Below are 48,013 nucleotides of genomic sequence, written 5' to 3' on the forward strand. Positions count from 1 at the left end.
TAGCAAGAAGTGGACGATGCCAATACGGGACTGGAAAGCGGCACTGAACCGCTTCGCCATCCAGTTTGAAGACCGGGTACCGCAGACTTAAACGAAAAACCGTTTACACAGAATTCAGTACACCCCCCGTAGTGTTCCCGTGTTTTGTCTGGTGTAATGAGCCCCGTCAGGCGGCCGAGGCCATCATACTCATAGCTGCTGACGTGGCCCATGGCATCGCGCGCAGCCGTCAGTCTTCCCTGCTTGTCGTAGCTGTATTCGCTGCTGTAGCCGGAACAGTCCGTATAGGCGGTCAGCCAGCCCAGGCGGTTGTACTGAAAGTGTTTGCTGCCGCCCCTGGCGTCTATCCATTCCACCAGCTGGCTGCGCTGGTCGTAGCAGTAGCGCGTGACGTGGCCCAAGGCGTCCGTGATGCTGACGGGACGGCCTGCCGCATCGTATTCGCGCAGGGTGGTGTTGCCCAGCGCATCCGTGAAGGCGACGGGCTGGTTCTGGCCATCGTATGCGATGCTGCTCCTGTGTCCCTTGGCATCGGTGCTGCGGGTCAGGTTGCCGGCTGCGTCGTAGGCATAGCACGTGGCGGCGCCGTTGGCGTCGATATCAGCCAGCAGCATGCCATCGCGGTCCCACTCGCGCCGGCCCAGCGAGGCGGCCTTGCCATCGATGACGCGGCGCACCTCGGTGACCAGCCAGTTGGCGTCGAATGTGTATTCGAGAACGCTGCCGTTTTCCGCGACGCGGCTGGTGTCGTTGTCCACGTAATCGATGCGCGTGTGCTCGCTGCCATCCCGGGCGCGCGTGGCGATGGCGCGCGCCTGGTAGCTGTTGGCCAAGCTGACGGGGTGGCGCTGCGCCAGCTCCGATTCGCTCAAAGGGGAACCGCGCCAGCGGGCGCGCAGCGCATCCAGGCTGATCCATTCCAGCGCGTAACTAAAACCCGTGTAGCTGCTGCACGACATAAGCAGGTGGTGACGATAGCTGTAGCGGCGCGTGTCACCGAGCGCATTCGACTGGCTGATCAGGTTGTGGCGTGGCGCGAAGGGCGGCTGGCCATCGTTCGTCTCAACGGCATAGACGTAGCGGACGTGGCAGAGGCGGCTGCCGTCGGGTAATACCTCGTCGATTCTCCCGATGTGGATAGCCTTTTCCGTCTCCCCGCGCATGGCTTCGAACACGCTGCCATCGTCGCTGCGCAAACGCAGCAGCACTTCGCCCGGTTTGGCATCCATGCATCGTTCGATGCTGATGCCGCGTCCATCGCGCCCCTCGCTGCGCACGAGCGCAAAACGCTGCGTGGCAATCGGCGCCGACGGGGCCAGCATGGCATTGACGCCGTCGTAGCCGTGCGGCAGCCATCCGCCTTCAGCGTGCGCGTAGCAGTCGATGCTGCCGTCGCGCCACAGCACGGTAAAGGTGTCGGCGCTGTCGCGCGTCAGCGTAAAACCTTCCTTGCGGCTATCGTGCCGCTGGCCCGCTTCCAGGTGGGGCAGGCGCAGGGCGCGGCCGCTGTCGTCGTGAACCACGATGCCGGCGGCGCACAGCGACAGACTGGCGGTGTAGGGCGTGGACCAGCGTGCGCCTAGCAAGCCCTGGTCTTCGCATTCGGCACCGGAACGGTAGCAGCGCGTCCAGGCGATGGGGATGCTGCGTTCGAGCGCGAAATCCGTCTGGTACAGGATTTCCTGGCCCGTGCCGAAATGCACGGGCTTGCGGCCCTTGACGGGTTTTTTGCGGGGCCGCTATCCTTGGGGCAGCAGTCGGAGGGGGCTTCCGATTTCGGTTCCTTTTTGCCGCGGCTCTTGCCGTCGTCGCCGCCGTTTTTTGGGGGCGGTTTGTCGAGTTTGGGGGGCGGCTTGTCCGGTTTTTTGCCGACAATCTTTTCCTTGACCTTGTTGATGCTCGGTGCCGCTTTCTTGCCGAGAAACTTGCTCAGTATTTTTCCGCCGGGAACCTTGCTGAACACCGCCGTTTGCAATAATGTGCCTGCCGCATTCATGACGACCTCAGAGGCCGTATTGAGTAAATCAGGTATCTTGCCTGTCAATAGGTAGTCCGCCGCCTGGTCGAATACCGTGGCAGAGGCTTCCACTGCCGTTCCACTGGCAACGGTCGCCGTGCCGGCAACGGTGCCTGCTGCCGCCGCCGTTTCCATCGCGGCGGCAACGGGGGCGCCGACTCCCGTTGCCGCCACGCCCACGCCGGCGACTCCCAGCACGGCGCTGCCTGTCAGGACGGCGCCGCCCGCGTCCACCATGTCTTCGGCGGCGCCATGCATGCTCTTCGAACCATGCTCCTTGTAGTCTTGTGCCGCTTCCCGTATCGCCGCCTTCAGTTCCTTGAGCACGGGCTTGGCCGCCTCCGCGCCCCGCTCATAAATCTTGCCCACGGTATTGCGCGAATTCATCCATACTTCGCGCCCCATCTGCACCAGGTTGGCGCCGTTGGCGCGGTGGATGGCGCTGGCGACCTTGGTGTCGACTTGCTTGCCGACGGTGCCGCTCTTGACGCCGCCCGCCTTGCCGGCCGCGTCGCCCTTGACGGTGGGAATGATGCTGCGCTGGTGCAGGATGACGGGCTCGCTGTGCGACTTGACGTTGGGCGAGGCGTTCTGTGCTTCCGCAAACTCACCGATGATGCTGTAGGGAATAGGAGGCGTGCTGGAGCCGACGGGCGTCTTGCATATGTCGGGGCTGAGGCTGACGCAATAGAAGCGCGAGGCTTTGGTGACGGTTTCATTCGTCATGGGTTCTTGCCCTGCCCGGCCGCTTCGCTTATTGCTTCCTGCGCCTGTTCCAGCAGTTCGATGCGGGCGATCTGCGCCGGCTCCATCAGGTGCAGCAGGCGCGACGCGACCTGGCCCGCGTCGGCCGGCACGATGGCGCGCCACACCAGCTCCACAGTGGCCGCTTCGTGGGCGACCAGCACCGTATCGATGACCAGGCGCCAGACGAGCAACTGATCGTTCTTGTCCGCCAGCAGCAGGCACAGCACCTGTTGCGGCAGGGCGAAACGCAGCACCGTGTTGCCAAGCGGGTCGATGCGGGCCGAGCGATGGTCGTGGCGGCACAGGTTGGTCAGCGTAAATTGCTCCCGTCCCGTCAGGTGCAGACATTGCTGGTCCGGGGGCGTGCTGTTCCAGTGGGCGAAATCGAAGTCTTCCGGCAGGGTAGGGACTTCATCGGCATCCCATTTGCCCTTGGCGACGATGCTGCCGGCCAGTGCGCGGCGCGGCAGCCAGCCACGGCCGATAACGGCCAGCCCCGCCGGCGCGGGCAACTCCTTGTCGCCGGCGCCTTGCCAGAACTGGGCGGCCGTGCATGGCAGAGATGCATCCGTGATGCGCGGTGCGGGCACCTCATCGATCTGTTTCACGTCCAGGTGCCAGTGGCGCGCAAAACCCCGTCCCAGTGGATTGGCCTCGCAAGAGTCGTGCTTCGCCGCGGTGCAGTCATCGGCCTCGATGCGGCATAGGCCGCCATATGCGTAGGCGTAGTGCAGCGGCAGTTGCAGGAACGCTTCCGGCGCCGACAAGTGCCAGGGATTGGGCCGCAGCAAGCCCGCCGTGGCGATGCGGGCGCAGCCCTGCACCAGGCGCGTGAGGACGGCTTTCTTGCGGAAGGCGCGCTCGCCGCACACTTGCAAGGTCTTGTCGATCAGGGTCTTCTTTTCCGACCGCACCTTCAGGTTGACGAGAAATTGCGGCATCGCCTGCCCGCGCGGCGCGTGCGCCACGCCATTGACGATCACGTCGCAACGCGGTGTATAGGGCGCGAAGTCACTCTCCTGCACGGTGCCCGCCTGCGTGTCTTCACCCAAGTGCCGGTCTTCCGTGGCCAGCGGCGACTGGCGCGCCATGGGCAGCAGGCTGGCCAGACCATCGGCGCCGCAGGGGCCCAAGACGTAGCCCATGCGTGCCACCACCACATGAAAGGCCTCGCCGAATTGATCGACCATGTCGAACTGGCTGGCCGCGTGCGGCGTGCGGTTGTCGAAGAGCAGGTTGGGGATGTTGAAATGGGCTGTGCCGACGTCGTTCATCGTCAGCCCGGGTTGTGGTCGATGTCGTCGCCATGGATCTGCACCTTCGACCTGCCGCGGATGATGATTTCATCGGCAACGAGTTCGATGCGTCCCGGCGTGATGGTGATGCTGGACGTGCCTACCGTCATCGTGTGCGAATCGGTGGCCGTGAGCGTGCTGTCGGCGCCGACGATGACGCTTTTCGCCAGGCCGATCTGCTCCGCTTGCGCCAGCACCACGGTGGTGTTCATGGCGCCGATGACGGTGGTCTGGTAGGCGGCGCCGATGGTCAGCACCTTGGCCAGGCCGATCGTTTCGTCCTTGGCCAGGGTCACCCGTTCCGAACGGTGGCCGTCGATTTGCACCTGCTCGTTGCCGCCCACGTGTTCGCGGCGGTTGTCGCCGATGTCGATGTGTTCGTCATGGTCGACGCGCTCACGGCGGTTGTTGTGCACGGTGATGTCTTCATCGTGGTCCACCGTTTCCGTGCGGTCGCGCTTGACGTGCACCGTTTCATCGCGGTCGATGGTTTTGCGCCGGTCATTGCCGACCCAGTGCGATTCGTCGTGCTCGACTTCGATGCGCCGGTCTTTTTCCGCATGCAACCACAGTTCTTCCGCATCCTTGCGGTCGTCGAAGCGCAAGGCGTTGGCATGCGCGGCGGAACCTTTTTTTGACGAGCGGCTCAGCATGCCGCTTTGCGTCTTGTTGGTCGGTAGCTCCCATGGCGGCATATTGCGCGCGTTGTAGACGCAGCCGATGATGAGGGGCATGGCGACGTTGTCGTCGAGAAATTGCACGGCCACTTCCATGCCCACCCGGGGCAGGCTGATGTGGCCGAAATTCGGCCCGGCCCAGGTCGATATCACTCTTATCCACGGCGAACTTTTGTCGTCGAAGCTGCCCAGGCGGTCCCAGTGGAATTGCACTTTGACTCTTCCGTAACCGTCCGTATGGATTTCTTCGCCGGGCGGCCCGACCACGGTGGCCGTCTGCACGCCGTAGATCTTCGGTTCGCGGCTATGGAAATTGCGGCCCGGGCGCCAGGGAGTGGCGCGCGGGATGCAGCTAAATGTGTTGCTGTAGTGCGAGGTGGCGCCGTGCCCTTGCTGATAGTTATTGCTGGCGTAGTGGTGCACGGACAGGATCAGGTACTCGCTGGCTGCGCTGTCGAAATGCCCGTCCAGGGTGAACCAGCGTCCCGGCTGCGCCGTGCGGTCATTGCCCTGCGCCTCGAACAGCTGGCTCTGGGCATCAAGCTCTTCCATGCGGCGCCGGGCCAGAGCTTCGCCATCGTCGAGGTTTTTGAAACCGTAGCTGCCCGTGTTTTCATACACTTCCAGCGCGGGCACGGCGCCTTGTTTGTTCAGCGAGTCGCCGCTGGCGCGGGCGCTGCGCGGGTTCTTGAAATTGAAGCTGGCCACCGTCATCCGGGCCGGGGCCATGCGCCGCACCGTGCGCCATTGATGCACGCCATCGTCCTCCAGGGAACCGGCCTGGTGCTGGAAGGGCATGGCGCTCGACTCTCCATCGATGGGCTTGCCGCTAGTGCTGTCGTCGTCCAGCCACAAGGTGTGGCCGTCAGCGCCGCCACCGTCAGGCCGTGGAAGGCGACATTGTTTTGCCACAAGTGCAGATGCGCCAGCCATGGCTCCAGCACCATTTCATAAAAGGCAAAGCCGCCGTCCGTGCGCAGGAAGCGGAACTCGAACACATAGCCATTGAAGTAGCGCAAGCTGCCGTCTTCGCGCACCAGTTCGATGGTCACCATCTTGCCCATCACCTTGTCGAGCGCGATGGTGGCGTCGTCGGACAGCACTTCCACCACATGGGAAAAGTCGCGCGACAGGCTTTCGCTGGCGGCCAGGCTGTTGGCCAGGAACTGGATGCCGGCGGGGCCGTCGCCATGCGGAAAGTGCAGGCGCAGCAAGCGCTGGCCCTGCATGTCGCCCACCAATGCCGTCCATGCCGCCGTCGTATCGGGGAACTGGCTCATCGCGCATCGCTTCACGGTTGGAATCGTTGACCGACTGTAGCAATAGCGAACACCAGCGTTTTGCGCGGACGCAAGCTTCAATCGTTGAGTGAGGGCATCAATTGCATTTCGTAATGCATGTCGTCGCGGTGGCGCGGTGATGCCGCAGCGCCGAGGAAACTGTCGCAGCCGAGGCTGCCTTGCCCGGTGGCCGTCAATGCCAGTCCCCGCACGTCGCTGGCGCGCAGCACCAGCACGATCTCGTAGCGCATGAGTGGCTGGCCGAACAGCATCAGCATGTGCCGCAGCGCCTCGCTGCCAGGGGCGCGCGGCAAAAAGCTGGCGTGCTGCCGCGCCGTGAGCGGGCCGAGGCGCAGGCGCACGGCCAGGTCGGGGCGGCGGCAGCGCTCGCCGACGGTGGCGCGCTGGCCCAGCACGGCATTGGCCATGCCCAGCGCCGTTTGTTCGCGCGGTGCCAGCGCGTCCATGCCTCCCGTCGCTTCGGTGATGTGGCAGGGCACGCCAAAGTGCTCGCCGAGGATGCGCGCCATGACGATGGACGAGATGTTGCGCTGCTGCAGCAAGCCGCTGTACAGGCCGATCGCCGCCTGGTCCTGGCTCTGGCCCGGTTGGCACGCTGCCAGGGCCAGCAGGCGCGACAGGAAGGCGCCGCTGTGGCCGGCCTGCTCGATGCGGTACTTTTGCCACGCCTGGTAAAACAGGGCAACGGCGCGACTGGAAAACAGGTCGAGAAAAGCGCGCGCGCTGGTGTCGCGCTCGCTGTACTGGTGCGCGGCGATGCGCTCTGAATAGTGGCTGGGCAAGCTGCCCTGGCAGCCCAGCAGGCCAATGAAGGCGGGCGTGAGCTGGATGTGCTGGCTGTGGCCGGACAGCAGCGCTTGCAGCAAGGCATCGGCATCGGTGATGCCGTTTGTCGCCAGCGCCTCGATCTGGCTGGCGGGAAAGCGCAGCGAGACGCTGTTGTCGAAGCGCAGGATATTTGCCAGTGCCGTGTGCTCGTCGATGCCGTGTTCGGCCAGCCACGCCAGCAGCAGGCGCAGCGCCTGGAAGCACTCGAAGCGCTGCGGCGCGTCGAGCAATTGCTGGATCACGCTGGCGTGGCGTCGGCGCTGCGTTCCGGGCATCGCAGGAGTTCCTCGCCGCTGCGCTGGGACAGCAGCGTCAGTTGGCTAAAGCAGTTGAGCTGGCTGTTCAGGGCGAAATAGCGCTGCAGCACCTGGGCAAAAATATAGATGCTGCTGCCGACGAAGGCTTGCTCGTCGATGCCCAGGCGGATGGCGATACCGGGCATCAGGGTGGGAAACGGCACGGTCGGCATCCACGCGCGCGTGCTGCTGTGTTCGAGCGTGACGATGCCCTGGATCAGGCGCTGCGTGGTGGGCGAGCGGGGCAGGTCGTACAAGCTGAGCATTTTCTGGAATTCGCCCAGGCCCGCTTGCGTCAGGCTGGCGTAATTGAGCGACAGGTGCGCAATCAGGCGCCAGTGCGTGTCCGCCTGGAAGCGCATGCTGGGCGTGGGCTTGCGCAGGAAGCGCGCGGGGATGCCGTCGGGCACGTCTTCGGCCAACAGGTCGCCGCCGGGCAAGCCGTAATGCAACTGCGTGGGCAAGTCGCGGTTGCTGCACAGCAGCTGCGTCGAGACGGTGGCGCAGGCCGCGCTGCCTGGTGAAAACTGCGGGTCGATCAGGCTCAACCGCATTTCATGGCCGGGACTGACGGCTGCCACGGCTTCGTCGCGGCGCGCCAGCCAATATTGGCCATGCTCGGCCTGGGCGCCTTGCAGCGAGGCATACAGCGGCAAGAAGGTGCTCAGGCGCTCGCCGGCCTCATCCTTGCGCACCACAGTGACGGCATCGATGCTGTGGATGTCGTAGGCAAACGCATGCGTGGCATCGGCCAGCAGGGCGTAGTCGGGCTCGGTATGCGTGAGGCGGATCGGCACGCCGGACTTGGCAAACAGGTTGACGACAGGCGTGCATCCCAGCAAGAGGTTGCCGGGGCTGACGCCGGACAATAGCCGTGCCTCGTGGCTGTCGCTGCGCACGCCCTGGAGCGGCAGGTGCAAGGTGAACTGGCGGCAGTGTTGCGGCAGCAGGGCGGCCAGCCTGGACCAGGCGATATCGATGAAATGAAATTTTTCCGGAAAGGCGAAATACTCGGTCAGCAGGCGCAGCGCCGGGTGGGAACGGGCGGAAATGGGGATCAGCGCGTCGTCTTGCGCATAGCCGGGCGGCGCTAGCGGCGTGCCATCGACGGCCAGCCACGGGCTGTGTTCGTCCAGGGCTACATACGCGCCCGCGCCGCGCAGGAACAGGGCGTCGAGCAGGGCCGCGCGCACGGACGGTTCGCCATCGGCAAACAGACGCAGGCTGGCAAAACCCGGCTGATCCAGATGGTAATGATCGCTGCTGCTGCTGAATTGAATGCTGAGCAGGGCGCTGGTGCCAGCGGGCAGGCGCAGGCCGGGCGGCGCGTCGATGATAGCTGAAAAATACAGGCGAGAAATAGCCAGCGGCGCCAGGGTCACGTCATACGCGCTGGTAAATTTGCAGGCCACGCCTTGCACCGGTTGCGAGCGCAGCACCGTGCCGCGCGCAATATGCGCAAGCTGGGCCAGCTGGCCGCCGCCGGGCGCTTCGTCGGCAGCGATGCGCACGATGGAACACGCGGGAAAGGGGCGCAAGTAGTGCGGGTACAGGGTGTCGAGCAGGGAATGGGTGAATTGCGGATAGGCGTCGTCCAGGCGTTTGGCGACCCTGGCCGTGAGCAGGGCGACGGACTGGATCAGGCGCTCGACATGCGGGTCTTCGCACGTCTCGCCGGCGATCAGCAGGCGCCCGGCCGCTTTCGGATAGCGGCTGGAAAACTCGCGCGTGTACTGGCGGAACAAGCCCAGCTCGCGTTCGTAATACGGCAATAGTTGTTCCACGGTCGCGCTCTCCGCCAGCAGGAAAGCTGCATGCTGGCATCAGGCGCGAAGGTGGGTGTTGATGCGTGACAATGATTCTTAGAAATGGTACTCCGCGCGTATCATCGGCGTCTTCGCCGTCTGGCCCACATTGCCCGTAGTCGCGGGCGAGTTGCCGAACTTGTTCTTCCAGTACTGGTATTCCAGGCCCACGCGGAAGGTGTTCTTGGCGCTGCCCAGGGCCGCCCCCACGTCGTACATCACTTGCATGTCGATATTCGTTTCCACCGCCGTGTCGCGCCCCACTTCATCCTTGCCTTTGGAATCGATGAGGTTAAAGAAGCCTTCGAACGAGAACAGCGGCGACAAGGGGATGGCCCAGGCGCCCGCCAGCATGGCGTGCGTTTTATACGTGTAGCGGCCCGTCACTTGCGAGATGGGCGGGAAGGCGCCGCTGGGGGCGTTGCTTTCACGCAGCAACAGCAAGCTGGTGTTGAAGAAGCCGGGCACGTCCCACATCAGGGTGGGGCCGGCCACCAGCATGCGCTTGCGCGAGTTGTAGCCGACGTCATTTTTCGTGTTGACGTCGAAGCCCAGCGTGACGCCGAGGCCGCGTACGGGGCCGAACTTGATGTCGCTGCCGCGCACCTTGCCGATGTCGATGGTGTTGCGGTACACCAGATACGCCTCTTGCGCGCCGGACGTTTTACCCAGCGCGCCAGGGTCCTTGCTGTCGGAAATCAGGAAATCGAGGTTGACGAAGTTGCTGCCGTATTGGTAGCCGCTGGCGTGCGTGATGGCAAAGATGTTTTTCTTGATGTCGTCAGGATTGAAAGGCTCGCGGTAATCATTGCCGGCGCGCCAGCTCAGTGCGGTATCGCTCCATTCGGCAGCCTGGGCGGTAGCGCCCACGCCGAGGGTGGTAGTGAGGCAGAGCAACAGACACGGTAGGGTTTTTGGCACTTTCGGCTCCTGAAGGCGGTGTTGGAAAACGGGTATTCGGGATGGCAGGGCGCGTAGCCCGCGTGCAACACTGCGATGTAGCAACTGCGCGCCGTTCAATCCATGATGCGAGCATCGCCGCATCGGGCGATATGTATTTTCTGCATACTTACTATCATTTCCTGCATATAATCATCGCACCTTCTCACCCTTGCGGGGCGAGGCGGCTGCTGTAAAGCTGATAATTTTTTTCAAAATTGTATACAGGTGTTGTTTTTTTGTGGAAATAGAAATGCGCGCCGCCACGCCCGCCCCCAAGCGCTGCGGATGCCGATAGGATAGAGCGACCAGCTTGATTTTTCCCACCGGCGACCCTGCAGCGAGGCACGAAAAAAACAATGACGGCACGCCTGGAATTACACGACATCAGCAAGTGCTATCCATCCGTGGTGGCGAATGACGGCATTCATCTCACCGTGGCGCCCGGACAGATCCACGCCGTGCTCGGCGAAAACGGCGCCGGCAAATCGACCTTGATGAAAATCATCTACGGCGCCGTGCAGCCCGATGGCGGTCGCATCCTGTGGAATGGCCGCGAAGTCGAGATCACCAACCCGTCGGCCGCGCGCGCGCTGGGCATTGCCATGGTGTTCCAGCACTTTTCCCTCTTCGATACGCTCACCGTGACGGAAAACATCGCCCTCGGTTTGCCCGCCGGCACCAACATGACGGAACTGGCGCAGCGCATCGAGGCGACTGCGCGCCAGTACGGCCTGGACCTGGAACCGCAGCGCCACGTGCACACCCTGTCAGTGGGTGAATGCCAGCGCGTGGAAATCGTGCGCGCCTTGCTGGCCAAGCCGCAACTGTTGATCCTCGATGAACCGACGTCCGTGCTGACGCCGGGCGCCGTGGAAAAACTGTTTGGCACCTTGCGCCAGCTGGCGGCCGAAGGCTGCAGCATCCTCTACATCAGCCACAAGCTCGACGAGATCCGCGCCCTGTGCCATACGTGCACGGTGCTGCGCGCCGGCAAGAATGCGGGCGTGTGCGACCCCTCGCAAGAGTCTGCGGCCAGCCTGTCGCGCATGATGATAGGCGCCGAGCCGCCCGCCGTCACACGCGTGGCGCGCACGCCCGGTGCCGTCATGCTGAGCGTGCGGCGGCTGGACTTGCCGAAGAGCCATCCGTTCGCCACGCAATTGACAGACATCAATTTCGACGTGCGCGCGGGCGAGATCGTCGGCATCGCTGGCGTGTCCGGCAATGGCCAGCAGGAATTGCTGGCGGCCCTGTCCGGCGAGGACATGCGCGCGCCCCCCGCCAGCATCGTCCTGAACGGCAGCCAGGCGGGCCGTTTGCCGCCGGGACGCCGGCGCGCCCTGGGCTTCGGCTTCGTGCCGGAAGAAAGGCTGGGGCGGGGCGCCGTGCCCGACATGGGGCTGGCCGACAACGTGTTGCTGAGCTTGCAGACACCCGCCACCATCCGCCACGGCTTCGTGCGCCACAAGGTTATCGCGCAGCGGGCGGCCGCCATCATCGCCCGCTTCCAGGTGAAGGCGGGCGGGCCGCAGGCGCTGGCGCGCAGCCTGTCGGGTGGCAACTTGCAGAAATACATAGTCGGACGCGAAGTCATGCGCGAGCCCACCGTGCTGGTGGTGGCGCAGCCGACCTGGGGCGTGGACGTGGGCGCGGCCGCGCAAATCCGCGCCGAATTGCTGGCGCTGCGCGACGCGGGCTGCGCGCTGCTGGTCGTATCGGAGGAACTCGATGAATTGTTCGACATCAGCGACCGCCTGCTGGTGATGGCGAAAGGAAAAATTTCCCCGTCTCTGGACGTGGGTGAGGCCAGCGTGGCGCAGCTGGGGCAATGGATGAGCGGGCTGTGGCCGCAGGAGGCAGTCCATGGCTAAGTTTGCCTTGCGCCTGGAAGCCCGTCCCACCCCGTCGCGCCTGATGTCGTGGCTGTCGCCCGTGCTGGCCGTGTTGCTGACCGTGCTGTGCGGCGCGCTATTGTTTATTGCGCTGGGACACGATCCGCTGGCGGGACTGGCCGTCTTCTTTGTCGAACCCCTGCGCGACGCGCATGGCTGGTCCGAGCTGGGCATCAAGGTGGCGCCGTTGCTGTTGATCGCCGTCGGCCTGGCCATCTGCTTTCGCGCCAACATTTATAACATCGGCGCGGAAGGGCAGCTGACCCTGGGCGCCATCTGCGGCGGTGCGGCCGCCCTGTACCTGGACGATGGCGTGGGAGGCCCGGCCGTCATCGGCGTTTCCCTGCTGGCCGGCATGGCGGGCGGCATGGCCTGGGCGGGACTGGTGGCCTGGCTGCGCGACCGCTACAACGCCAGCGAAATCCTCGTCTCGCTGATGCTGGTGTACATCGCCCAGTTGCTGCTCAGCTATCTCGCGTACGGCGTGCTGCGCGACCCGGAAGGATTCAATTTTCCCCAGTCGAAACTGCTATCCGACGGTTTGCTGTTGCCGATGCTGATCAGCGATACGCGCTTGCATGTGGGTATCATCTTCGCCCTGTTGGCCTCGCTGGGCGGCTGGCTGTACTTATCCAGAAGCATTGCCGGCTTTCGCCTGCGCGTGGGCGGCATGGCGCCCGCCGCCGCCCGTTATGCGGGCTTTTCCTCGCGCAAGACCTTGTGGTCGTCGTTGCTGATCTGCGGCGCCCTGTCCGGCCTGGCGGGCGCCTGCGAAGTGCTGGGGCCGATGGGGCAGCTGACGCCCACTGTCTCGCCCGGTTACGGCTTTGCCGCCATCATCGTCGCCTTCGTGGGGCGCTTGCATCCGGTGGGCGTGATTTTTTCCAGCTTCGTCATGGCCCTGTTTTATATCGGCGGCGAACTGGCGCAATCGCGCCTGGGCTTGCCCAGCGCGATCACGGGCGTGTTCCAGGGCATCTTGCTGTTTGTCTTGCTCGCCTGCGACGTGCTGATCCAATACAAATTGCGCTGGAGGAAACATGGATAACCTGGCCTTGACGATAGCGCCCCTGATCGCCGCCAGCATCAATGCGGGCACGCCGCTGATGCTCGCCGCGCTGGGGCTGCTCGTCAATGAAAAGGCGGGCGTGGTGAACCTGGGTGCGGAAGGCATGATGCTGGTGTCGGCCATCACGGGCTTTGCCGTGGCCGTCAACACGGGCAACCCCACCCTGGGCTTTCTGGCGGGGGCGGGCGCCAGCATGGTGCTGTCCGGCTTTTTTGCCTGGCTGACCGTGTGGCTGGGCACGAACCAGTATGCGACGGGCCTGGCCTTGTCGCTGTTTGGCGCGGGCGCCTCCACGTATATCGGCTTGAACTATGTGGGCAACAGCTTGCACAACGGCAGGTTTGGCATTCCCTTCCTGGAAGACATTCCCGTGCTGGGGCCGGCCCTGTTTCGCCAGCATGCTATGGTGTATCTGTCGCTATTGCTGTGCGTGGCCATCGCCTGGTTTCTGTACCGCACGCGGGCGGGTCTGGTGCTGCGGGCCGTGGGCGAGTCGCCAGCGTCCGCGCATGCGCTCGGTTACCCCGTGCGCCGCATCCGCCTGGCGGCCGTGCTGTTCGGCGGCGCCTGCTGCGGCCTGGCCGGCGCCTTCTTGTCATTGGTCTACACGCCGCTGTGGGTCGAGGGCATGGTGGCAGGACGCGGCTGGATCGCGCTGGCGCTGACCACCTTTGCCACCTGGCGCCCGGCGCGCGTGGTGGGCGGCGCCTATTTGTTTGGCGGCATCACGATATTGACTTTCCATGCGCAGGCGCTGGGCGTGCCCATCGCCTCGCAACTGCTGTCGATGCTGCCGTATGTGGCGGCCATCGTCGTGCTCGTGCTCATTTCCAGCAATGCCAATTACATCAAGCTCAACATGCCCGCTTCACTGGGGAAAAATTTCAATCCCGGAAATTAATCACGCATCACAAGGAAAACCATGTCCAAGAAACTATTGTGCGCCGCCGTTTGCAGTGCTGTTTTGATGCCTGTCATGGCCGCCGCACCGGCTGTTGCCCCATTGAACGTCGGCTTCGTGTATATCAGCCCCATCGGCGACGCCGGCTGGACCACCCAGCACGACCAGGCGCGCAAGGAAATGGAAAAGGCGCTGGGCAACAAGATCACCACCAAGTATGTGGAAAACGTGCCGGAAAGCGCCGATGCGGAGCGCGTGATCCGCGACCTGGCGCAAACGGGCAGCAAGCTGATCATCACGACCTCGTTCGGCTACATGAATCCGACCTTGAAAGTGGCGAAGCAATTTCCTAATGTGAAGTTCATCCACCTGACTGGCTACAAGACGGCCGTCAACGTAGCCAATACGAATGCCCGCTTCTACGAAGGCCGCTACCTGGCCGGCGTGTTGGCAGGCAAGATGAGCAAGACCCATGTGGCCGGTTATGTGGCGGCGTTTCCCATCCCGGAAGTGTTGCAGGGAGTTAACGCCTTCACGCGCGGCATGCGCAGCGTCGATCCCAAGGCGGAAGTGAAAGTGGTGTGGGTGAATAGCTGGTTCGATCCGGGCAAGGAACGCGACGCGGCCATCACCCTGATCGGCCAGGGCGCCGACGTGGTCACCCACCACACGGACTCGACCGCCGTGGTGCAGGCGGCCGAAGAGAAGGGCAAGTATGCGATCGCCTACCACTCGGACATGAAAAAGTACGGGCCGAAGGCGCAGTTGGCCGCCGTCACCCACCATTGGGGCGAGTACTACACGAAGCAGGCGCAAGCCGTGCTGGACGGCACGTGGAAGTCCAGCAGCACCTGGGGCGGCATCAAGGATGGCATGGTCAAGCTGGAAGGCATCAACGCTGCCGTGCCCGCCGACGTGAAACAGTTTGTTTTGGCGCGCGAGAAAGACTTGGTGGCTGGCAAGCTCAATCCTTTCAGCGCGCCGATCAAGGATAACGATGGCAAGGTGCGCCTGGAGAAAGGCGTGCTGGACGATGCGGCGCTGACGAAGATAGATTATTTTGTCGAAGGCGTGGCAGGGAAAGTTTCCGGAAAGTAATAGGAGTGGCTGTAAACATGCTGTAATATTGCCGGAAACGGGAGCCGGGCCGGAAGCGCATTCCCGGCCCACCCACACAGCAGAGCCTGAATAGGCCCGTACCGGAGATTGACCCATGGACAGACTGGAAGTATTCAAGATTATCGCGCTGCAAGCGAGCAAGGGCGAGCTGACGTTCCCCGCCAACGTCAAGGTCACCTTGAAGCTGCAGGAAGCGCTGGATGACCCCGATTGCCATATCGAAGCGGCCGCCCGCATGGTCATGGCCGAGCCGCTGCTATCGGCGCGGGTCGTGGCCTTGGCCAATTCGGCCGCCTATAACCGTTCCGGCAATGAAATCGCCAATGTGCGCGCGGCAGTCTCCCGCCTGGGTTTTGCCACCTTGAAATCGATGGTGGCGTCCGTCATCGTGCGCCAGCTGGGCAGCCAGATCACGGACCCGCAATTGCGCGCCAAGTCGGCCAGGCTGTGGGAGCACACGGCCCACGTGGCCGCGCTGAGCCAGCTCATCGCCAGGAAAGTCACGCATGTGGACGTGGAAACGGCCATGTTTGCCGCCATCGTGCACGAAGTGGGCGGCTTTTATCTGCTGTCGCGCGCCGAGGAATATCCGGGTTTGCTCGACGACAATACGGAAGACTGGATCGAATACGGCGAAAAACTGATCGGCCGCGGCGTGTTGCGCCAGCTGGAAGTGCCCGACATGGTCTTGCAAGCCGTGGAAGGCATGTGGCATGGCGGCAGCCCGTTCCCGCCCCGTACCCTGGGCGCGACCCTGGTGCTGGCCAACGATCTGTCGCCTGTGGGCTCGCCCCTGCATCCGCCAGAAAGCGCGGCGCGGCGCCAGGCGGCGGCGAAGATCGACTTCGGCATCGGCGGCAGCACCCTGCACACCATACTTGAGGAATCGGCTGAAGAGATCGAATCGCTGGCGGCCGCCTTGCTGGTGTAACTTACTCGGCCATGAAATCCCCGCCCTTGTTGCGGGGATTTTTTTCGTCCGCATTTTGCTGCGCTTGCCCCATGGCATACAATCGCCGGCTCGGCTATCCGCCAGACCGCTTTCCTCCTCTTACCCAAAGGATCTTATGCAGAAGCTGTTTTCTTCCCTCGCCTTGACTGCGCTGGCGTTTTCCGCGCACGCCGCTGCTGGTTTGCCCGTGGTACAGGAAGCGCCCCTGCGCGCCCACCTGGCCTTCCTGTCCGACGATTTACTGGAAGGCCGGGGCACGGGTCAGCGCGGCGCCGACTTGACGGTGGCCTACCTGGAAACCCAGGCGCAGATGGCCGGGCTGCGCCCCGTGCGGGGGAACAGTTATCGCCAGAGCGTGCACATCGCCGGCGTGAAATCCTTGCCACAAGACAGCAGTTTGCAAGCCCTGGCGGGCGGCAAGGCCGTGCCGCTGGCGTTCGGCCCGGACTGGGTCTGGGCCACGGGCGACTCCGTTGCCGCCCATACCTTTGATGCGCCGCTGGTATTTGTCGGCTACGGCATCACGGCGCCGGAAGAGGGCTGGAACGATTTCAAAGGCGTCAATGTCAAAGACAAGATCGTCGTCACGATGGTCAATGACCCGCAACCGACCACCGCCGAGCCGAACCGCTTCGCCGGCAAGGCGTTGACCTATTACGGCCGCTGGACGTATAAATTCGAGGAAGCCAGGCGTCAGGGCGCGGCTGGCGTGTTGCTGATCCACACGAAACCGTCCGCCTCGTACGACTGGAGCGTGGTGCAGAATAGCTGGAGCGGCAGCGAGCGCTTCCAGTTGGCGGACCGTACTGCCGGCACTCCCCTGCAGGGCTGGATTGCGGAAGACGCGGCGCGCCGTCTGTTTGCGGCCGGTGGGCAGAACCTGGACGCCTTGCGCGCGCAAGCGGAAAGCAAGGATTTCAAGGCCGTCGCGCTGAACGCCAAGTTGTCGGGTGACATGAAATCGGCCGTACGCAAGGTGGAGCAGTTCAATATCGCCGGCATGGTGCCGGGCACCGACCCGACATTGAAGGATGAAGCCGTCATCTACAGCGGCCACTGGGACCACCTGGGCAAGCAAGGCAAGGATGACGAAAAAGCCGGCGACACGATTTACAACGGCGCCGTCGACAACGCTTCGGGCACGGCCGGTTTGCTGGCCATGGCGCAGGAAGCCGTCAAGAAACCCGCCAGGCGCACGCAGATCTTCCTGTGGGTAGCGGCGGAGGAACAAGGCTTGCTGGGCAGCGCCGCCTATGCGGCCGACCCGCTGTGGCCCCTGGATAAGACGGCCGCCGCGCTGAACCTGGATAGCCTGAACTTTGTCGGCGCCACGCATGACATCGGTGCGCAAGGCAGCGAGCGCACGGAACTGGGCGCCATGGCGGTCACGGTGGCGAAAGCCATGGGCATGCACATTGCGCAAGCGCGTCCCGACCTGGCCGGCGGTTATTTCCGCAGCGACCATTTCAGCTTTGCCAAGGCGGGCGTGCCCGCGTTTTCCATCAATGGCGGACGCGAGTACATCAAGGACGTGGCAGCGTCGAAAGCCAAGGCGGCCCCCTACGGCCCCCGCTACCACCAAGTCACCGATGAGTATGACGCCAGCTGGGATTTGTCCGGCATGACGCAGCAGGCGCAATTCACCCTGAACCTGGGTCTAGCCGTGGCGAATGCGGCCAGGATGCCGGCTTGGAAGGCGGGCGACGCGTTTGGCAAGGCGCGCGGTCAAGCGAAGTAACTGTCTCGGCATAAAAAAACCGCGCAAGCTTGAGCGGTTTTTTTTTGCGCCTCAGCTCGCCCGTTCCAGCCTGCGCTGCGTGTGGCGGTACTTGCTCCACACCAGCAGCAGCAACAGCGGCATGGCGCCCCCCACGGCGCACAGGGCCGGCCAGCCGCCGGCGGCAAAGCTGGCACTGGCCAGCGCCGAGCCTGCCGACGCGCCGATGAAGCCGCCCGCGATGAACACGGTGGTCACGCGTGCCCGCGCATGCGGCGCCAGCTTGTAGATGATGGACTGGTGCGTCACTTGCAAGCCCATCACGCCCATGTCCAGCAGGACGATACCGATCAGCAATAACATCAGCGAATGGGCGCCAAAGCCGATCAGGGCCCAGCCCGCGATGGAGGCGACGGCCAGCAGCCACGTGGCCTGGCGCGCGTAGCCGCGGTCGGCCATGCGGCCCGCCGTGTTGGCGGCGAAGGCGCCCGTGGCGCCCGCCAGACCGAACAGGCCGATCTGCATTTCCGAGTAGTGATACGGCGCGCCGCTGAGCAAGAAGGTCAGGCCCGTCCAGAACACGCTGAAAGTGCCCAGGCCCAGGCCCGAGAACAGGGCGCGCTGACGCAGCAAGGGTTCCTGGCGGATGATGTCGGCCAGCGAAGCCATCAGCTTGCCGTACTGCAGTTTGCCACGCGGCGCTTCATTTGGCAGGATGCGGCGCAGCATGACGAGCAGGGCGGCCACGACGATGGCCGCCAGCACGTAGACGGTGCGCCAGCCGCCGCTGATCTGCGACACCGTGCCGGAGACAGTACGCGCCAGCAAGATGCCCAACAACAAGCCCGTCATGACGGTGCCCACCATGCGGCCCCGGCTATGGTCGGGCGCATACGAAGCCACCATGGCCGTGACCACCATCAATGCACTGGCCGTGATCCCCATCAAGACGCTGGCGATGGCGAAGACGATAATATTCTGGCTGGTAGCGGCCAGCAGCAGGGCGCCTATCTTGGCAATCAGCATCCACGTCAGCAACTGGCGGCGGTTCAGCACGTCGCTGAGGGGGACCAGAAAAACGATGCCCAGCACATAGCCGATCTGTGTGGCCGTGACCAGATAGCCCGCTTGCGGCACACTGACGCCAAACGAGGCGGCCAGCATGGACGTGAGCGGCTGCACGTAGTACAGGCTGGCGACGAGCACGCCGGCGGACAGGGCAAATAGCAGGATGCGGGTGGAGCTCAGCAGGGCGCTGGCATCGACGGAAGATGGTGCAGATTTCATGCGATACGACTTTCTTGGAATGACGCTTTTGGATCAGCATGATAGCGGGGCTGTACATTTCTTGCCGGGCAGGGCCGATTTTGCGGTTGGGTGGCAGGTAAAAATGCCAGGTAAAAAAATCCCGGCGATCGGTGCCGACGGCCGGGAAAAGGGTATAGAGGGATATACCGAGGAAGGAAACGTTCAGTTACTGTTGCTGCGCCAGCTCCGCATGTACTTGCGCCGTGATTTCATACGAGCGCAGCCGGTGCTGGTGGTCGAAAATTTGCGAGGTAATCATCAGTTCGTCGGCACCTGTTTCGGCAATAAAGGCGGCCATCTTCGCCTTCACCGTGTCCGGCGCGCCGATCGCCGTGCAGGACAGGACGGAGTCGAGCATGGCGCGTTCCTGCGGGCCCAGCTGTTCCAGATAGCCGGGCACGGGCGCTTGCAAGCGCGACGGGCGGCCCGTGCGCAGGTTCACGAATGCCTGCTGCATCGACGTGGCGCGCAGGTGCGCCTGCGCATCCGTGTCGGCGGCAAACACGTTAAAGCCCAGCATCACGTAGGGTTTGGCCAATTGTTTGGAAGGCTTGAAGTGTTCGCGGTAATACGCCACGGCTTGCAGCATCATTTGCGGCGCGAAGTGCGAGGCGAACGCATACGGCAAGCCCAGGTGGGCGGCCAGCTGGGCGCCGAACAGGCTCGAACCGAGTATCCATACGGGCACTTTCGCGCCCTTGCCGGGCACGGCCAGCACGCGCTGGCGCGGCTCGTCGGACATGTAGTCGATCAATTCCAGCACGTCTTGCGGGAACTGCTCGGCGTCGGACTGCAGGTCGCGGCGCAGCGCGCGCGCCGTCGTCTGATCGGAGCCGGGCGCGCGGCCCAGTCCCAGGTCAATGCGGCCCGGGTGCAGTGCTTCCAGCGTGCCGAACTGTTCTGCGATGACCAGCGGCGAGTGGTTCGGCAGCATGACGCCGCCCGCACCCACGCGGATGGTCTTGGTGCCGGCTGCCACATGGGCGATGACGACGGCCGTGGCGGCGCTGGCGATGCCGGGCATGCCGTGGTGTTCGGCCAGCCAGTAGCGGTTGTAGCCCCAGCGTTCGCCGTGCTGCGCGAGGTCCAGCGTATTCTTGAACGATTGGCTGGCGTTGCTGCCTTCGGCGATGGGCGCGAGGTCGAGTATGGAAAATGGAATCATGGTAGCGATATCGGGACGTGGAGGAAAATCACAATGGACGATTTGTCTGTCCCCTGACGCTGGCAGGGTCAGCCGAGACAGCGTGGCGGGGAAGACAGGCTGTGCACATGATAATGCGAATCGGGAATTTGCGTACTGATCGGTAAAAAACTCGTATCGATGGCAAATTGGTGTCGGCGATGCTAGCTTGTGCCTCGCCTCTTGATACGCCCCGCCAAGTTCAAAAAACCTGTCCCGCGGCGCTGGAAGCGGCTATTCCGCTCGTGCTGCAGCAGGTGCAGATCGGCGCGCCGTCGCTGCAGACGTGCGCGCCGCAGATTCCCACTTTATTGGCCGTCTTCTGGCACTACACGGGTATGCTGCATCCGCAACCGGTCGCCATTGGCGGTGCTGTCAATGCATGCCGCACACGGTGTGCACAGGGCATTCCGAATACGAGTTCATCACGGAAAAACCGCTGCTGCTGAACCTGCAGAAGGTCACGGCCGGGCTGATCGAGCGGGCGAAATAGCCGCTTGTAAAAATAGAAGGAAGTCATAGACTGCAAGCCTGAGACGAAGCCGGGCGCCGAACTTTTTATGCGCATGCGGGTCTGACGTTTCCATATAGGAAGGGAGCAGCTATGCATGAACAACAGGAGGCCCGGCTGGCGCCAGGCAAGGCAGGCGGGGCGGTACCGCGCCTGAAGCCGGACGAGGGGCGGTCATGAACTGGCCGCTGGAACGGGAAGTGGCGCACAAGCTGGCGCAGATGCGGGGCTGGCTGGAGCAGGAGCGTGCCGGTGCCGTGCGCCTGCGTGGCGTGGACTGGTTTGCGTGGGCCACGGCGGGCGCGTCGAACAGCCATAGCCATACGACCGAGTGCGGCTGCGCGGAAGTGCTGGTGACGCGTGACGCCGCCTATATCCTGACGGACGAGGCCGAAGCCATGCGCATGCGCGAAGAAGAAGTGCGCGGGCCATGGACGTGGCAAGTGTCGCCCTGGATGCAGCCGCAGCTGTATGAGTTGCGCGAGCATTTCGTGCAGCATGCGGCCGGGGGGGCGCCGGTCTTGTCCGACCGGCCAGGCTTGCACGAACGCAGCCTCCCCGTGGCCCTGCGTGAAGAGCGGCTGGTGCTGCTGGAATCGGAGCAGCAGCGCTATCGCCAGGTAGGGCAGCTGGCTGCCGGCGCGGCTGCGGATGCGCTGCGCCAGGCCCGTCCCGGCTGGAGCGAGCAGGAACTGGCTGCCGCCTGCGTGCGCGCGCTGTGGCTGCGGGGCTTGCAGGCCGTGCATGTGCTGGTCAGCGGCGAGGAGCGCCAACAGCGGTATCGGCGCGCGCCGCCGGCCCAGGTGGTGCTGGGCAGGCAAGCCGTACTGGCCTTGTGCGCGCGGCGTTTCGGCCTGTGTGCCAGCCTCAGTCGTCAACGACGCTTCGGCCCGGCGCAGCGTCGCGCCGATGGCGCGGCGGTGGCCATGGACGATGCCGATGCCGCCATGCTGGCGCTGGAAGCGGTGGCGCTCGACGCTTGCGAAACGGGCCATGCGCTGAGCATGGTGTATCACGCGCTCGACAGCGCCTACGCATATGCCGGCCAGCCCGACACGGTGCGCAGCAGCCGGCAGGGCGGCATCCATGGTTACCTGGCGCCCGAAGTGGCGGCCGGCGCACACACGGAAATCATCCTCAAGCGTGGCATGGCGCTGGCCTTCCACCCCAGCTTGCCAGGCAGATCGGTGGAAGACACCTTTTTGCTCGACGGCAGCCAATTGCACAACCTGACGCACGACCCGGCCTGGCCCTCGGCCGTGGTGCAGGGGCGCAGCCGCCCGCTGACCCTGGCCTTGGCTTGATACGGCCCTGTGTGCAAAAAATCTGTACGCAGCGGCCAGCCCCGGCCCCTGTCAATAGCGCTGCAACACGCCTGTTTGCACGCTGACCCGCTCGCCAATCTGGAACGCGGGGCGGGTATTTTGCATGAAGCTGCGCACCAGGCTGGCATTGTCCATGGCGTGACACGCCACCAGCACGGTGCAGCCCAGGCCGGCCAGCCGCCGGGTTTTTTTCGATCTTATCCTTTTCTCATGGTCGAATACTCGGGGGCATCACCCGCAGTGATGCCGATCGCCGCGATGGCTGTATCTAAGAGCATGGCGCAGCCGGGATGTTCGGCAGCCGTCATGAGTGATTGCGCTAGATCAAGCGTCTAATTGGCGTGCTTGGTATAAACGATGCTGGCAATCGCCATTTGTGCACCTGCACGTTTCCTCACTGTTGAATAGGGAGAAAAAATGTCATCTGGTCCTACCGCAAAACTGATCGATGAGTTGGTGCTGTCCGTCGTCGGCACTGCGCGCGATGCCCGTGCGTGCCATGTACTGACCCAGGCCTTGCATGGCTTGGTGCGGCTGGCGCGCTCGGAACAGTTGCTGGACATGCAGCGCGATGCGGCACGCGCCGTGGGCGCCGGCAGCCGGCGCGAGATGCGTGCCCTGATGCGGCGCCTGGGCGCGCGCAGCCAGGGGCAGTTGCGACTGGCATTGCAGGATAGCGTAGCGGACCGCGCCTGACGGGCGGTCACGCGCCCGTTCATGCTTCGGGCAGCGGCGCGCCCTTGCCGAGGGCAGCGGCGACCATTTTGGGCCAGAGGAAATACAGCGGCAGGCAGACCGCTGCTGCGGCCGTGATATCGACCACCCAGTCGCTGACGGCGCCATGGCGGTAAGGCAGGAAACTCTGGATGAATTCGTCCAGCGCGCCCATGGCCGCCACCATCAGCACCGACAGCAGCGCCCGGCGCGCCATGCTGCCGCCCGTGCCGCTGAACAGGATCAGGGCCAGCACGCCATAACCGAGCGAATGCAGCACGCCGCCCGAGGCATATAGACCCACGTCCGCGCGCACGCCGGGTATGTCGCCGATCAAAATCAGCAGGGCATATAGCAGTAGCGCGGTGCGGTAGCGCAGGCGTGCGTGGCGGTCGGCAAAACAGAGTTCGAGCAATGGTGCAGGCATGGTGCGTCAGGACAGATGGAAAGGCAGTCACCATATCATGTGCATGGCGGGCCGCCGTGTTTTTGTGCAAGAGCCTGCCGTACAGGCAAAAAAAGGCCCGCGGGACGCGGGCCAAAAACCCAAATGAGTGGGTCAAGAGTTGAGAGTTGCTCGGTACTTCCCATGTCGCCCGCCTTGCCGGCGCGCGCCACAGTCATGAAAGGGGAGTGGTGTGCCATCGCAGCACACCTGTCTGTAGTCAGGCATATCGGTTGCCTGTACAGCAGATGAAGCAAGTATAGGGGGCGAACATGACGGGCTGATGACACGCCGCAACATTTTTTTGCGGCAGGCAGAATGACCGGGAAAATTGTGGGATATGGCAATAATGGCCATGTTTCAGCAGGGGCAGCAAAAAAAAAGCCCGCTGGTGAAAGCGGGCTTAAAACTATTTTCTTGGAGGAGAATAGTGGAGACAGGTGCATTATGCTGCGTCGCACGATATGTGTCTAATGATCTTTTTAAATATACATTATTCTTTTTTGATATAACTCTGCCGTTTTACTCTCACTCCTTCACGGCCACCGTGTAGTTGAGCGCCATGCGTCCGCCATCGACATAGATGGTCTGGCCCGTCATGTAGCTGGCGTCGTCGCTGGCCAGGAAGGCGGCGATGCCGGCCACTTCTTCCGGTTCGCCGCAGCGGCCCAATGGGGTGCGCGACAGGATAGTGTGGCGCGCTTGCGGGCTCGACAGCACCGCTTGCTTGGCCAGTTCCGTCAGGATGGTGCCCGGGCCGATGCCGTTCACGCGCACGCCGTGCGAGGCGAGATTCAAAGCCATGACCTTGGTCAGCTGGTTGATCGCGCCTTTCGACACCACATACGGCACCTGGTTCGGAATGGCCAGTTCCGCATTCACGCTGGACATATTGATGATGCAGCCGCTGTTGCGCTTGACCATCTCGCGCGCCACGGCCTGGCCGCACAGGAACATCGATTTCAGGTTGATGCGCATGACCCTGTCGAAATCGTCTTCGCAGACGTCGAGGAAATCGGCCGCGTGCGTGACGCCCGCATTGTTAATGAGGATATCGATGTGGCCGAACTGGGCCAGGGTTTCCTTCAGCATGGCGTCCACGTCCGCCTTCTGGCTGACGTCGGCGCAAAAGAAGCGCGCCTGTGGGCCGAGGGCGGCTGCCGCCTGCACGCCTTCTTCCTTGATGTCGACCAGCATCACCTGCGCCCCTTCGGCGATCAGGCGGGTGGCGCAGGCCAGGCCGATGCCTTGCGTGGCGCCCGTGACGATGGCGGTTTGATTGATCAGTTTCATGTGTGCTCCTCGGCGGTAATAGGGGCCGCGCTGCCCAGCCTGCCAGCCTGCGCGGCAATGGGCAGATTTTAATCCCTGGGCAGGAATCAGAGGAGGATGGGTTCGTTCGGCAACTGGTTGCCGCGCGCGCCATCGGCGGGGAAGTGGCTTTGCAACAAGGTATTCAGTTGCTGCAAAGCGTAGAGCGTGCTGTCGTGGTAATTGCCATCCTTGAAACCGCTGGTCATGGTGCGGCACACGCCTTGCCACTGTTCCGGCGTGACGCGCCGGCCCACGTGGCGGTCGGCCACGATATCGACTTGGTGCTCGGCCAGGTTGATATAGATCAGTACGCCAACATTGTCTTCCGTATCCCACACGCCATACTGGGCGAACAGTTCGCGCGCCCGCTCGCGGTTGCTCACGCCATGGTAAGCCATGCCCGGTGTCAAGGCTGCCTCGACGATCAGGCGCACTTCCGCCTGGTGCATGGCTTCACCGTCGGCAATGGCCGTCTCGATGGCTTTCAGGGTGCGTTCGGGAAACGCCTGGCGCGCCGTCGCCGGCGTGCCGCGCAAATGCTTCAAGGCGCGTCCGCAGCGTTGTCCAAATGATAGTTGTTTCTTCATTACCAATCTCCCGAGGCGCCGCCGCCGTCAAAACCGCCGCCGCCGCCACCGAAACCACCGCCGCCACCGCCACCGCCAAAACCGCCGCCGCCACCACGGTTGTTCAGCGCCTGGCTCAAAATGCTGCCCAGTACGACACCCGTGGCGCCGCTGGACCAATTGGTGCCGCGCTGCAGCCGGGTCGGCCCGCCGCGCGAGCGGAACACGGTCAGCACGACGAGGAAGCCGAAGAACAGCAGCGGCAGCCAGAAGGTCATGCCGCCCGCTTCCACCGTGGCCGGTGCTTTCTGCTGTGCGGGAGCGGGGAATTGCTCCTGGTTCAGCAGGGTGGCAATCGCGCCCACGCCAGCGACCAGGCCGCCATAGAAATCGTTCTGCTTGAAATGCGGGGCGATGATGTCTTGCAAGATGCGTTTCGATTGCGCATCCGTCAGCACGCCCTGCACGCGACGGCCCGCTTCGATGCGCAGGCGGCGCAGGGATGATGGATTGTCTTTCGCCACCATCAGCAGCACGCCGTCGTCGACGCCCTTGCGGCCCAGCTTCCAGGCATCCGTCACGCGGATGCTGTATTGCTCGATGGCTTCCGGTTGCGTGCTCTTGACCAGCAGCACGGCGATCTGGCTGCCCGTCTTGGCTTCATAGTCGGCCAGCACGCCTTCCAGCGCCGCTTTCTGCCCGGCGTTGAGCATGCCGGCGTTGTCCGTCACGCGCGCGGCCAGCGGCGGCACGCCTTGCAAGTCCTGTGCGCTGGCGGGCAGGCTGGTGCACAGCAGCAGCGCCGTCGCCAGCGCCGCCAGATAAGACCAGGCTTTCATCTTATTTGCCGAAGTTGACGGTTGGCGCGGTCGAGATGGCTTTTTCATTTTCCACCGTGAACGACGGCTTGACCTTGTAGCCGAAGACCATGGCCGTCAAGTTGTTCGGGAAGCTGCGCGCATGCACGTTGTAATCCTGCACGGCAACGATGTAACGCTGACGCGCCACGGTGATGCGGTTTTCCGTGCCTTCCAACTGCGACTGCAAGTCGCGAAAACTCGTGTCGGCCTTCAAGTCCGGGTATTTCTCGGACACCACCATCAAACGCGACAGGGCCGACGACAACTGCCCCTGCACTTGCTGGAATTTCTCGAAGGCGGCCGGGTCGTTCAGCACTTCGGGCGTGATCTGGAAACTGGTGGCGGCAGCGCGCGCCTTGGTCACCGCTTCCAGCGTTTCGCGCTCGTGCGTGGCATAGCCCTTGACGGTGTTCACCAGGTTGGGGATCAGGTCGGCGCGGCGCTGGTACTGGTTGACCACTTCGCCCCAGGCGGCCTTGGTGGCTTCGTCCTTGCTCTGGAAGTCGTTGTAGCCGCAGCCCGTCAGGATGCCGGCCAGGACTGTGACGCTCAGCGCCAGGCGCAGCCATTTGGTGAGTTGATTGGTGATGTGCATGATGGATTCCGTGCGTAATGGGGGAGGTGAGGCAAATATACCTGAAACGGCCCGGGATGTCGGTTTAATAAGCGCTGGCCGCCACCCCTGGCTGCCTTGGCACGCCGTGGCAACCCTGCGCCGCGTTACAATACGGGGTTTGCAACTGAAGATAAGAAGGTGTGCCGTGAATTTCATCAATAAATTATCCGCCGCGTGGACGGCCAATAATTCCCTGCTGTGCGTGGGCCTGGACCCCGACCTGGCGAAACTGCCGGCCGAATTGCGCGATCTGCCCGATGGAATCACCACCTTTTGCACGCGCATCATCGACGCCACGGCCGACCTGGCCTGCGCCTTCAAGCCGCAGATCGCGTATTTCGGCGCGCTGGGCGCGGAAAAGCAGCTGGAAGACATCTGCCGCTACGTGCGCGAACATTATCCGCACATCCCCCTGATCCTCGATGCGAAACGGGGCGACATCGGCGCCACGGCCACGCAATACGCGCGCGAAGCGTTCGAGCGCTACGGCGCCGACGCCGTCACCGTGAACCCCTACATGGGCGAGGACTCGCTCGACCCCTACCTGGCGTGGAAGGACCGCGGCGTGATCATCCTGTGCCGCACCTCGAATCCGGGCGGCTCGGACCTGCAATTCCTCGACACGGACGGCGTGCCCCTGTACCAGCGCGTGGCGCGCCTGGTGGCCGAGAAATGGAACAAGAACGGCCAGTGCGCGCTCGTCGTCGGCGCCACCTTCCCTGAAGAACTGGCGCAAGTGCGCGCCATCGTGGGCGACATGCCGCTGCTGGTGCCCGGCATCGGCGCCCAGGGAGGCGACATCGCCGCCACCGTCGGCGCGGGCCAGACGGCGAACGGCATGGGCATGATGATCAGCTCTTCGCGCGCCATCATCTACGCCACGCCGCAAGCGGGCGAAGATTTCGCCGACGCGGCGCGCCGCGTGGCGATCGAAACGCGCGATGCGATCAATCAATATAGAGCTGTTTAAGTCTATTGCATGAAAAATGCCGGGCTAGCCCCGCATTTTTCATTTAGTCGCGCTGCGGGGCGACGATCTCCGCGTAATCGTACAGTTCGCCAAGAATCTCTTCCCCCCGCTCATCGACGGACTCCGACAGCACGTCGATTTCCGTAAACAGCATCTCGATGGTGCGGGCGCCGCCGTCGCCGTCGAACAAGCGGGCGGCGCGGTGTTGTTCCCAGCGCAGGCTTTCCGCTTCGCTCAGGGTATGCGGGAAATTGCGGGCGCGGTAGCGGAACAGCAGTTCCTGCAAGCGTTCATCGGCAAACGACGGGCGGGCCGTGGCCAGCCTGGCTGGCGTGTCGCGGCGCAGCGATTCGAGCAGGCGGCGGTCGTCGTTGCTGACGAAACCGTTGTACAAATCCTCATCCACATCCAGCGCGACATGCGCGCCCGGGCGCTGGAAGACTTCGGCCCAGATGGCATCCATGTTCGGCGCCGTGGCGGCCAGCTGGGCGTTGACCTTCGCCGCGTCCAGATCGATGCCCCATTGCGCGGCCATGGCGGGCGACAGGGTTTTCAAGTTGCCGACCAGCATGGGCGACTTGTTCAGGTGCACGCTTTTGACGGGCAGGCGCGTCATGCCCTCGGGCATGGCATCGTTGCGTGTGAACAGACGCGTGCGGATGGTGTCGGCGTCCAGCGTGAACAATTCGCGCGGGTCGTAGGCGCAATCCCAGACGAGGATTTCATTTTTGTTGCTCGGGTGCGTGGCCAGCGGCCAGACGATGCCCAGGCAGCCCCGTTCGGCCGGGAACATGCCGGACACGTGCAGGAAGGGCTGGCGCTCGCTGGCGGCCAGGTGCATGCCCATTTCGCTGGCGACCCTGTCTTTCTTGTGCAGGGCCAGGCAGAACTCGAACAGTTTCGGCTGTTTTTCGCGGATCAGGCGGGCCAGGGCGATGGTGGCGCGTACGTCGGACAGCGCATCATGCGCCGCTTCGTGGGCCAGGCCATTGGCCTTGCTCAGGTGTTCCAGTTTGAAGCTGGTCTGGCCATCGTCGCGCTTCGGCCATTGAATGCCTTCCGGGCGCAGCGCGTGCGTCATGCGCACCACGTCGAGGATGTCCCAGCGGCCGCAATGGTTTTTCCATTCGCGCGCATACGGGTCGATCAGGTTGCGCCAGAACAGGAAACGCGTGACTTCATCGTCGAAACGGATGGTGTTGTAGCCCACGCCGATGGTGCCCGGTTCCGAAAAGGCCGCTTCGATGGTGGCGGCGAACTGGTGTTCGGGCACGCCCAGCTGCAAGCACTGCTGCGGCGTGATGCCCGTGATCAGGCACGCTTGCGGGTCGGGCAGGAAATCATTGGCAGGCTGACAATACAGCATGATGGGCTCGCCGATTTCGTTGAGTTCGGCATCCGTGCGGATTGCGGCGAACTGGGCCGGGCGGTCGCGGCGCGGCTGGGCGCCAAAGGTTTCGTAGTCGTGCCAAAGGAAAGTCTGGGTAGTCATTGATGGTCGTTGCTTAATTGGTTATCTGGGCCGCTCAAAGAGTCGCTGCTACAGTTTTCTGAAAACCTGCCGATACTACACGAGAGGAAGGTCATCATTGCGTTTCCCGCATGGTGGCATACATTGCCCGTTCAAGGAGGCCTATCGTGTCAATTCCCATCGCCGCTAGCGGCAATTCCACCCCTTCCGTGACATCCGTCAGTACGGGCGTTGCCGGCAAGGACGATAAAGTTCAGCAAAAGGGCGGCATCAACGCTGAAATGAGCGTGAACGACCGCAGCAAGCTGCAGTTGAACGCTTCCATCATGCAGGCGTCGTTGAACGTCTCGATCGGTTCGGAAAACGAGCCGCTGGCGCTGCTCTACAAGACGGCCATCACCAACATCAATGAAGCCCTGAAGGGCCAGTACGGTGAAGATGCGATCCAGAACGCCGCGTCGCAGGACAACAGCGCCGAAGCGACGGCGAGCCGCATCGTATCGCTGTCGACGGGTTTTTTTGACGCCTACAAGAAACAGAATCCCGGCCTGGACGACGATACGGCGCTGAGCAAGTTCATGGATACCATCAGTGGCGGCATGGAAAAAGGCTTCAAGGAAGCGCGCGATATTTTGGGCGGCTTGAAAGTGCTGAATGGCGATATCGTCGGCAATATCGACAAGACGTACGAGCTGGTGCAGAAGGGCTACGCGGATTTCATCGCCGCGCACAGCAGCAAGAAGGAGGATGCCGCCAAGCCGGATGCGGCCAAGCCGGTTGACAGCAAGGCTGCCTGAGCTACAGCATGACCCTGTTGCGGCCCGATGCCTTTGCCCTGTAAAGGGCCGCATCGGCCGCCGCGATCAACGCTTCGTCGTCCTGTTCCGCCGCCAGGCTGGCCACGCCGAAGGAACCTGTGATGTGCGGCAGCGCGCTGCGCATGTCGGCGAAAATGACGGCTTGCTGCATGCGCTCGCACAAGCGCTCGGCGACCCGCAGTGCCACGTTTTCGCTAGTGTCGGGCAAGATCACCATCATTTCCTCGCCACCATAGCGCACGGCAAAATCCGTCGGTCGCAGGGCCGCGCCCAGCACTTGCGCGGCGATGCGTAATGCCTGGTCGCCCGCCTGGTGGCCGTGGGTGTCGTTGAAACGCTTGAAATGGTCGAGGTCTATCATCACCAGCGACAGCGGTGAGCTGCTGGCGTGGGCGGTGATGATCATGTTCGGCAGTAAATCGGTCAGCCAGGCGCGATTGTACAAGCCCGTCAGGCTGTCGACCATCGATAGCTGGCGGTAGAATTCGCCCAGTTTCTGCCGCCGGCGCAGCAGGGCATTGGCGGCGCGGATGCGGAAAGACAGCAGCCGCAGCAGGTTGCGTGCCAGGCCGTTCGATTGCTCGATCAATTCCCAGACGACGGCCGCATCGATTACCAGCAAGTCGGTTTCTTCCAGGGCGGAAATGGCGGCCAGGTTGCTCGCTTCATCGAGCACCGATTGTTCGCCCACGCTTTCGCCGGGCAAGACCTTGCTGACGGTGCCGTCATCCATGCCCGTGTGGGTGTCGGCGGCCACGGCCAGCGAGCCGCGCAAAACGATGTACAGGCTGGCACCTTGCGTGTCGGCAATCGCTTCGCCCGCTTCGAGGCGCATGACGGGGCAGGGCGCCAGCATGGCGGCCGTGTGGCTGTCCGCAGCATCGCTGAATAGCTGTAAATCACCGATGTTGCAGCCTGAAGCGCCGAAGTTGCCGATCTGTTCCACAATCACACTTTCAAAAAGCCGGCGCACGAGCAGGGGGCCGGTAGCTTCATGATAGCGTAAAGCGGCCTTGGCTGTAACGGCAAAAGCTTGCTTGATGTCACTTACTGTGAGAAATGCGACAATTATTTCATTGCTGTGTTAATCATTTAAAATGCTTGATATTTTAGTATTGATATTGCCGCGCGCGAAAGGCGGGCCGGATGTGCAAAGGCAGCCTTGAACGGCTGCCTCAGTCTCTGGAAATCCTGCGGGAGGGGAATTACTCGGCGGTTTCTTCCGCTTCGGTCGTATCGATCACGGCATTCTTGCCAGTGGCGTGGCGCTTGCTGTCTTGCAGGCGGCCCAGGGCACTATCGATGGCGCGTTTCAGCTTGTCGGTGGCGCCGGAAACGGATTGATGCACGGTAGCGTTCTGTTCGGTCACGGCAATCGGTTGATAGCCAGCAACGCGTGCCTCCATGACGCAGCGAATATCGTCGGCGCCGCCTTTCTGGCCATTCGTGTCGCTGATATGGACTTCAATGCGGGTCAGGTTCTCGCGGAAGCGGCTCAGTGCGCTTTCAAGTACGGATTGCACATGTTCGTTCAGTCCAGCGGTGTTGGCGATGGTGCTGTCGGTATGAATATTGATTTGCATATGCTTACTCCTGTCAATTCAAAAAAAACCCATCTCAGGCATGCTGCGGCCTGGTTGCTGCCTCATGCACATGACCTCGTGCATGGAACTTATCTTACTCCAGTTTCCACAATTTCAAGGGGTCTGCACGATTAAGATGGGCTTAACCCTTCAGCCAGGTCAAGTTTCCCTGCGGAATTCTTTTGCCCCGCTGCTTAGCCATTGATCAGGCCGGCGGCGATATTGATCGACAGCCCCAGCACGACCAGGTTGAAGAAAAAGCTCAGCACGGATTGCCCCAGCACGATCTGCCGCATCATGCGCGTTTGCACGCAAACGTCCGAGGTTTGCACGGCCACGGCGATGGTGAAGGCGAAATATAAAAAATCCCAGTAATCGGGTTCTTGCTCGCCGTCGGGAAATTTCAGGGGGCGTAGCGCAGGGTCGGCCCGGTAATATAGATGGGCATAGTGAAAGCAGAACAGGGTGCCGACGAGAAACCAGGAGCCGACCAGGGTGAGGATCGTCAAACCGTAGTGCAGCGCGCGTTCGTCCGGCGCCATGTCCTTCATCGAGGACAGCTGCGAGACGATGGCCACCAGGCTCATCACGGATGCGACGGACAGGGCCGACAGGACCGTGGCGGCCCGTTCATCCTGGCGCGCCGCCGTCGCCTTCACCTTGTGATGGTTGGCGCGCATCATCATCCAGGCCATCGTCGCCAGGTAGAACCAGACGGCGACGTTCCACGCCGTCAGCAAACGCGTCATCTGTTGCCATGCTGCGGGCAGCAGCAGGCCGGCCGCCACGCCGATGGCCGTGGCCATGCTCAGGTGGGGGCGGCTGCGGATGAAGCCGTGCAAGGGAAACGTGATTTTCATGGTGCAAAGTGGTCAATGGCAATAGCGCATCTTAGCTCTTAGTGTGCGCTCGCGGTGGTCGTTCTGGCGGCCGCTTCCTTCTCGTGGTGGGGGAAGCGGTCCATGCGCGACAGCACGGGGAATAGCACGGCCCAGATGCCCGTCACGGCCAGGGTGGCGGCACCGCCGAAGAGGACGGCGCGCACCAGGCCGAACCAGCCGGCCGTCAAGCCCGATTCGAATTCGCCCAGTTCGTTCGAGGCGCCGATGAAGACGGCATTCACGGCGCTGACCCGGCCGCGGATCTCGTCGGGCGTCTCGAACTGCACCAGCAAGTGGCGGATATAGACGCTGACCATGTCGCCGGCGCCCATCAGGAACAGCGCCGCCAGCGCCAGCGGGAAATAGCTGGTGCTGCCCAGCACCAGGGTGCCCAGGCCGAAGACGGCCACGCCGCCGAACATCCAGGCGCCCACGCGGCGCGTGATGGGAAAGATGGCCAGCGCGATCGAGCACAGGGCGGCGCCGGCGCCTGGCGCCGTGCGCAGCAGGCCCAGGCCGCTGGGGCCGATATGCAGCACGTCATGCGCGAGCGCCGGCAACAGGGCCGTCGCACCGCCGAACAGCACGGCAAACAGGTCGAGCGAAATGGCGCCCAGCACGATGGGTTTCGACCAGACGAAGCGCAAGCCTTCGAGCAGGGTGTGCCAGCTGACGGGTTCGCGTTTTACTACTTGCGGCGCGGGCGTGGTGGCGCGCATCAGCAAGACGGACGCGACCAGCAGCGCAGACGAGATCAAATACACCACCTTGGGGCCGAAGTAATACAGCAAGCCACCCAGGGTAGGCCCCAGGATGATGGCTACATGCGAGCTCGAGGAGCTGAGCGCGACGGCGCGGCTGAAGTGTTGTGTGGGCACCATGTTGACCAGCACGGCTTGCGTGGCCGGCATCATGAAGGCGCGCGCGCTGCCGAACAGCACCAGCACGGCAAACACGGGCCAGACGATGGAAATATTGCTTAACGTAAACGCCAACAGGGCCAGCGCGCAGGCCAGCTGCGCCGCCAGGCACCAGGCGATGATGTTGCGGCGGTTGTAGCGGTCGGCAACGTGGCCGGCCGGCAAGATCAGCACGAGGAAGGGCGCGAATTGCGCCAGGCCGATCAAGCCCAGGTCGAACAGGCTGCCCGTGATCTGGTACACCTGCCAGCCGATGGCCACGCTTTGCATCTGCACGGCCACCGTGCCCAGCACGCGGGCGGACAAGTAAAAAGCAAAATTGCGGTGACGCAGGATGGCGAAGGACATGAGATTTCCAGGGAACGGCGGGGTGGAGCGGTGGCAGCAGCAGATGCCGCGCCAGCAGCACGCGCTGTCTGGATGCTTACTTGGCCAGGTCGGCTTCCGTGGTGAAGGCGTCCGCGTAGAACTCGTCGGCTGGAAGTTGACACAATTGCACGAAATCGCGGTTGGCCGACTCGACGACGATGGGTGCGCCGCAGGCATACACTTGATAAGCGGACATATCCGGCAAATCGGCCATGACAGCCTGGTGCACGAAGCCCGTGCGGCCGCTCCAGGCGTCTTCCGGCAAGGCTTCCGACACGACGGGCACATAAGTGAACTGTGGCAAGTCGGCGGCCCACTGGCGGCACAGCGCATCCATGTACAGGTCGTGCGGACGGCGCGCGCCCCAGTACAGGGTGATCGGGCGCTGTGATTGCTCGTTGATCATGTGCTCGACGATGGCTTTCAAGGGGGCAAAGCCAGTGCCCGAGGCCAGCAGCACGACGGGCTTGTCGGAATCTTCGCGCAGGAAGAAGGTGCCCATCGGGCCCTCGAAGCGCAGGATGTCGCGCTCTTTCATGCTGCCGAACACCTGGTCGGTGAACAGGCCGCCCGGCATGTGGCGGATGTGCAGGCTCACGGGGCCACCGTCGACGGGGGCGCTGGCCATGCTGTAGCTGCGGCGCTTGTTGTCGCGCAGCATGATTTCGATATACTGTCCGGCGCGGTAGTGCAGGCGCTCGCTGGCCGGCAATTGCAAGGTCAGCACGACGACGTCGGGCGCGACCTTTTCAATCGTGGTCACGCGCGACGGCATTTTCTTGATCGGGTAGTCGCTGTTGCCCGCCACTTCGCGCGCCTGCACCACCAGGTCGCCCTGGGGCACGGCACAGCACAGCAGCGAGTAGCCGGCGGCCGCTTCATCTTCCGTCAGGGAACGGGCCTGATATGGCTTATGCTGTACGCTGCCGGACACGATCTTGCCCTTGCAAGAGCTGCAGGCGCCGCTCTTGCAGCTATACGGCAAGCCCACGCCGGCGCGGATCGCTGCCGACAGGACGGTTTCATCCGCTTCACAGCTGAATTGGTGGCCGCTGGGCTGAACAGTAATTTGAAAAGTCATACAATCCTTGAGATGAAAAATATGTTAATGCACTCTTTGCGCAAACCCGTGGGCTTGCCGCGCCTGCTGATCCTGGGCTGCGGCGACGTCGGCATGCGCCTGCTGCCCCTGCTGCGCGCGCGTTTTCGCGTCTTTGCCGTCACCAGCCAGCTGGCGCGTTGCGCGCAGCTGCGGGCGGCCGGCGCCGTGCCCATCGTGGCCAACCTCGACGACCGCGCCAGCCTGAAACGGCTGGCCGGACTGGCGCCGCTGATCGTGCACCTGGCGCCGCCTTTGTCGTCGGGCTTGCTGGACCGGCGCACGCGCAATCTGGTCGCCATTTTACCCGAGCATGCACGCATGGTGTATGTGAGTACCAGCGGCGTGTATGGCGATTGCGCCGGCGCCTGGGTCGATGAGACGCGGCCGCCCGCGCCGGCGAATGCGCGGGCAAAGCGGCGCGTGGATGCCGAACAGGTCTTGCGGGGCTGGGGCGCGCGCCGCGGCGCCAGCGTGGCCATCTTGCGCGTGCCCGGCATTTATGCGCACGACCGCCTGCCCCTGAAGCGCCTGCGCGAAGGCACGCCGGCCCTGGCCGCGAGCGACGATGTGTACACCAACCATATCCATGCCGACGATTTGGCGCGCGTCATCGAACGGGCCCTGTGGCGGGGCAAGCCGGGACGCGTGTATCACGCCAACGATGACAGCGAGCTCAAAATGGCGGAATATTTCGATGCCGTGGCCGACACCTTCGGCCTGCCGCGCCCGCCGCGCCTGCCGCGTGCCGAACTGCAGCAAGTGGTCACGCCGATGCTGCTGTCGTTCATGTCCGAATCGCGCCGCCTGCGCAATACCCGCCTCAAGCGCGAGCTGGGCGTGCGCCTGCGCTACGCGCGCGTGGCCGATGCCTTGCAGTCGCTGTCCGCCGATGCGGCCAGCATCGGGTAAAATGGTCGGTTATCTGCGCACTTTGCTGGGCCGGCGCGCAGCGCGCCGCTGCGGCGGTGCGCCATTCACCTAAGGACTACAGCATGACCACCCTCACTTACGAAACATACCTGGACGAGGTCACCACCGTCCTGACGGAACTGTATGATCTCGACGACGACGCCGCCATCAAGCTGGTCGTGGCGGCGCAGGATGCCGAATTTTTTGTCCCGCACGATGCGCATGAGGAAATGCGTACCGCCGAGCAAGCCAAGAAAGATGCAGTCACCCTGTTCGAGCGCAAGCAGAATCGCCAGCAAACGCAGGAAAAACAGCAACAGCGCGTGCGCCAGCTAAAGAAATAAGAGCAGTCCATCGGCCGCCAAGCCGCTGGAGCATGGCGCAGTGCGGGCTGCGGCGCAACGCCGGGGTCTTGCCATTTGATGCAATGCAAACGCGTCATGGCGCGCTGGCGATATGCTGAGCAATGTCGTCACGCGTCCTGGCTCTTGTGGCGGGCCCTACAGTGCGCGACGCTGTTTCCCGTCAGCAGGAGCGAGCCATGCGAGCTACGATCCACCCCAGCAAGGAACAGGTGCGCGCCTATGTGCGCGGCCGTGAACATGCACTGCAGCCGCCGCCGCCCGATGAAATTCGCCGGCAACTGGTCTGGTGCCGCGTGGACGCCTTCCCCGGCCATGCCTGACGACTACCCGGCCGGCATGACCGCGCAAGGCTGGCATTTATCCGCGGACATGGCTCGCCTGAGCACGCTCATGGCGATTGCCTGCTTGATACACAGCGGTGTTCCTCATTGTAAAAATTGATGACTTGCAGCAAATTTTTCCGATTTGAGTTATCCTTTAACACATTCCAAGTGCGTCAATTCTCTTCAATTATCACAATTTTGCTTTAAGTTACGCAAAAATCAACAATAGCGTGTATTATATTGTTTTTGGCGTAAAGGCCGCATAATTGATGGCGATTTTTAGTGTGTTTACCCTGAATTATTGCAGAGGAGACATTCGGTTTCTTTGTGCACTAATACAACAAGTACGGATTTTTGATCATGTCTCTCAAACAAATTACCTCTTTGCCTACCTACAACCCGAATCGCGTCCTCGATGCGATCATCGACAAGCTGCAACTGAAAAACGATGCCGCCTTGTCGCGCGCGCTGGAAGTGGCGCCACCTGTCATCAGCAAGATTCGTCACAACACCTTGCCGATCGGCGCCACGATCCTCATCCGCATGCATGAAATCAGCGATTTCAGCATTCGTGAACTGCGCGAGTTGATGGCTGCCTAAGAACGCCTGACAGACGGCAAACTGAGAGGTGCCGTCTGGGTACGTCAGGCTTGCCGCGTGCGGCAGCCACAGCTGTTTTCCGCTGTTCTATTGCGCGTCACGGTTCAGCACCGGACGATCGACATAGAAACGCCCGATTTCCAGGCCGGTCGTGGACGACTTGACCGCCGCGGCAGCCAGTGTGGCAGGCGCGCTGGAAAATGCGGTATTGGCAGCCCCGGTCGCACGACCCGAATACGCTGTCGCCTGCACCGCTGCGCTGGAAAACGCTGTCTGCACCGCCCGCCCCGAGTAGGCCGTCGCCTGCACTGCGGCACTGGAAAACGCTGTTTGTACCGCCCGCCCCGAGTAGGCCGTCGCCTGCACCGCGGCACTGGAAAACGCTGTTTGTACAGCCCGTCCCGAAGTCGCAGACTGTACCGCGCGCCCCGAATACGCCGTTTCTGCGCGGATATAGTCTTCCCCGAACGTTTGTTCATACAGTTGTTTCATGCGCTCACCCACGCGATGGTGCGCCGCTTCGTCGTCTTCGCCGCGCAGGCCGATGTAGGGAAAGTGGTGCAGGAAGTAACCGAAGACCTGTTCGCAGTCCGCCGCATATTTCAAGGTATCGAGGATGTGGTAGTGCCAGAAGGTATCGACGTCCATCAGTGGTGCCGTTTCTTCTTCCGGAAACTGTTTCATCAGGATGAGAAAGCGCCGGTATTCGAATTCCACCGCATTGGCCTTTTCCAGAGTCCATCCTTCGCCTGACTCCCGGTGCATCAGCTTGACCTTGATCGCGTCCAAATTCAAATCGCTAATTGCTTTGAAACTGTCGTTCGTATCCATGAATGTCCTTTGGTAAAGAGTATTGTGGGAAATACGGTGAAACAAGGGGGAGAGTGGTGGGTGTGGACTCCTTGTAAGTAGTCGAAGAATGCCTGACCCATGGCGGGCAGGCGCCGAGTTGTTCTACATTAATATTGCATTTAATTACGAAATAAGCAAGCTGAGCTTGCTTCAATGCGGCTTGTCTGTCAGGTGTTGCTCCGGCTTTCTTCCTGGTAGGGAAACGCGGTGGCGTCCGCGCCCAGCGGCACGCTGACATGCACGCGCATGCCTGCGCCGGGGCTGCTTTCGATATAGAAAGTGCCACCCAACAACTTGATGCGCTCCTCGATCCCTACCAGGCCAAATGAGCCCAGCTTGTTGCGTCCGTCGATGGCCGCGCCCACGCCGTTGTCGCTGATGCTCATCGACACCGTAGCGCGGCACTTTTCCAGCTTGACTTGCACGCGGCTGGCATTGGCATGCTGGGAAATGTTGCTGAGCGACTCTTGCAGGATGCGGAACAGGGCCGTCGCGCATTGATCGCTGAGGCAGATGTCGGCATGGCTTTCGCTCACTTCGCAGTCGATGCCCGTGCGCTGGCGAAACTGCGCCACCTGCCATTCGACGGCCGCATTCACGCCCAGGTCCAGCACGGTAGGGCGCAAGTCGTTGATGATCTGCCGCACGCTCTTGATGGTGGCGTCGATCTGCCCCAGGGTCGAACGGGCGCGGGCGTTCAGGCGCGGGTGGCGGCGCTGCGTGCGCGAGGCCAGCATGTCGGCATCGATGCGCAATACCAGCAGATTCTGCCCCAGATCGTCGTGAATTTCGCGCGCGATGCGCTTGCGCTCTTCTTCCTTGATCTGGTCGGCGTGGGCCGCCAGGCGGCGCAGTTTTTGGTGCGACAACTGCAGGCGGATCTGGCTGGCACGCAATTCCTCCGTCATGCCCGTCGCCATCTGGATGGCGCGCCGGCGCGACGACGCCAGGGTATGGAACAGCACATACAGCAGCATGCTGCTGGAAAAGCCGATCAGCAGGGCCAGCCAAGGCAGGAAGGCGTCGAAGCGCGTGTACAGGTCGCTCTTGCGCACGCTGAACAGCGCTTGCCAGACGCGGCCATTGTGCTCGATCAGCATCGTGCTGCTCAGGTAACGTCCCGAGTTGCCGGGCAGCCACCATGGCGCATGCATGCCCGCCGCCGTGCTGTCGAAGATGGGGCGCATGTCGTGCGGCAGTTGCTGCGGCAAGTCCGCTTGTCCTAGCGCCTGCGGGCCGATATCGAACAGGGTCAGGCGGACATTGCGTACCGGCATGTCGGCCAGCGCGCTGCGCATCATCGTCACCAGGTCGTAGCCGATGCCCACGGAACCCTGGTGAGCCGCGCGCTTTTGTTCTGCCGTGTCGAGCGGCATGCCGTAGCGGTACACGGGCAGGCGCATGGCCATGCCCGTCAATTGGGGTCGGCCTTCCATCGGCACGGGCGCGCCGGAATTGCTGATGTGGCCCGTATCGCGTGATTGCGCCAGCGTTTCGGCGATCAGGGGGCGCGCGGCGATGTCATAGCCATATTTTTCCGGGGCGCTGGCAATCGGCTCGATGTACACCAGCACGGAATACTGGGCGCGCGGTGCAGGCGGATGGATGGCAAACGCCGGATAGCCGTCGCGCCCCGGCGGATAGGCGCGCTGCATGGCCGCTTCGAAGGGGGCGCGCTGCGTCTCGTCGAGTTCACGGCTGTAATTGAGATTCATGACGCCCGGGTAGGTCTGCTGCAGGGCGAGGTTTGACACGTAGCGGTGGAATTGTTCGCGGCTCACGTGTTCGTTGGCATGGAACAGGCCGGCCGTACCGCGCAGCAGATTGGCATACGACTTGACGCGCGATTCGATGTTTTTCTGGGTATTGCGCGCCAGATTGTTGAATAGCTCGCCGGCATCGTTTTCGATCGATAGCGAGGCAGCCTTGTAGAGCAGCAGGCCCACCATCAACGACATCACAAAGCCGAGCAGCCAGAGCGGTCTTTTTTCAGCAGATAAAGGGTGTTCGCCGGCAGTAGAAGACATCGCCATCCGCATCAGGTAGAGGAATCGGGTGCCGCCTGTGTGCTGGAGGCTGTACTGAGTTACACAAGCACTATCGATATTGCAAATTGCTCAATAGCTGCCTAATATACAAAATTATCGTGAGTATAGTCAACAGGCAATATTTCTCTCTGAAATGAAAAAAAACCGCCGCAGCGGTTTTTTCGTGGAGCGAGCGGCGCCTTACTTGGCGGGCTGCCAGCTGTCTTTCAGGGTGACGATGCGGTTGAAGACGGGCTTGCCGGGCTGGCTGTCGACCCGGTCGGCCGCGAAGTAGCCGTGGCGCTCGAACTGGAAGCGCTGTTCCGGCTGGGCCAGTTCCGCGCCCGGTTCCAGCCAGGCTTGCACCACTTCCTTGGCCAATGGGTTCAGGGCCAGCTTGAAGTCCTTGCCGCCGGCGTCCGGCTGCGGGTCGGTAAACAGGCGGTCGTACAAGCGCACTTCGGCGGGAATCGCCGTCGGCGCACTGACCCAGTGCATATTGCCCTTGACCTTGTAGTTGGCGCTGCCTTCCGTGCCCGACTTGCTGTCCGGGAAATAGCTGCAATGCACGGCGATGACTTTACCGTTTTCATCCTTGTCGTAGCCCGTGCATTCGATCACATAACCATAGCGCAAACGCACCTTGCTGCCCGGCTTGTCGGCTATCGGCGGAGACAAACGGAAATAGCCTTTATTCGGCACTTCCATGAAGTCATCTTCCTCGATCCACAGCTCGCGCGAGATGGGAAAAGTGCGTAAGCCACGTTCCGGGAAGTGCGGATGCACGGGCGCCGTGCATTCCACGCTCTCGTTTTCAGGGAAATTGTCGATGATCAATTTCAACGGACGCAGCACGGCTACCGTGCGCGGCGCTTTCGGGTCCAGGTCTTCGCGCAAACAGCCTTCGAGCACGCTGTAATCGATCCAGCCGTCGGATTTGGTGACGCCCGTGCGTTCGCACATGAGCTGGATCGCTTCCGGCGTGTAGCCGCGGCGGCGCATGCCCACCAGAGTCGGCATGCGGGGGTCGTCCCAGCCGTCGACGATTTTTTCTTCCACCAGCTGGCGCAGCTTGCGCTTGCTGGTGACGATATAGGTCAGGTTCAGGCGCGAAAATTCGAACTGGCGCGGCACCGGTTGCTGGAAGAAGCCGCCGGCCGACAGGGTTTCCAGCAGCCAGTCGTAAAAGGGGCGGTGGTCCTGGAATTCCAGCGTGCAGATCGAATGCGTGATGTTTTCCAGCGCGTCCGAGATCGGGTGCGTGTAGTCGTACATCGGATAGATGCACCAGGCATCGCCCGTGCGGTGGTGGTGCGCATGGCGGATGCGGTAGATGGCCGGATCGCGCAAGTTCATGTTCGGCGAACGCATGGCATCTTCGCTCATCTTCGCCCGCAGGATGTGCTCGCCATCTTTGTATGCGCCCGCCTTCATGGCGCGGAACAGGGCCAGCGATTCGTCGCGCGGACGGTCGCGGAACGGCGAATTCTTGCCGGCCTGACCGAAATTGCCCCGGTTGGCGGCCATGTCTTCGGCGCTCTGGCTGTCGACATAGGCGAAGCCGGCCGTGATCAGGTACTCGGCCATCGCGTATAACTGGTCGAAATAGTCGCTTGCGTAGTGCAGGTGGCTCTGGCCATCGGCATGCTTCGGTTCCCAGTCAAAGCCCAGCCATTTCACGCTGTCCATGATGGTGTCGACGTATTCCTGCTCTTCCTTCGCCGGATTGGTGTCGTCGAAGCGCAAGTTGCACTGGCCGGCGTAATCGCGCGCCAGGCCGAAGTTGACGCAGATCGACTTGGCGTGGCCCACGTGCAGGTAGCCGTTCGGCTCCGGCGGGAAACGCGTGATCACCTGAGGCAGGCCGGGACGCACGTGGGCGCCGGCAGCCAGGTCGGCTTCGATGATGTTACGCAAGAAATTGGGCGCCAGCGCTGGCGCGGCGGTATTCGGTTTATCGTTGCTCATTGATCAATGCGGAAGAGTGACAGTAAAAAGCATTTTACCGTACCGCAAGCGCTTTATAAGGACGTATTTGCCCCCATATCCAGCATGCAAGCGACGCGGGCGCCGTTCTATAGGATAATCTGCCTTTAATTAGCCAACAAATCGTGACCCCGGAGCCATTTATGGAAAATTTATATAACGTCCTCGGTGTCGCGCCCAATGCCAGCGACGATGAAATCAAGAAGGTTTACCGTTCGCTGGCCATGCGCTTTCATCCCGACCGCAACCAGGCCCCCGGCGCCGAGGCGCGCTTCAAGAGCGTCACCAAGGCGTATGAAATCCTGGCCGACCCGGCCAAGCGCGCCGAATACGACCAGAGCGTGAACCACCGCATCATCATCGATCCGGAAGCGGAAGCGTATGCCCTGTGGTGCGGCGTGTTCCGTTTACATGGCACCGTCCTTCCAGCAGACTGAGTCTGCCGGCAACCGCCACCAGGCGGCTTGAATGACATTTAAAACAACAACAACGGCGCTTTTATGTCGATAACAGCGCCGCGCATTACATTGGAAAGCACAGCATGAGAAGAGTACACCCTGAATTCGCGTACCAGTCGCGCGAGCTGGAAGGCCAGATCGATGGCATCCTCGGCGACCCGCCGAACCGCAAGAACTACAAAAGCATGGTCGACGCTCTGGTGAGCGAGTACGCCAGCGGCGGCGGCATCGAAGACGTGAACATGCTGGCCTTCGCGCTGGTCGACCACATCACTTTCAGCGACCCGAAAGGCTTGCTGGCCGAAAGCGAAGACTACGAGTTAGGCGACCCGGCACGCGTGTTTTCCATGGCGGCCTGCGCCGCGCCGGAAGCGGCCAGGATGTACGCCGCCATCGAAGAGAGCTTTCCCGACCTGGCGCGCCAGGCCATCATCACGGCCTTTTTGCACAAGAATCCGCGCCTGTGGGACGACGACGACCAGTCGCTCGACCAGCTGGCCGCGAATGACGACGGCGACGACGAGCACGATGACGACGCAGCGACCGACGATTTCGCCCAGATGTTTGACCAGGATGGAGATGACCATGGCCGATAATAAAGATGATCAAAAGAGTAACCTTCCCGCGCTGACGAAACAGGTCACGGAATTGGTGCTGTCCGGTTCGCTGGGCCACGCCGAGCAGGCGTTTGCCGATGCGGCCGAGCAGTACGGCGACCTTGCCGTGGTGGAAGTGCTGAGCGCCATCCCGCCGCAAGTGACGGCCCTGCACCTGGCAGGCTTTGACGGCGGCAAGATGTCGCTGGCAACCTTGCTGGTGCCGCCGAAAGCCTGGGCCGACAGCCTGGCCTTCATCGCCGCCACCTGGAGCGACGACCAGATCGAGGATGATCCGGAACGCATCGCCGAGTCGCTGTTCGCGCACATCCACGGCGTGGTATTTTCCACCGACGACGCCGAGCGCCGCCGCGAGCTGCTGCTGGAAGCGTCCGCCACCGACTGGGGCGCCACGGCGTTCGCCATCCTGTTCTCGATGGCGCCGAAGGAAATCCTCGAAGTGGCGGGCGAAATCGTCATCAAGGGACCGTACGTGACGGGCGTGACCTCGTCCGACAACGACATCGTGCCGCTGGCCATCGAGCTGGCGCAAGCGAATGAAGACGGCTGGGACCGCTCGCTGTTCGAACTGTTCCCCGACTTCCGCCACAGCGCCGACCTGGCCGATGCCGAATACTCGGACGATCCGGACGAAGAACCGACCATGTTGCAGCGCAGTACCAAGGAATTGCTGTACCGCCTGCGCAAGCAAGTGCCGAGCACGCGCAGCGCGCCGCGTTCCAGCACGCGCCGCAGCCTGGGCACGGGCATTTTCTCGTAATGAAAGCAGGGAACGTCTAATGCTGCCAGCAATTGTTGTAGAGAATCTTCCGCGCCTGGTGCGCGCCATCAGGTTGTTGCCGAACGACCCGCGCGAAGATGCGGCGCTGGACCTGGCCGATGAATTGACGGGCATCACGGCCATGGTGGCCGAGAAGTTCACGAATGAACGCACGGCCGACGGCATCCAGAAAGCGCTGTTCCTGACGGTGGGCGGCGTGTCGCTGGGCCTGGAGCAGGCCGTCACGCATGAAGGCGACCAGGCCGCCCTCGATTTCCTCGTCGAGCACGGCGCCGAGCACGCCTTCCAGGTGGGCTTTCGCCTGATCAAGGAATTGTCGCAGCTGCCGGAAGACGCCCTCGTCGGTGAATACGACCAGGACCCCGTCTACCTTGCGCGCCGCCTGCGCGAGCTGTTCATCGATATTTGCCAGGCCGACCCGAACCAGAACTGGGCCGGCTATGAAAAGTATGCGCTGCAGTTGCAACAGCGCAAGGAAGTGCAAGCCGTGGTGCGCCTGGCCAGCTGGCTGCGCCGCCACCATGAGAACGGCCCCGTCAGCGACAGCGACTTGAATGCCGAGGGCGTCATTGCCGTGGCCATCATCTTCGCCATCGAAGGCGGCGGACGCATCATGGCGCGCACGGGTCAAAAGGAATTCGAGCGTTTCGTGCGTTCTGTGCGCAAGAACAAGCCCGACTTCGAGGAAGGCTGGGCCGCCCTGGTGGCCAAGGTGCCCGTGCAGCATCACCCCGTGCTGCTCGAGCGCATAGAATCCTACCGCCGCAGTTGCACCGTGGTGCATAAAATCCTCACGCGGGCCAGCATGAAGAGCCTGTTCGAGGACCTGGAAAATTATGCGGGTTCGGAGCTGGACGCCGATTACTCCTGATGTACGTCAATATAGGTCGGCACTCGCCGGCCTATTCTTTTATTTCCAGCGCCGCTGCCTCGGCCAGTGTCACGAACGCCGCCACCAGCGGCGACGTCTCTTCTTCCCGTTGTGCCAATAACAGGCTGGTGGTCGCCTGCGGGTCGGCGATGGGACGGTAGCACACGCCATCCATGCGGATGCGGTCGAACGAGGCGGGCAGCACGGAAATGCCGCAGCCGGCCGCTACCAGGCCGATGATGGTCGACGCTTCGCCCGCTTCCTGCGCCACCTGGGGCACGAAGCCGGCCGCCTTGCACAGGCGGAAGATTTGCGGATAGATTCCCGTGCCCGCATCCTTGGGATACATGACAAAACCTTCGCCCGCCATGTCGGCAATGGCAATGACGTCCTTGGCCGCCAGTGCATGGGCGACGGGCAATACGAGGAACAGCGGGTCTTGCCGCAGTTGTGTCAGCTTGATATCGGATGGGTACGTCGTTTCCGGCGGGCGCACGAAACCCAGGTCCAGCGTCCTGCCCGAGATCGCTTCCAGCTGATGCAATGTCGCCATTTCGTGCAAGGTCAGGGTGACGTGCGGGAATTGCTGGCGATAGCGGTTGATGACGGTGGCGAAGTAGGGCGTAAACGGCGTGGAAAAGGTAAAGCCGATGCGCAATTCGCCCGCCTCGCCCCGTTGCGCACGGCGCGCCGTGACGGCCGCCTGTTCCGACAGGGCCAGGATGCGCCGCGCATCGTCGAGGAAGAGCGCACCTGCCTGCGTCAGTCGCACGGAGCGCTTGTTGCGTTCAAACAACTGCGCGCCCAGTTCCCTTTCCAGCGCCTGGATTTGCTGGCTCAGCGGCGGCTGGCCGATGTGCAGCCGTTCGGCCGCGCGCGTGAAGTGCAGCTCTTCGGCGACGGCGACGAAGTAACGCAGGTGGCGCAATTCCATAGTCAGTAATATATATAAAGTATGAGTTGGGCCTTGAATATATATTGGACGATATGAGTTGGCAATCCTAATATGAAGAATCGCTTCCTCTTTCGCTTCTTTACTTCCTTCCTATGGCCATGTCTGATTCAGCGCTCGCTTATGCCTCCGCCGCCGCCCCGGCGCTTCCTGTTTCACCTGTTGCTCCCGCGCCCCGCACGGCCATCGCCAAGGGCACGGTGGAATTCAAGCGCAGCAACCGCGCGCTGTTCTTCGGCGGCTTTTCCACCTTCAGCTTGTTGTACTGCATCCAGCCCCTGTTCCCCCTGCTGTCGCAGCAGTTCCACCTGACGCCGGCGCAAAGCAGCTGGTCCTTGTCCGTGTCGAGCGGCTTGCTGGCCATCTCGCTGGTGCTGCTGAGCGCCGTCTCGGACCGCATCGGCCGCAAGCCGCTGATGGTGGCGGCGATGTTTTCCGCCGCGATACTCACCATCTTGTCCGCCTTCGCCCAGGATTATGCGCAATTGCTGGCGATTCGCGCGGCGCTGGGCGTGGCCCTGGGCGGCATGCCGGCCGTGGCCATGGCTTACCTGGGCGAGGAAATCGAGGGACCGTCGCTGGGCCTGTCGATGGGCCTGTATATCGCCGGCAGCGCGTTTGGCGGCATGTCGGGGCGCTTGATCGCTTCCATGCTCAGCGATTTCCTCTCGTGGCGCTGGGCTCTGGGCGTGCTGGGCGTGGCTGGCGTGCTGGCGGCGTTTGAGTTCTGGCGCAGCCTGCCCGCATCGAAAAACTTCGTGCCCAGTACCCGTGGCTGGAATGCGCTGCCGCACGCCATCCGCCAGCATTTTTCCGACCAGGGATTGCCGTGGCTGTTCGGCCTGGCGTTCGTGCTGATGGGCTGTTTTGTCAGCCTGTACAACTACATCGGCTACCGCCTGCTGGCCGCGCCCTTCGGCTTGCGCCAGAGCACGGTCGGTTTGCTGGCCTTTCTGTATCTGATCGGCATCTTCAGTTCCGTCTGGGCGGGACGCCTGGTGGATCGCCTGGGGCGCCGGGGCGTGCTGTGGATCATGCTGTCGGTGATGCTGTCCGGCATTTTATTGACCTTGTTCGATTCCCTGCCGCTGATCGTCATCGGCATGGCGCTGGCTACCTTCGGCTTCTTCGCCTCGCATTCGATCGCCAGCAGCTGGGTCAGCCGCCGCGCCCGCGCGCCGCAGGCGCTGGCCTCGGCCTTTTACCTGTTGTTCTATTACCTGGGTTCGAGCCTGATCGGCTCCGCCTCGGGCATGATGTGGGGCTTCGACGGCTGGACGGGTGTCATCATCATGCTGGGCCTGTGCCTGGGCGGCGGCGTGCTGATCGCCTTGCGCCTGCGTCACTTGCAGCCGCTGGGGGCGCGCGAAGCGGTGGGCTGAGCGGCTATTTGGGGCACATGCCGATCATCGTTTCCCCCTGCTTGCCCGCGCGCGTGGTCACGCACAAGGTACCCAGCGCGCTGGTGATCTTGTAGGTGTGGCTGCCCTTGGACGCATTGCTACCTATTTCCTCGATTTTTGACGCCTCGTACCATTTCGGTGGCACGGCCGCATAGGCTTCGGCAAAGCCTTGCTGCATGCGCTTGAAGCCCGTGTCATCGCGTTTTTGTTCTCCGCGCTGGGGGAATTGCTTGCGCAAATCCCTGTCGATCTTGCCCACGTCGCGCTTGGCTTGCGCCAGGATATCGGCGGCGCTGGGTGGCGCGACGAGCGTGATCGCTTCTGGCGTTGCTGGCGCTGGCGCCTGTTCGATGCTGGGGGCGGGCAGGGGGCGGCTGACGGGCGCCGGCATACGCGGGCGTGGCAGGCGCGCGGGTGCGGGTTTGGCGCTGGGTAACGCGACGGGCTTGGGCGGCGCCGGGAGCGTGTGGCGCAGCCAGGCGATGGCCGGGCCCTGCGGCAGGTTTTCATTGGTAGCAAGGCGGGGCCGCGACTGCAGGACGACATAGGCCAGGCCCAAGTGCAGCAGGACGATCAGCAGCAGGCCGGGAGCATGGCGGGGCAGGGTTGGCAAGGAGGTCATGGATGGCATGCTGGTTCAGGTACGCCAATGTATCCGAAGGATTTGATACTTATCTAAAATGTCACACGTACTTACAAAAAACTGCCACGCGGAAATTTCGACGCCCTGGCCGCTGGCGGGGAACCCTGTCGCGGTTTGACGATCCAACGCCTGACACCCCAGGAGGACACATCATGATGCAGGCGAAAGAAGTGGCACGGCGCTTTGGCGCCATCGAACACGCAATCGGTCAGGCGGCCCAGCTGTGCGGCAAACAGCAGGGCATACCCATGGATTTGAAAGATTGCATCAAGCAATTGGACCAGAAAAAAAGTGCCGTGCGGCAAGCCCTCGACACGCAAGACGATGCGCGCATCCGGCAAGCCGTCGAGCAGATGGAATCGCTGGGCGACCGCGCCAAGCGGGCCTGCGGCACGGCGTCCAGCGTGACGCCGGAAATGAAGAGCGCCGTGCTCAAGGTGCACGATGAATTATCGGACCTGAAGCACCAGCTGCATTAACAGGGTGTCGAATTAATCGCCGTGCCCGTCAACCATCACGGGCCGGTAAACGTTGTTTCATCAGCCCCACTTTCCCACCGCCATCATGCGCAAGACCGACGTCACACAGCACTCTCTGTACAGTTACCGCTCGTTGGAGGAACGCATCCCGGATGCGCATCCCTTGCGCAAATTGCGAGTACTGGTCGATGCCATCCTGGCCAACATGAACGATGATTTCCAGGCGCTGTATT

General features: G+C 62.7%; 45 protein-coding genes and 3 pseudogenes. 21 read left to right on the forward strand and 27 right to left on the reverse strand.

Features of this window, described 5'->3' with window-relative positions; all coding sequences use genetic code 11:
* Window positions 1-1,550: 1,550 nt before the first annotated feature.
* The 9 genes and pseudogenes from CSZ94_RS29435 to CSZ94_RS28075 all read right to left on the reverse strand — a co-directional run.
* Window positions 1,551-1,703 (reverse strand): annotated as a pseudogene (locus tag CSZ94_RS29435) (DUF6531 domain-containing protein); the annotation flags it as partial.
* Between the two features lie 689 nt (window positions 1,704-2,392).
* Window positions 2,393-2,743: pseudogene (locus tag CSZ94_RS29440) on the reverse strand (DUF4150 domain-containing protein); the annotation flags it as partial.
* Window positions 2,740-4,038, reverse strand: coding sequence for a DUF2169 family type VI secretion system accessory protein (locus tag CSZ94_RS17955; RefSeq protein ID WP_102122758.1), 1,299 nt, complete (start codon window positions 4,036-4,038; stop codon window positions 2,740-2,742). The pseudogene CSZ94_RS29440 and the gene CSZ94_RS17955, both read right to left, overlap by 4 nt.
* A gap of 2 nt (window positions 4,039-4,040) precedes the next feature.
* Window positions 4,041-5,555 carry a type VI secretion system Vgr family protein gene (locus CSZ94_RS17960; protein WP_258001066.1) on the reverse strand — a complete coding sequence of 505 codons (1,515 nt, stop codon included), beginning with the start codon at window positions 5,553-5,555 and terminating at the stop codon, window positions 4,041-4,043.
* Entirely contained in the window at window positions 5,447-6,016 is a 570-nt protein-coding gene (locus CSZ94_RS28785; protein ID WP_258001062.1) for a contractile injection system protein, VgrG/Pvc8 family, read from the reverse strand. The genes CSZ94_RS17960 and CSZ94_RS28785 overlap by 109 nt, the downstream gene beginning before the upstream one ends.
* 77 nt (window positions 6,017-6,093) lie before the next feature.
* Window positions 6,094-7,140, reverse strand: a complete 1,047-nt coding sequence (gene tssG / locus CSZ94_RS17965) for a type VI secretion system baseplate subunit TssG (RefSeq protein WP_102122759.1) — start codon at window positions 7,138-7,140, stop codon at window positions 6,094-6,096.
* Window positions 7,104-8,945 (reverse strand): type VI secretion system baseplate subunit TssF, encoded by a 1,842-nt coding sequence (tssF, locus tag CSZ94_RS17970; protein ID WP_102122760.1) that lies wholly within the window; start codon window positions 8,943-8,945, stop codon window positions 7,104-7,106. Before tssF ends, tssG begins: the two co-directional genes overlap by 37 nt.
* Window positions 8,946-9,023: 78 nt before the next feature.
* Window positions 9,024-9,887, reverse strand: a complete 864-nt coding sequence (locus CSZ94_RS17975; protein WP_374703592.1) for an outer envelope protein — start codon at window positions 9,885-9,887, stop codon at window positions 9,024-9,026.
* A gap of 171 nt (window positions 9,888-10,058) precedes the next feature.
* Window positions 10,059-10,232, reverse strand: coding sequence for a hypothetical protein (locus CSZ94_RS28075; protein ID WP_180977526.1), 174 nt, complete (start codon window positions 10,230-10,232; stop codon window positions 10,059-10,061).
* 32 nt (window positions 10,233-10,264) lie between these two features.
* Between CSZ94_RS28075 and CSZ94_RS17980 the strand changes: the two genes are divergently transcribed.
* The 6 genes from CSZ94_RS17980 to CSZ94_RS18005 all read left to right on the forward strand — a co-directional run bounded on the left by CSZ94_RS17980 (window position 10,265) and on the right by CSZ94_RS18005 (window position 17,579).
* Window positions 10,265-11,779, forward strand: a complete 1,515-nt coding sequence (locus CSZ94_RS17980) for an ABC transporter ATP-binding protein (protein WP_102122761.1) — start codon at window positions 10,265-10,267, stop codon at window positions 11,777-11,779.
* Window positions 11,772-12,848, forward strand: coding sequence for an ABC transporter permease (locus CSZ94_RS17985; protein ID WP_102122762.1), 1,077 nt, complete (start codon window positions 11,772-11,774; stop codon window positions 12,846-12,848). Before CSZ94_RS17980 ends, CSZ94_RS17985 begins: the two co-directional genes overlap by 8 nt.
* Window positions 12,841-13,770, forward strand: a complete 930-nt coding sequence (locus CSZ94_RS17990) for an ABC transporter permease (RefSeq protein ID WP_102122763.1) — start codon at window positions 12,841-12,843, stop codon at window positions 13,768-13,770. The genes CSZ94_RS17985 and CSZ94_RS17990 overlap by 8 nt, the downstream gene beginning before the upstream one ends.
* Window positions 13,771-13,791: 21 nt before the next feature.
* Entirely contained in the window at window positions 13,792-14,868 is a 1,077-nt protein-coding gene (locus CSZ94_RS17995; protein WP_102122764.1) for a BMP family ABC transporter substrate-binding protein, read from the forward strand.
* Between the two features lie 115 nt (window positions 14,869-14,983).
* Window positions 14,984-15,820: an HDOD domain-containing protein gene (locus tag CSZ94_RS18000; protein WP_102122765.1), complete on the forward strand. Its 837-nt coding sequence runs from the start codon at window positions 14,984-14,986 to the stop codon at window positions 15,818-15,820.
* Between the two features lie 136 nt (window positions 15,821-15,956).
* Complete coding sequence (locus CSZ94_RS18005; RefSeq protein ID WP_102122766.1) at window positions 15,957-17,579, forward strand: M28 family peptidase; 1,623 nt, start codon at window positions 15,957-15,959, stop codon at window positions 17,577-17,579.
* 51 nt (window positions 17,580-17,630) lie between these two features.
* Here the strand turns inward: CSZ94_RS18005 and CSZ94_RS18010 are convergent, their stop codons facing one another.
* Window positions 17,631-18,845, reverse strand: coding sequence for an MFS transporter (locus tag CSZ94_RS18010; RefSeq protein WP_102122767.1), 1,215 nt, complete (start codon window positions 18,843-18,845; stop codon window positions 17,631-17,633).
* Between the two features lie 187 nt (window positions 18,846-19,032).
* The gene (locus CSZ94_RS18015; RefSeq protein ID WP_102122768.1) at window positions 19,033-20,031 is read right to left on the reverse strand and encodes an LLM class flavin-dependent oxidoreductase; all 999 of its coding nucleotides are present in this window, start codon (window positions 20,029-20,031) and stop codon (window positions 19,033-19,035) included.
* Window positions 20,032-20,736: 705 nt separating this feature from the next.
* Between CSZ94_RS18015 and CSZ94_RS18020 the strand changes: the two genes are divergently transcribed.
* Complete coding sequence (locus CSZ94_RS18020) at window positions 20,737-21,864, forward strand: M24 family metallopeptidase (RefSeq protein ID WP_102122769.1); 1,128 nt, start codon at window positions 20,737-20,739, stop codon at window positions 21,862-21,864.
* 438 nt (window positions 21,865-22,302) lie between these two features.
* On the forward strand, window positions 22,303-22,581 hold the full coding sequence (locus tag CSZ94_RS18025; protein WP_146009836.1) for a hypothetical protein: 279 nt from the start codon (window positions 22,303-22,305) through the stop codon (window positions 22,579-22,581).
* Between the two features lie 19 nt (window positions 22,582-22,600).
* Here CSZ94_RS18025 and CSZ94_RS18030 read toward each other — a convergent pair whose 3' ends face one another.
* The 5 genes from CSZ94_RS18030 to CSZ94_RS18050 all read right to left on the reverse strand — a co-directional run bounded on the left by CSZ94_RS18030 (window position 22,601) and on the right by CSZ94_RS18050 (window position 26,379).
* Window positions 22,601-23,026 (reverse strand): VanZ family protein, encoded by a 426-nt coding sequence (locus tag CSZ94_RS18030; protein ID WP_258001063.1) that lies wholly within the window; start codon window positions 23,024-23,026, stop codon window positions 22,601-22,603.
* A 546-nt stretch (window positions 23,027-23,572) separates the two neighbouring features.
* Entirely contained in the window at window positions 23,573-24,337 is a 765-nt protein-coding gene (locus CSZ94_RS18035) for an SDR family NAD(P)-dependent oxidoreductase (RefSeq protein ID WP_102122771.1), read from the reverse strand.
* A gap of 86 nt (window positions 24,338-24,423) precedes the next feature.
* On the reverse strand, window positions 24,424-24,945 hold the full coding sequence (locus tag CSZ94_RS18040) for a TPM domain-containing protein (protein WP_102122772.1): 522 nt from the start codon (window positions 24,943-24,945) through the stop codon (window positions 24,424-24,426).
* On the reverse strand, window positions 24,945-25,763 hold the full coding sequence (locus CSZ94_RS18045; protein ID WP_102122773.1) for a TPM domain-containing protein: 819 nt from the start codon (window positions 25,761-25,763) through the stop codon (window positions 24,945-24,947). The genes CSZ94_RS18040 and CSZ94_RS18045 overlap by 1 nt, the downstream gene beginning before the upstream one ends.
* Before the next feature lies 1 nt (window position 25,764).
* On the reverse strand, window positions 25,765-26,379 hold the full coding sequence (locus CSZ94_RS18050; protein ID WP_102122774.1) for a LemA family protein: 615 nt from the start codon (window positions 26,377-26,379) through the stop codon (window positions 25,765-25,767).
* Between the two features lie 166 nt (window positions 26,380-26,545).
* On the opposite strand from CSZ94_RS18050, the gene pyrF reads away from it, so the two are divergent.
* On the forward strand, window positions 26,546-27,370 hold the full coding sequence (gene pyrF, locus CSZ94_RS18055; protein ID WP_102122775.1) for an orotidine-5'-phosphate decarboxylase: 825 nt from the start codon (window positions 26,546-26,548) through the stop codon (window positions 27,368-27,370).
* A 43-nt stretch (window positions 27,371-27,413) separates the two neighbouring features.
* Here pyrF and sbcB read toward each other — a convergent pair whose 3' ends face one another.
* Complete coding sequence (gene sbcB / locus CSZ94_RS18060; RefSeq protein ID WP_102122776.1) at window positions 27,414-28,862, reverse strand: exodeoxyribonuclease I; 1,449 nt, start codon at window positions 28,860-28,862, stop codon at window positions 27,414-27,416.
* Window positions 28,863-29,008: 146 nt separating this feature from the next.
* Between sbcB and CSZ94_RS18065 the strand changes: the two genes are divergently transcribed.
* Window positions 29,009-29,638: a DUF5610 domain-containing protein gene (locus tag CSZ94_RS18065; RefSeq protein ID WP_258001064.1), complete on the forward strand. Its 630-nt coding sequence runs from the start codon at window positions 29,009-29,011 to the stop codon at window positions 29,636-29,638.
* Window position 29,639: 1 nt separating this feature from the next.
* Here the strand turns inward: CSZ94_RS18065 and CSZ94_RS18070 are convergent, their stop codons facing one another.
* From CSZ94_RS18070 to CSZ94_RS18090, 5 genes are all read right to left on the reverse strand, one after another.
* Entirely contained in the window at window positions 29,640-30,605 is a 966-nt protein-coding gene (locus tag CSZ94_RS18070) for a GGDEF domain-containing protein (RefSeq protein WP_102122794.1), read from the reverse strand.
* 259 nt (window positions 30,606-30,864) lie between these two features.
* A complete protein-coding gene (locus CSZ94_RS18075) occupies window positions 30,865-31,242 on the reverse strand; it encodes an HPF/RaiA family ribosome-associated protein (RefSeq protein WP_102122778.1) in 378 nt (125 codons plus the stop codon).
* Window positions 31,243-31,436: 194 nt separating this feature from the next.
* Entirely contained in the window at window positions 31,437-32,102 is a 666-nt protein-coding gene (locus tag CSZ94_RS18080) for a DUF1345 domain-containing protein (RefSeq protein ID WP_102122779.1), read from the reverse strand.
* 38 nt (window positions 32,103-32,140) lie between these two features.
* Window positions 32,141-33,391: an MFS transporter gene (locus CSZ94_RS18085; RefSeq protein ID WP_102122780.1), complete on the reverse strand. Its 1,251-nt coding sequence runs from the start codon at window positions 33,389-33,391 to the stop codon at window positions 32,141-32,143.
* A 76-nt stretch (window positions 33,392-33,467) separates the two neighbouring features.
* Window positions 33,468-34,493: a CDP-6-deoxy-delta-3,4-glucoseen reductase gene (locus CSZ94_RS18090; protein ID WP_102122781.1), complete on the reverse strand. Its 1,026-nt coding sequence runs from the start codon at window positions 34,491-34,493 to the stop codon at window positions 33,468-33,470.
* Window positions 34,494-34,505: 12 nt separating this feature from the next.
* On the opposite strand from CSZ94_RS18090, the gene CSZ94_RS18095 reads away from it, so the two are divergent.
* The 4 genes from CSZ94_RS18095 to CSZ94_RS18105 all read left to right on the forward strand — a co-directional run bounded on the left by CSZ94_RS18095 (window position 34,506) and on the right by CSZ94_RS18105 (window position 36,711).
* Entirely contained in the window at window positions 34,506-35,423 is a 918-nt protein-coding gene (locus tag CSZ94_RS18095) for an SDR family oxidoreductase (protein WP_102122782.1), read from the forward strand.
* 83 nt (window positions 35,424-35,506) lie between these two features.
* Window positions 35,507-35,767, forward strand: coding sequence for a hypothetical protein (locus CSZ94_RS18100; RefSeq protein ID WP_102122783.1), 261 nt, complete (start codon window positions 35,507-35,509; stop codon window positions 35,765-35,767).
* A 197-nt stretch (window positions 35,768-35,964) separates the two neighbouring features.
* Window positions 35,965-36,108: a hypothetical protein gene (locus CSZ94_RS28080; protein WP_180977528.1), complete on the forward strand. Its 144-nt coding sequence runs from the start codon at window positions 35,965-35,967 to the stop codon at window positions 36,106-36,108.
* 363 nt (window positions 36,109-36,471) lie between these two features.
* Entirely contained in the window at window positions 36,472-36,711 is a 240-nt protein-coding gene (locus CSZ94_RS18105) for a hypothetical protein (protein ID WP_029496207.1), read from the forward strand.
* 87 nt (window positions 36,712-36,798) lie between these two features.
* Here the strand turns inward: CSZ94_RS18105 and CSZ94_RS18110 are convergent, their stop codons facing one another.
* From CSZ94_RS18110 to CSZ94_RS18120, 3 genes are all read right to left on the reverse strand, one after another.
* Window positions 36,799-37,542 (reverse strand): glycine-rich domain-containing protein, encoded by a 744-nt coding sequence (locus tag CSZ94_RS18110; RefSeq protein ID WP_102122784.1) that lies wholly within the window; start codon window positions 37,540-37,542, stop codon window positions 36,799-36,801.
* A 188-nt stretch (window positions 37,543-37,730) separates the two neighbouring features.
* Window positions 37,731-39,521: a CHASE domain-containing protein gene (locus CSZ94_RS18115; protein ID WP_258001065.1), complete on the reverse strand. Its 1,791-nt coding sequence runs from the start codon at window positions 39,519-39,521 to the stop codon at window positions 37,731-37,733.
* A gap of 270 nt (window positions 39,522-39,791) precedes the next feature.
* Window positions 39,792-41,558: a glutamine--tRNA ligase/YqeY domain fusion protein gene (locus tag CSZ94_RS18120; protein WP_102122785.1), complete on the reverse strand. Its 1,767-nt coding sequence runs from the start codon at window positions 41,556-41,558 to the stop codon at window positions 39,792-39,794.
* A gap of 161 nt (window positions 41,559-41,719) precedes the next feature.
* Here CSZ94_RS18120 and CSZ94_RS18125 point away from each other — a divergent pair, with 161 nt between their 5' ends.
* The 4 genes from CSZ94_RS18125 (at window position 41,720) to CSZ94_RS18140 (ending at window position 44,303) form a co-directional block, all read left to right on the forward strand.
* On the forward strand, window positions 41,720-42,013 hold the full coding sequence (locus tag CSZ94_RS18125) for a DnaJ domain-containing protein (protein WP_010395442.1): 294 nt from the start codon (window positions 41,720-41,722) through the stop codon (window positions 42,011-42,013).
* 104 nt (window positions 42,014-42,117) lie between these two features.
* Window positions 42,118-42,630: a hypothetical protein gene (locus CSZ94_RS18130; protein ID WP_102122786.1), complete on the forward strand. Its 513-nt coding sequence runs from the start codon at window positions 42,118-42,120 to the stop codon at window positions 42,628-42,630.
* A complete protein-coding gene (locus CSZ94_RS18135) occupies window positions 42,620-43,411 on the forward strand; it encodes a hypothetical protein (protein ID WP_102122787.1) in 792 nt (263 codons plus the stop codon). Before CSZ94_RS18130 ends, CSZ94_RS18135 begins: the two co-directional genes overlap by 11 nt.
* A gap of 19 nt (window positions 43,412-43,430) precedes the next feature.
* A complete protein-coding gene (locus CSZ94_RS18140; protein WP_102122788.1) occupies window positions 43,431-44,303 on the forward strand; it encodes a hypothetical protein in 873 nt (290 codons plus the stop codon).
* Between the two features lie 31 nt (window positions 44,304-44,334).
* On the opposite strand, the gene CSZ94_RS18145 is transcribed toward CSZ94_RS18140, so the two are convergent.
* The gene (locus CSZ94_RS18145; RefSeq protein WP_102122789.1) at window positions 44,335-45,237 is read right to left on the reverse strand and encodes a LysR family transcriptional regulator; all 903 of its coding nucleotides are present in this window, start codon (window positions 45,235-45,237) and stop codon (window positions 44,335-44,337) included.
* A 119-nt stretch (window positions 45,238-45,356) separates the two neighbouring features.
* Between CSZ94_RS18145 and CSZ94_RS18150 the strand changes: the two genes are divergently transcribed.
* Window positions 45,357-46,637, forward strand: coding sequence for an MFS transporter (locus CSZ94_RS18150; protein WP_180977529.1), 1,281 nt, complete (start codon window positions 45,357-45,359; stop codon window positions 46,635-46,637).
* Between the two features lie 4 nt (window positions 46,638-46,641).
* Here CSZ94_RS18150 and CSZ94_RS18155 read toward each other — a convergent pair whose 3' ends face one another.
* Entirely contained in the window at window positions 46,642-47,280 is a 639-nt protein-coding gene (locus CSZ94_RS18155) for a hypothetical protein (protein ID WP_146009837.1), read from the reverse strand.
* Between the two features lie 173 nt (window positions 47,281-47,453).
* Between CSZ94_RS18155 and CSZ94_RS18160 the strand changes: the two genes are divergently transcribed.
* Both CSZ94_RS18160 and CSZ94_RS28790 read left to right on the forward strand, forming a co-directional pair.
* Window positions 47,454-47,780, forward strand: a complete 327-nt coding sequence (locus CSZ94_RS18160; protein ID WP_102122791.1) for a hypothetical protein — start codon at window positions 47,454-47,456, stop codon at window positions 47,778-47,780.
* 85 nt (window positions 47,781-47,865) lie between these two features.
* Window positions 47,866-48,013: pseudogene (locus CSZ94_RS28790) on the forward strand (IS5/IS1182 family transposase); the annotation flags it as partial.

It is taken from the genome of Janthinobacterium sp. ROICE36 (genome assembly GCF_002869965.1).
Lineage (GTDB): Bacteria > Pseudomonadota > Gammaproteobacteria > Burkholderiales > Burkholderiaceae_D > Janthinobacterium.

Excerpts from the sequence above, each read along its gene's own strand:
- tssG (WP_102122759.1), bottom strand. The coding sequence starts at position 7,140 with ATGCCCGGAACGCAGCGCCGACGCCACGCCAGCGTGATCCAGCAATTG.
- CSZ94_RS18155 (WP_146009837.1), bottom strand. The coding sequence starts at position 47,280 with ATGACCTCCTTGCCAACCCTGCCCCGCCATGCTCCCGGCCTGCTGCTG.
- CSZ94_RS18075 (WP_102122778.1), bottom strand. The coding sequence starts at position 31,242 with ATGCAAATCAATATTCATACCGACAGCACCATCGCCAACACCGCTGGA.
- CSZ94_RS18085 (WP_102122780.1), bottom strand. The coding sequence starts at position 33,391 with ATGTCCTTCGCCATCCTGCGTCACCGCAATTTTGCTTTTTACTTGTCC.
- CSZ94_RS18045 (WP_102122773.1), bottom strand. The coding sequence starts at position 25,763 with ATGAAAGCCTGGTCTTATCTGGCGGCGCTGGCGACGGCGCTGCTGCTG.
- CSZ94_RS18140 (WP_102122788.1), top strand. The coding sequence starts at position 43,431 with ATGCTGCCAGCAATTGTTGTAGAGAATCTTCCGCGCCTGGTGCGCGCC.
- CSZ94_RS18090 (WP_102122781.1), bottom strand. The coding sequence starts at position 34,493 with ATGACTTTTCAAATTACTGTTCAGCCCAGCGGCCACCAATTCAGCTGT.
- CSZ94_RS17995 (WP_102122764.1), top strand. The coding sequence starts at position 13,792 with ATGTCCAAGAAACTATTGTGCGCCGCCGTTTGCAGTGCTGTTTTGATG.
- CSZ94_RS28080 (WP_180977528.1), top strand. The coding sequence starts at position 35,965 with ATGCGAGCTACGATCCACCCCAGCAAGGAACAGGTGCGCGCCTATGTG.
- CSZ94_RS17985 (WP_102122762.1), top strand. The coding sequence starts at position 11,772 with ATGGCTAAGTTTGCCTTGCGCCTGGAAGCCCGTCCCACCCCGTCGCGC.
- CSZ94_RS18015 (WP_102122768.1), bottom strand. The coding sequence starts at position 20,031 with ATGATTCCATTTTCCATACTCGACCTCGCGCCCATCGCCGAAGGCAGC.
- CSZ94_RS18050 (WP_102122774.1), bottom strand. The coding sequence starts at position 26,379 with ATGCACATCACCAATCAACTCACCAAATGGCTGCGCCTGGCGCTGAGC.
- CSZ94_RS18030 (WP_258001063.1), bottom strand. The coding sequence starts at position 23,026 with ATGCCTGCACCATTGCTCGAACTCTGTTTTGCCGACCGCCACGCACGC.
- CSZ94_RS18125 (WP_010395442.1), top strand. The coding sequence starts at position 41,720 with ATGGAAAATTTATATAACGTCCTCGGTGTCGCGCCCAATGCCAGCGAC.
- CSZ94_RS18020 (WP_102122769.1), top strand. The coding sequence starts at position 20,737 with ATGAACTGGCCGCTGGAACGGGAAGTGGCGCACAAGCTGGCGCAGATG.
- CSZ94_RS18080 (WP_102122779.1), bottom strand. The coding sequence starts at position 32,102 with ATGAAAATCACGTTTCCCTTGCACGGCTTCATCCGCAGCCGCCCCCAC.
- CSZ94_RS18150 (WP_180977529.1), top strand. The coding sequence starts at position 45,357 with ATGTCTGATTCAGCGCTCGCTTATGCCTCCGCCGCCGCCCCGGCGCTT.
- CSZ94_RS18160 (WP_102122791.1), top strand. The coding sequence starts at position 47,454 with ATGATGCAGGCGAAAGAAGTGGCACGGCGCTTTGGCGCCATCGAACAC.
- CSZ94_RS18120 (WP_102122785.1), bottom strand. The coding sequence starts at position 41,558 with ATGAGCAACGATAAACCGAATACCGCCGCGCCAGCGCTGGCGCCCAAT.
- CSZ94_RS17990 (WP_102122763.1), top strand. The coding sequence starts at position 12,841 with ATGGATAACCTGGCCTTGACGATAGCGCCCCTGATCGCCGCCAGCATC.
- CSZ94_RS18145 (WP_102122789.1), bottom strand. The coding sequence starts at position 45,237 with ATGGAATTGCGCCACCTGCGTTACTTCGTCGCCGTCGCCGAAGAGCTG.
- CSZ94_RS18005 (WP_102122766.1), top strand. The coding sequence starts at position 15,957 with ATGCAGAAGCTGTTTTCTTCCCTCGCCTTGACTGCGCTGGCGTTTTCC.
- sbcB (WP_102122776.1), bottom strand. The coding sequence starts at position 28,862 with ATGACTACCCAGACTTTCCTTTGGCACGACTACGAAACCTTTGGCGCC.
- CSZ94_RS18025 (WP_146009836.1), top strand. The coding sequence starts at position 22,303 with ATGTCATCTGGTCCTACCGCAAAACTGATCGATGAGTTGGTGCTGTCC.
- CSZ94_RS18035 (WP_102122771.1), bottom strand. The coding sequence starts at position 24,337 with ATGAAACTGATCAATCAAACCGCCATCGTCACGGGCGCCACGCAAGGC.
- CSZ94_RS18010 (WP_102122767.1), bottom strand. The coding sequence starts at position 18,845 with ATGAAATCTGCACCATCTTCCGTCGATGCCAGCGCCCTGCTGAGCTCC.
- CSZ94_RS18095 (WP_102122782.1), top strand. The coding sequence starts at position 34,506 with ATGAAAAATATGTTAATGCACTCTTTGCGCAAACCCGTGGGCTTGCCG.
- CSZ94_RS18105 (WP_029496207.1), top strand. The coding sequence starts at position 36,472 with ATGTCTCTCAAACAAATTACCTCTTTGCCTACCTACAACCCGAATCGC.
- CSZ94_RS17955 (WP_102122758.1), bottom strand. The coding sequence starts at position 4,038 with ATGAACGACGTCGGCACAGCCCATTTCAACATCCCCAACCTGCTCTTC.
- CSZ94_RS18110 (WP_102122784.1), bottom strand. The coding sequence starts at position 37,542 with ATGGATACGAACGACAGTTTCAAAGCAATTAGCGATTTGAATTTGGAC.
- CSZ94_RS28785 (WP_258001062.1), bottom strand. The coding sequence starts at position 6,016 with ATGAGCCAGTTCCCCGATACGACGGCGGCATGGACGGCATTGGTGGGC.
- CSZ94_RS18040 (WP_102122772.1), bottom strand. The coding sequence starts at position 24,945 with ATGAAGAAACAACTATCATTTGGACAACGCTGCGGACGCGCCTTGAAG.
- CSZ94_RS17980 (WP_102122761.1), top strand. The coding sequence starts at position 10,265 with ATGACGGCACGCCTGGAATTACACGACATCAGCAAGTGCTATCCATCC.
- CSZ94_RS18100 (WP_102122783.1), top strand. The coding sequence starts at position 35,507 with ATGACCACCCTCACTTACGAAACATACCTGGACGAGGTCACCACCGTC.
- CSZ94_RS18135 (WP_102122787.1), top strand. The coding sequence starts at position 42,620 with ATGGCCGATAATAAAGATGATCAAAAGAGTAACCTTCCCGCGCTGACG.
- CSZ94_RS18115 (WP_258001065.1), bottom strand. The coding sequence starts at position 39,521 with ATGTCGTTGATGGTGGGCCTGCTGCTCTACAAGGCTGCCTCGCTATCG.
- CSZ94_RS18130 (WP_102122786.1), top strand. The coding sequence starts at position 42,118 with ATGAGAAGAGTACACCCTGAATTCGCGTACCAGTCGCGCGAGCTGGAA.
- CSZ94_RS18000 (WP_102122765.1), top strand. The coding sequence starts at position 14,984 with ATGGACAGACTGGAAGTATTCAAGATTATCGCGCTGCAAGCGAGCAAG.